Genomic DNA, 41,775 nt, shown 5'->3' with positions numbered 1-41,775 from the left:
CGACCAACATCGCCCGCGCCACCCGCCAAGCCAGCCATCAATCAAACACCCTGATCACCGCCGTGACCAGCAGCTATCCGACTACGCAATGACCCTGGGCAGTAACCCCGCCCGGAAGGTGCCGAAGCCGCACCGGCTCGCCTCGACGCGTTCCGCGCTCGCTGATGACCGTCTCGCCGAGCTCACGCAGGCGGCGAGCACCTCCGGAGACGATCCGGAACTCGACTCGCTGATTCTGCGGTTTCACATCGAGACGGCGTGCCGCCGCGGCGGTTTGCTCGCGCTACGACCCAAGGATCTCGATGTCGAGCAGTGTCTGGTGTTGCTGCGGGAGAAGGGCGAGACGTTCCGGTGGCAGCCGGTGTCACCGACGTTGATGGCGTTTCTGCAACAGCACGTCCAGGAGCGTGGCTCCCCGGCCGATGGGGTGCTGCTGCGCTATCGCAGTGGTAAGCCGGTTGGCCGGCGCCGCTACGACTACCTGTTCAGTCGTGTCGGTGAGCTGCTGCCGTGGGTCAGGGTGCAGATGATCTCTGCGCACTGGTTGCGCCATACGACCTTGACGTGGGTAGAACGCGTTTACGGCTACGCCGTTGCGCTCGCCTACGCCGGGCATGCCGAAACGCCGAACGATGCCGGCACTACGGCTCGGTATGTGAAAGCAACGTTGGAGGAGATCGCAACGGCGTTGTCCGGGTTGTCTGGTGAGGCGCACCCGCTTGCCTTGCAGGGCAAGGTTCCGGTGCTCAACCTTCCCGAAGGCTCCCTGGTGGGGGAGTACTTCTAAGCAAGAGTCGAGGCGACGGGCAGCGAGAGCTGGCCGTCGCCTTCGCCGGAGGGCCAGTTTGCTCAGTTGATCCTCCGAGACTGTCGTGGGCTAGGGTCGGCTTTTTGGGCAGACTCTTTGTGTCGGCAGCTACCGCTCTGGACATCAGTGGTCGATGTCTGAAGACTGCGTTGCGTGTCATCGCCGTCGCACAGTGCCGCTTCCTCTGCGTTGGGGTATCTCTATCAGTCGCAGTGGCCGCTTCTCGAGCTGCTGCGACGCAGCGACGAACGTCCGGACGCCGCGATCACGCTGGAGCTGCATGACGATGTGGCATGGGAGACCGGCCGGTCGCCGGTCGAGTTGCTTCAGCTCAAGCACCACACGCATACCGGACGTAGCCTTGGTGACAAAGATATGGATATCTGGCGCACCATCCGTGCGTGGATGGACACGGTCTCGGTGTCCGATCCAGCTGGCCCGCTGCTGACGATGGTCACTACGCAGATTGCCGCGGCAGGAAGTGCGGCTGCACTGCTGCGACCGACCGACCGAGATCCTGTGGAGGCGTGCCGGCTTCTTGAGAATGCTGCGGTCGAATCCAAGAATGAGGCGAGTGCCAGCAACCGCGAGGCGTTTCTCAACCTCACCGCAGCGGCACGCGCCGTGTTCGTCGGCAGGATCTACGTTCTCGACAACGCACCGCACATTGGCGACCTGGACGATGAGATCCGGCGCGCTCTACGGTTCGTTCTGCCTCGCGGTCACGAGGACACCTTCATGGGGCTGCTGTGGAACTGGTGGCATGCCAAGGCCGTTGACCTCCTGCTTGGCAAACAGCGCGCGGTCACTGCCGTCGATGTCATGGTGCAGGTAGATGACATCCGCGATCAGTTCGCCCACGACAACTTGCCGACACTGGTAGGACCCGACTCGCTTGACGCCACCGAACAGGCCGCTTACCTCGACCACCGGTTTGTCCATCAGATGCGGTGGGTCGGCATGCCTCCAGTGCTTATCCAGAAAGCCATCATCGACTACTACCGTGCGTACCAGCAGTCCGCAGGGTGGGTGGAGGACGACCTGATCGGCTGGGACAAGCTCGCCTCGTTCGAAGACAAGCTGCGCGACGAGTGGGAACGCGAGTTCGAATGGATGATCGCCAGCCTCCCGCCGGACGCCGACGACAGCGTCAAGCAAGAGGCTGGTCGGCAGCTGCTCCGCGACGCTCTCGGTCGAGCCTTTCGGATCCGTGAGCGCTACAACGAGCCATTCTTTTGTCGCGGCAAACATCATGAGTTGGCCGACCGCGAGTTGGTCGGCTGGCATCCGGAGTTCCGGATCCTGCTGGAGTCGCTTCTTCTGCCGGCGGTGAATGCTTGAGCTCCTGGCACAACCGGCCGCAAGTGACGGCGGCCTATCTCAACCCTGCATTGATAGCCTCGATCATCGCGACCGCGGCGCGTAGCTATGAAACAGGCCGGCAGCAACCTATGGCCTGGCCGTTGGCCTTCATCGTGGTGCCGCTGCTGCTGCACCGGCCGACCCGTGAACAGCTGCCCAGCAGCACCGCCACGCACCTATCGACGTGGATCTCGCGTAACGCCTTGCTGCAGGCAGGATTCGCTGAACGTGCGGCGAGTCTCGTCCCGCCGATCCGCGAAGGGCTGCGGTTCGGCCTGCGGCATGGCGCGCTGACCATCATCAACGGCGGACTCAGCGGCTCCTTGCGACCAGCCGCTGGTGCTGACCTGCGGTCGTTGTTCAACTCCGCCAGAATGGTCGGCCGCTGGCTGGCTAAGACTGAGCACCCTGCCACCGTTTTCGCTCTCTTCGGCGTGGAGCCCTGAACCATGAACCTGCGGTCCATCATCTTGTACAACCACGCCGGCGACCGTCGTGTAGTTGCATTCCGACCTGGTGAACTCAACATCGTCACAGGATGGTCGGCGACCGGAAAGAGCGCCCTGCTCGACATCACCGAGTTTTGTCTCGGCCGCGACACCGTCACCATGCCGGTCGGGCCGATCACCGACACCGTCGCCTGGTATGCAGTCCTGGTACAGCTGCCCACCACGCGAGCGTTCGTCGCGAGGCCCGCTCCCCGCGCCGGACGTGCCTCCACCCAACAAGCGATGCTGGAACTGGGCGCGGACCTGGAACCGCTCGACTTCGCTGACCTCAGCGTTAACGCCAACTCTGACACGGTTCGTGAACAGCTCGGCCGGCTCATCGGGATCCAGGAGAATCTGAACGTGCCCGAGGCAGGCGCACTACGCGCACCTCTGGAAGCCCACCTCGGGCACGCCGTGCTGCTTTGCTTGCAGCGGCAAGGCGAGATCGGAAACCGAGACCTGCTTTTTCATCGGCAAGGCGAGCCTGGGATCCGCCAAGCGCTGATTGACACCTTGCCGTATTTTCTCGGCGCGGTCCCCGCGGACCAGGCGCTGAAACGCCAGCAGCTACAGGTAGCCCGCCGCCACCTGCGCCGGATACAGGCGGACGGCGAGACCGCCGCGCGGCTCAACGCCGACGTCGAGGTCGAACTACGGGCGCTGGTGACCGAGGCACACGCCAAGGGCATGCTGCCCAGCCCCGACATCGGAGGCCGCGACGAGGCGATCAATGCCCTCAGCTCGCTGCTTCAGACACCCCTCACCGACGAACCAGCGTCGACGTCGGTCGACACCGAACTGCGATCGCTGGAACAGCAGCGCAACGCCCTGCGCCAACGGCTACGCGAACTCGCCGAGCAACGAGCCCTGTTCGATGATCAAGAACGAGGCGAGAACGGCTACCAGGACGCCGCTCGAAAGGGAGCGAACAGACTGCGGAGCCTGCGGCTGATGCCCGGCCGCAGCAAGGAGAGCGAAGCCGCTTGCCCGATGTGCGGCAGCGAACTCGCCGAACCGGACCCGCACATCAGAGACCTGCAAGCGACGCTTGACACGATCACCCACCAGCTCCGCGCCGTCGAAACAGCTCAACCACGGCGGGTAGCGGCCATGACAGAACTCGAAAGGGCCGCTGACGAGACCCGGCAGGATCTGCGCACCGTCGAAAGCGCCATCGCGGGTCTACGAGCAACAGACAGAGCTATCGAGCAGTCACGCAACCTCGCCGAGAGCCGCGCCTTCACCCGAGGTCGCATCGACCTTTATCTGACACGCCTGCGTCGCTCCGGCAACGAGGGTGAGCTGGCCGACCTTCGACTGCGGTATCAGCTCGCCAAACGCACCGTGGACCAGCTCGCCGCAGAGCTCGACCCCGACGAAGAACGGGAGCAGCTGACGTCACGACTGCTCGCGATCGCCGACGACATGACGCAATGGGCCGATCAACTCCTTCTCGAGCATCGCGGCCGCAACGTGCGCCTAGACCTGAGCCGGCTCACCATCGTCACCGACACAGACACCGGCCCAGCACCGCTATTCCGAATCGGCAGCGCAGAGAACTGGATCGGTTATCACCTCATCGCCCACCTGGCATTGCATCGCTATTTCGTCCGCCAAGGCCGTCCCGTCCCGCACCTGTTGATGCTGGACCAGCCCACCCAGGCCTACTACCCGTCCGAGGTAGAACAACGGCAAGGCACCCCCAGCGACAACGATGACAGAGCCGCAGTCCGGCGGCTTTTCGAACTCATGCGCGATGTCGCTACAGAACTCGCCCCCGAACTGCAGATCATCGTGTCCGACCACGCCGATCTACCCGAACGCTGGTTCCAGGAAGCCGTACGCCATAACTGGAGGAGAGGAGACGCTCTCATCCCGCAGGAGTGGATCGATGGCAAAGCCAAGTGACTAAAGCGTGGTTAGGGATTTTGAGTGTTTCGCAGCAGAACTGACTGAGGGGTATCTCTGCCGATCGTGCTGAATGGTGTCGGCCTTGGGAGGGTGATCTGGTCCTCAAGGCAGAGGAGTTGCTCGCTTTTCCCTGCCTTGCATGAGTTCCTCGATAGCGATGTCGGCGTCTCGGTCGTTAATTCGGATGACCGTGCGGTATGCCTCTCCGAGTTGACTACTGAGTTGGTCTATCCGGGCTGCGCATTCCATAGACAAGATGAAAACCATTGCCTGGCTACGACGGTGTGAAATGGGTTCTGGCCCACTTTCGGGGAACCGAGACGGCCCCGGCGCAGTCCGCGGGTGTCCACTGTGTAGCTTCTCGGGTTCGTGGATCTTGACCTGACCGTGCTTCTTCCTCACCTCACCGACGTTGAACTTGAGCAGATCGAGGTCACCGAGGGGCTGCTGGTGATCCACGCAGCGCCGAAGGCTGTCAGCGTGAACTGCCCGCGCTGCGCGGTGGCGACGCGGAAAGTCCACGACCGGTACGTACGCCGGCTGGCCGACGTGGCCCTCGGTGGCCGGAAGGTGCTGATCAGGGTGCGGGTCCGGCGGTTCGTCTGTGTGAGCGCCGCCTGTCCTGCGCGTACGTTCGTCGAACAGGTCTACGGGCTGACGAGCCGATATGCCCGGCGTAGCCCACCACTGCGCATGATGCTGGAGGCGATCGGGTTGGCGTTGTGTGCCCGGGCCGGTGCCCGGGCCGGTGCCCGGGCCGGTGCCCGGCTCGCGGCTCGGCTTGGTGTCGCGGCCTCCGAGCGCACCGCGTTGCGCACCGTGTTCCGGGCCAACCCCAACTTCCGCGCGATCGCCTTGATCGACATCCCCTCGGCCCGATGCAGCCGACGGATCTCTGCCCACTCCTCCACCAAGATCACCCTCTCAGGTAACGGGACGGAAGGGGTCAAGATTCACCCGTCCAGAAAGGGTCAGTTTTCAGGCGCCGTCGACACAGGCGATCCCAGACGACCTGCAGTTGGCCATCGAAGGTGTCGTCCTGCTCGGGAGCCAGGGGACCTCGTCGAGCACCACGAGGCACGGCTGATCGGGCAGCGTTCCCGGAGCAGGCGCAGCATGTCGCTCCAGCCGCCGGACGGGGGAGTAGCGGGCAGCAACCCGTGGTCGTTCGGCAGAGCGGACTCGGTCAGATCGGTGAGGAACTGGGTCGTCGACTCGGTAACCGATGCGCCTTTGACTGCAGTGAAGTACGGGTAGGGCAGGCCGAACGGTCGCAGAGCTCCTGGACCAGACGCGATTTGCCGGCCTGCCGCGGATCGCGACGGCGAGGCCTGTTCCGGCTCTGGTGATGTGTTCGATCCGCTTGGTCAGCAGAGCCAGTTCGGTGAGCCGACCGAGACCCGCGCCATTGTCTGGTGACTCTTGATCAGGAGAACCTGTTGGTTACGTCCACTTTCAGGGCCGTGCGCGTTTTCAGGTCGCACGAGCGCCTGCGATGTCGAGACAACCGAAGACAACTATCGCACCGGCGGCAGAGTCAGGTGTCATTGGTCAACAACGCTGGATACGGGTGCCGCGGTCGATGTATGGGCGGGCGGGGAGGTGGGCGACCAGTGCTTGAACGCCGACCGGATGTGGAGCCGGGCGCAGGTAGGGCCATGGGCTATGAGATTCCGAGGGAGCAGCCGGTATCGGGCGTAACGGTGCCGGTTGTGGCGTTGTTGCCGCGGGTGCATCCGGATCATTACGCCGTCACAGTCGTTGACGGTCATGGTCGTATGGGGGCGGCCGCGTCGTTGCAGTTGCTGGGTTGGGAGAGCGGGGCGCTCATCTTTTTCACGGTGGAAGACCGCTTGATCACTGCCGCTGCGGTGGCCGGGTCTGTGGTGCCGACGACTGCTCCGCGTCGGGTGATCACGGCGCGCGGGCATTTGAACCTGCCGGCGAACATTCGCCGGCGGGCGGGGATCGTCGGGGGTGATCGGCTGCTGTTGGTGGCTGATGCGCAGATCGGTTCTTTGCGGATCTACTCACCGAAGGTTCTCGCTCTCGTTCTGCAGTCGGATCTTGTGCGGCGCGGGCTGCGGGCGTAGCCGATCTCGAACCTCCCAGCGAACATCGGCCAGCGCACCGGCGCTACCACTCGTGGTCGGTTGCGGCTGGAGTCGACGATCAGGCTGGCACTTTGTTGATCTATTTGCGGAAGGTCGTCACTCGTAGCTTGTAGGCCCACCACGACGAGCAGACCAGGCAGCGAAAGCGGTCGGGTGTGCGGTTCGGGTCCGCCGGCGATGAACTGTACGTTCACGCCGTGACGCTTGTGCTTCCGTAGTAGTACGGCTTCTGGTCGGCGACCCGATCGATCGGGATCAGCGTGCCGTCCAGGATCGCGTACGCCATTTGGCGGATGCGTCGCAAAGCGGTATCCAAATTGTCAGCGGCGGTGCTGAGCGGGGCGTTCGCCTTTTGGACGTAGGGCCAGGCGGTGGCGATGCCGATCTTTAAGCCGGCCGCGAGGCGGGTGCTCCACCCGCGGAGCAGCCGGCCCGTTCGAATGCGTTCACCCACCGCGAGGTCAACGCTCCGTCGTGGCGTGATACCGCGACGTTGACGCCGCACCTCCGGCCGGTGGTCCATCCCCGTACCACCATCGTGGCCACTCAGCCGCCGTAGACCCTCATCGACCCGGCGACGGGGGACCGTCGTACCCGACGAGAAGGGCGGCCGGCGGCGCGGCGGGAGTGGAAGGCACCTGGAGTTCTTTCGGAGATCTTACGGATGCCGGCGCCGTGAACCGTGCCATCGACCACCGCCGTATTGCGCTGTGAAGGAACGGCCCGCAACGGTGGAGGTACGGCAGATGCGTAAGAGAACCGGTGTCACGATTGCCGCCGCGCTCCTGATGACCGGAGGCGCGGTCGTCACGGGCATCGCGTCGGCCCAGGAGACCCCGAAACCCGCCGCGAAGGGCAGCGCCTCCTCCGGCGCCGCGAAGGACCGCGGCGGCATGGTGCTCGTCCAGTCGAACGATCCGAAGGCGAACTCGATCCTGGCGTTCCGCCGCGCCACGAACGGCAAGCTCACCGCGACCGGCGTGTTCAAGACCGGCGGACGCGGCGGATCACAGAAGGACAACCCGTTCGACCCGCTGGCCTCGCAGGAGTCGCTGGTATTCGACAAGGCCCACCGGACGGTCCTGGTGGTGAACGCCGGAAGCAACACGGTCACCACCTTCCGGGTGCGGGGTGAGCGTCTCGTCGATCCGCAGACCGTGGCCTCCGGCGGCTACTTCCCGACGAGCATCGCGGTGCGCGGCACCAGCGTGTTCGTGCTGAACGCGGGGGGCAAGACGAACGTGACCGGCTTCGAGCTGACCTCCGCCGGACTGAAGAAGGTCAGCGGATCGACGCGGGAGCTGGGCGTCACCAACGCGGTGGTGCCGTTGTTCACCGACTCGCCGCCGCAGGTCGGCTTCACCCCGAACGGCAAGCAGTTGCTGGTGAGCACCAAGAGCAAGAACACCATCGAGGTGTTCGAGGTCGACGGCGTGGGGCGCCTGTCCGCCGAGGCGGTCTCCACCACATCGGTCGGCGCGGTCCCGTTCTCGTTCGTCTTCGACAAGAACGAGCATCTGCTGATGACCGAGGCGGGCAACTCCGGGGTGAGCTCCTACACCGTGGAGAAGAACGGCACGCTGAAGGCCATCACCAGGTCAGTCGAATCCGGCCAGAAGGTGCTGTGCTGGATAGCTCGAGCCGGCGACTTCTTCTACGGCACCAACCCGGGCAGTTCGACCATCAGCCAATATATCGTCGACGACAAGGGCCACGTGGGTCTCGGTGGCAAGCAGGGTGTCATCGCCGACGCCGGCGGCGCCGCCGCGGTCAAGGAGGTCGCCGAGGCCGAAGCTGGTGCGGCGAAGGCTCCCGGCGCCGGGCCGATCGACCTGGCGGCCACGGCCGACGGCAAGCTTCTGTACGTGCAGAACACCCTGGCCGGCACGGTCGAGGGCTTCCAGGTCGGCGCCGACGGCTCGCTGAAGTTGGTGACCACCCTGAAGACCGGCCTGCCGGTGTTCAAGAACGGCTCCGGCATGGAAGGCATCGTCGTCTGGTAATGCGGAAGACACCGATCCCGGTGCAAAGTCGAAGGTCGCGGCTCTGACCGGCGTGCTCGCAGGTCAGAGCCCTACCGTGTGGCCGCTGTCGCTAGTACGGCAGTCGCCGTTCGTGAGGTGACCTCGGATCCTGCAGGAACGAGGACGGCCAACGCATGATCGTCTGTGCGTTGTGGACACAACACCGGAGCTCGCGGTGGCCGAGAGTCACAGCGCAGAGCCTGCCCGGTGGCGACGAACCATCGACCTGGTGACCGGGTCGTTCGCGGGCCGGTTCGCCCGGGTTGAGCCCCGCCGGGCGGCCGCGGGGCTCGTCACCGGTCTGCTCGCCGACCTTACGATCAAGACCTGCTGGCAGTTGGCGGAGCAGGCTGGACACGCCCGGCCGGATGCGATGCAAAGGTTGCTCTACTGGGCGAAGTGGGACGCCGACGCAATACGCAAGGTCGTCGCCGACCGGCTAGGTGACCCCGACGGCGTCCTCGTGGTCGACAAGACCGGCGATCTGAAGAAAGTCATGCACCGTCGGCGTCCAGCGCCAATACACCGGCACCGCTGGGCGGATCGAGAACGCGCAGGTCGGCGTGTTCCTGGCCTACGCGAGCAGACACGGTCACACCCTGATCGACCGGCGGGTCTACCTGCCGAAGTCCTAGACCGACGACCGTGACCGATGTGAGCAGGCCGGCGTCCCGCACGACGTCGCCTTCACCACCCGATCCGAGTGGCCGGCGACATGATCACCGCCGCCGTGCAGGCACTGGTCTCGGCCCGCTGGGTCGCCGCGGACGACAACACCTGGCTGCGCAGTGAACTGCGCAAACTGCGCCTCGGTTACGTCCTGGTCCTGGCCCCGGATCACCACCCTCGCCCTGGCCGCACTCGCCGTCCTCGCCATCTGCACCGCCAATGTCCGCACCTCCGATCGCCGCACGCAGCCCGACATGATCGAACTGACCGTCAACGAGATCCGCCGCCTGATCAACGTCCTGCTCATCCACCCGACCCGCAGCATCATCCACCCTTTGCAATGGTCACACTGGCGACGCCGCCACCAAGCACGAGCCAAACGAGCCCACTACACCCGGCACCTCACCCTCGAACTCCACCATGATCACGGATGGCGGGTCAGGTCCGATGTCGACGGACAACGATTCACTAGATCTGGGTCACAGAAGGTGCAACCAGGCATTCACGCCTTTCCTGCGGGGCGCACAAATAGGTGAGTACGGAATCAGCCCTCTCGAATGGCAGCACGGCCACGGTCGATCAGTGCGTCCGCGGTTCAGCGCGGACTGACCAACGGTGTCCTGGTGGCCACCGCCGATGGGTGTGCCCTGTACCGCGCTCTCGGCTGGACTGTGCGAGCGCCGATTGCGGTCGCCCATGTGCCTGACACGGCGGTCAGCGTGCTGCCGTGAATCAGGCGGTCTCGGCGATCAGCAGGCTCAGTTCCTGGACGGGTTCGTCCATGCTCTGCCCGGTCTGTGTCCGGACCAGGCTCAGCGCGAGCTCGGCTAGCAGGCAGAAGCCGCGGGCCTGGACGTGCTCGGCGCCCATCGCTTTCAGGAGTTGTTCGGCGCCGGCGAAGTCGCCGCGGTGTTTGGCGGCGATCACGCCGGCGGCCTGCTGGGCACCCAGGAAGACCGGCCCGGGGCCGGGAGTCTCGGGGGTGCCGGACCCCGCGCTGTCGTTGTGCTCCGGGCCGGTGGTGGTCACGGCGCGAGGATGATCGGGTTGCCGGCGGCGCGGGCCGCGTTGAACCGTTTGGTGACGTCGGTCCAGTTGACCAGGTTCCACAGCCGGTCGACGTAGTCCGGGCGGACGTTCTTGTACTGCAGGTAGTAGGTGTGTTCCCAGGCGTCGAAGACCAGGATCGGCGTGGAGCCCTGACCGACGTTGCCGTGGTGGTCGTAGATCTGCTCGACGATGAGCCGCTGCGACAGCGGCTCCCAGGCGAGCACGCCCCAGCCGGAGCCCTGCACGCCCTTGGTCGCGGTGGACAGCTGGGCCGTGAACGCCTCGAACGAGCCGAAGTGTTCGGCGATCGCGAAGGCGTTCGCACGGGTCACGTTCCTCTCCGACCAGCGCGCCGATCTGGCCCGGGTGAGTGTGCCGACGCTGGTGGTGCAGTCGGCGACCGACGCGATCGCGCCGCCCGAGGTGGGTGCCTACATTGAGATCCGCCGATAAATTTACAGTCCCGGCGAACACGCTTATTTTGATGAGTGAGCCGTGAAATCGGAGACCGTGCCACTTGCCGTTTGGCATCGGACCGCGGACGGGAAACCGTGCTCAGCAACATCGGCGCATTGATGGCGGTGGCACCATGGGAGCCGCGTGATCGAGCGGGCGCAGCTGACTGGCAGCCAGGCGCCCCGGCTGCCGTGGGCAGCCGCGCTGTGCCGTTCAGAATGCCGAAAATTCCTGCGCGCGGGTCGCGGACACCTGCACTGCGGGGTGCCACGCCCGCTGCCAGGCGGCCGTCGGCGCGGGCGGGTACGCCGCGATCAACGAAGCGGCGTACGTGACCGAGTCACCGTTACCGGCAGTGCACGCCGACCGCAGCGCCTGAATGGCGACAACTTGACTGCTCGTATTGCGGCGGAGTGGTTCAAGAGGGCTCAGTGAAGCTGGATGCAAGCCGATCGGAGGGGTACGGACGGTCGAGCGCTGACCGTGACAGTGTCCGGTTTTCGGCTGGTTGCTGCCTTGGCACGGTACGAGATGAGAACCGCGATGGTTACCCGAGCTGCTGGCACCGAAGTGGCCGCCTCAGGCGCCGATGGCAGATGGTCGTTCGCGGACCTCAGCGTCACAGTGAAGATTCTTGCTGGTATCGGTGTCGCGGTCATGGTCGCTGCGATAGTGGGCGTGGTGGGCTTGTGCGCCATGAGCACGGCCGGCGCTTCCGCGGGGAAGATGTACGCCAGCAACGTGGCGAGCATCCAGGCGATAGGTCAGCTTGAGGCGACGGCCCGGCAAGCCCACCTCGATGTCTCCCATCAGGCGATCTCGCAGGATGCGGCGACTATCGCGAATTATGCTGACTCCTTCACCGCGGATCTGGCTGCTTTCGATGTGGCGGTGACCACCTACCAGGCCAGCATGCCGGTAAGTGATCCAGCCATGGTTGCTGATCTGCAGAGCCAGTGGCGGGCCTGGGTCGAGCTCGTCCAGGTGAAGCTGATGGCCCTCGTCGCGGTCAATGACATGGCCAGATGGCAAGAGGTCCGCGATGCCGAGGCTGCACCATTGATGAACAAGATCGACGAGACTCTTGAGGCGCTCAGTGCCGCGGAATCAGCCGACGCCGAACGCAGCGCCGCGGCCGCACGCTCGGGCTACGAGTCCAGCCGTCTGACATGGATGCTCGTGCTCGTGCTCGTGTTGGTGTTCGCGCTCGTGGTCGGGTGCCTGCTTGCCGTAGCCCGGGGAATTGGGTCGCGGTGATGATCGTCGAGCCGTGTGAAGAGGCGTGGGACGCGTTGTTCCGCGCCGATGTAGACCCGCAGTAACGGGTTGCAGCCGTGCGACGAGCCGGCAGGTGGGCCGCGGCGTCTGATGCAGCCGCAACCGACCAAGCCGGTGCGGGATCTAGTGATGTCGCTGCTGCGCAGCAGCATGCAGGAGTCTCACGCTCTCGACCAGCTCAGCAAACGCGCCGCACAAACTCAGGCAGCGACCCTTTCGCGTCGCACCAGGTCGCCGAAAATCATAAGCACGTTGCCGGCGTGTAGTCGGTACTGTTGACACGCTGGCCGTCTCATTGGTGATCGTCCACCGCACCGGGCAGGTGAACCGAGCCGTCGCGGCGCTATCCGGCGGGGGCGAAGCGCCAGGTGCCGGGCGCCTGGATCTGCTGGTGAGAAGCGATATTGGGTCGGCTTGCTCGTCGTAGGCCGCAGCCGCGACGACGGACGTGTTGCCGGATCCCAGCAACGTTGGACGGCCGATGTCGTCCGGGCGCGGACCTGGAACTGTGCCACGACGGCGATCAGGATGACGATATGACCACAGACCTCGCCGTGCTAGCCGAGGACCTCACCAAGTTCTACGGCACTCATCGCGGCATCGAAGGACTTCACCTCGAGGTCAGCGCCGGAGAGATCATGGGTTTCCTGGGCCCGAACGGTGCCGGGAAGACCACCACCATCCGGCTGTTACTGGACTTCCTGCGCCCGACACGCGGCCACGCCACCGTGCTGGGTCTGGACCCGCGCCGCGACAAGGCCCGGCTGCATCGCCGGATCGGTTACCTTCCCGGCGAACTGGCCTTCCCGGGGCGCGAACACGCCGGCGACCTGCTGCGCTTCCTCGGCGACGCGCGCGGCGGCGTGTCGTGGTCGTACGTCACCGACTTGGCCGCTCGGCTCGACCTGGACCTGTCTCGACCGGTCCGGGCCATGAGTAAGGGCAACAAACAGAAGGTCGGCCTGGTCCAGGCGTTCATGCACCAGCCGGCGCTGCTGGTGCTGGATGAGCCCACCAGCGGCTTGGACCCGCTGATGCAGCAGGAGTTCCTGGCCATGGTCCGCGAGGCACGAGCCGCCGGACAGACCGTCTTCATGTCCTCGCACGTGCTCGCCGAAGTTCAGCAGGTCGCCGACCGGGTCGCCATCGTCCGTGACGGACGCCTCGCCGCGGTGGAGCGGGTCGAGTCGCTGGGCCGGCGTGCGGTGCGCACCGTGGAGATCCATTTCGCCGATCCGGTCGATCCTGAAGAGTTCCGTGTGCTGCCCGGTATCACCGATGTGACGGTCTCCGGACCGGTTCTCAAGTGCACCGCCGACGGCCGCCTCGATCCGCTGATCAAAGCCGCGGCCCGGCACGAGGTCATCGATCTGCTCTCCACCGAGCCGGACCTGGAAGAGACGTTCCTGTCGTTCTACTACCACGCGGAAGGAGCCGGCGATGCTGTTGCCTCCGCTGGTGCGTAAGAGCTGGCGCGACGACCGTCGCGCGGTGCTCGGCTGGGCCGTCGGCGTCACGCTGTTCACGCTGATCTACGGCGGCTTCTACAAGCAGTTCAAAGGGGCTGCGGAACTCAAGCAGCAGGCCCTGCCGAAGGGCATGCTGGACTTTCTCGGCGTGGCTGACATGGTTTCGCCCGCCGGCTACCTGCAGGCGAGCATCTTCAGCCTGCTGGGGCCGCTGCTGACGCTGGTCTGCACGATCACGCTGATGGCGCGTACCATTCCGCGGCCGGAGGAGGACGGCGGGATGGAACTGTTGCTGACCGTTCCGGTGTCGCGGATCCGCTTCGCCTGGCAGCGCCTAGCCGCGGCCGGTGCGGTCGCCACCGGCGTCGCGGCCCTGCCCGGCATCGTGCTGCTGTTCGTCGTACCTGGTAGCGGCATGGACATCGCGCTGGCGAAGGTGGCTGCGGCCTCGACCGGCCTGATTGCTTTGACCTGGTGCTTCGGCGGTATCGCGTTCCTGGTGGGCGCGATCAGCGGGCGGCGCGCGACGGTTCTGGCCGTTACCGGAGCCCTCGCCGTGGCCACCTACATGGCACACGTGATCAGCGCAATGACCGGGGGATGGCACTGGCTGCGCTGGCTGTCGCCGTTCTACTACTTCATCGGGACCGACCCGCTGCACACCGGCTGGCACCCGGCACAGCTACTGACTCTGGTGGCGATCGGTGTGCTGACGACGATAGCCGGAGTGATCCTGTTCGACCGGCGCGACGTCGGTGTCTGAGCCGGACCCGTTCCCGCTGGCCGGCGAATGCGCGGCGCTGCTGCGGGTCGCCGCCGGAGACCGGCGGCAGGCGGCAGCCAAAGCGGGAGCTCGGGCAGCCGACGCCGGTCTGGAGCTGCGTGCACTGGTCGACACCATGCTGCAGGTGGCCGCCACGCATTGGCAGGCCACGGGTTCTGATTCCGGCTCGGACGCCTTGGCCCTGCTGGAGTCCGTACGAGAAATTCTTGCCAGTCTGCTGGACGGCCATGCGGGGCAGGCCCGGGCCGAACTCGACCGGCACGGCAGTGAGCGCCTCACCTTCATCAACGACCTGTTCACCGGCCGGGTCGATCCCGGCCGGCTTGCCGAACGCGCGAACCGATACGGCATCCGGCTCTCCGCGGCACACACCGTTCTGGTGGGCCGTGGCTCGGGAATCACCCCGGAGATCACGCGACGCATCGACACCGCTCTCGCTGCCCGGTTCGGCGCAGGCAACACCCTCACCGCCCTGCGCGACGGCGAACTGGTCTGCGTCAGCGCCGGTGGCCTGCGAGGTATCGACGCCGAACTCGCCCACCTGTTGCTCGGCGAACTCGGCACCGGATGCTGGCAGGTCGCCGTCGGCCGCCCGCACCCCGGCCTGTCAGGGCTGACCACCTCGCTGGAGGAAGCACGCAACGCCCTGGACCACGCCGCCAAACTCCACTTCACCAGCCCATTGCTCAATGCCGCCGACCTGCTCGTCTTCCCGGTGCTGCTGCGCGACCGCGAGGCCATCGTCGACCTGGTCACCACGGTGCTCGGGCCGCTGGTCACGGCCCGCGGCGGTCCGGGCTCCTACCTGGACGTGCTCAGCGTGCTCTTCGACAACCAAGGCAACTACACCGCGACAGCACGCCAGATGCACCTGTCGGTCCGGGCAGTCACCTACCGCCTCGACCGCATCCGCGACCTGACCGGTTACCACCCTGGCGAACCCACCCAACGGTTCACCCTGCAGGCCGCTGTCCTCGGCGCACGCCTGCTGAACTGGCCGACTCCGTAGCTGCGACAACCGGGGCCGTCGCCGACGGCCCGTCACTGCAGGAGGCTCTCGGCCGGTATCGGCCCGACGTCGCGATCGTCGATGTCCGGTTGCCGCCGACCGTCACCGACGAGGTACGGCGGGCCGCGCTCGCCACCCGACGCCGCCCGCCCCATCTGCCGGAACTGGTGCTGTCGCAGTACATCGAGCAGTTGTACGCCCGTGAGCTGCTCGCCGACGGCACCGGCGCGGTCGGGTATCTGCTCAAGGACCGGGTGATCAACGGCGAGCAGTTCGTCGACGCCGTACGGAGGGTCGCGCCCGGCGGCACGGTGATGGAACCACAGGTCATCGCGAAGATGCTCGGTACCGGCAACACCGATCCCGTCCGGCGGCGGGTTTACCGTCCGAGAACAGGCGGTACTTGCCCTCATGGCACAGGGCCGTTCGAACGCCGCCATCGCGCAACGGCTACATCTGAGCGGCAGCGCAGTCGCCAAGCTCGGGCAGCCCAGGATGCGTACCGCGGCAGGCGCCGATTTTGGGAGGTTCTTGGGCGGTAGATGGTGGTGGTCGGTTTGATCAGGTGCGGAGATGGTTGAGAACGAGGAGGTCCGCGTCCTGGATCAGGTCCGATCGCGCTCGAGAAAGGGTGGTGATGGCGTCCGCGACCTGGTGCAAAGCGGTGGGATCGTGGTCCGGCGGGTGCTGAGCGAGCCGGTGGAGTTGATCAAGCGCGTGGGAGGCCTGCATGGCAACGTGCAGTAGGAGAGTGACCAGATGTTGTGTCGCCTCAGCTTCCGCTGACGGTGCAGGGTGATCTTTCATGTCGCTCCTGGGATCGGATGTGCCGGGCCAGTACTCGCCTCTGGCGACGGATGGGCATCGCCTCGGCTGGGAAGGTCGTTCGTCGTGGCCGACACGCGGGTGGCCGCTGTGTGTTGCGGTCGCCGGTCGGCTCGACCGGCTAGGAGACTCGGTACTGCTCCAGGATGCGCATGGTGTCGACAGCGGCTTCGGACAGCATCGCGACATCGAGCTCCGTGAAGCGACGTGGCGCGGCGTCGAGGACACAGTGGGCGCCGAGGATCTGCCCGGTGTCGTCGCGTAGCGGTACACCGGCGTAGCTACGCAGGCCGGTGATGGCCATGATCGGGTTGTCGGCGTGCTGCGGATCGGTGTCGCTGTTCGTGAGGCAGTACGGGCTGCCGGCGAGGACGGTGCGGGTGCACAGCGCCCATTCTGCGGGGGTTCCTTGCAGTTGCGCGGCGGTGTCGGGCAAGCCGTGGTGGCCGATGATGAACTGTGCGCTGTCGAGCAGGATGGAAACCATGGAGACCGGCGCCTGCAGCCGGGCGGCGCTGCGGGCGGCGATGCGGTCGAGTTGCCGGTGCATGCCGGTGTCGAACAGGTCGTAGCCGGCGAGACGCTGCATCCGGGCGGGTTCGCCGAGTCGGCTGAACAGGTCGGTGTTGGTCTTCAGGTTCATGTGGCGCTCCGGGTGGCGAGCTGGGCGGCGGCGAGGTGGGTGTGTGAGGTGAGACGGATCCGCAGTGCCAGGGCACACAATCTGCTGACCGGGTCCAGGGTGGTCATGGCTTCCAGCAGCCGCTGCAGGGTGGGCTCGTCGCTTTCGTTGCCAGTCAAGGAGGCAGCGGCCAGCAGCCGTTCCCACGCGGAACGTCCGCTGTAGCCGTGGACGCGATGCATGGCGTCGCGTGCGTCGGACATGGTGGGCCGCCGCATCCCGTACGCGCTGCCGTCTGAATGCGGCGGGGTCACGTGATCTCCCTGGGTAGATGCTGCCGCCAGCAGGACGTGCTGGGCAGCTGATGGTCTGCGGGTGAGGGATGTCAGTGGCGGAAACCACCGACGAGGTTGGTCAGGTCGCTGGCGAGCCGGGTGAGGTCACCGGCCGCCTGCTGGGTGGCCTTGGCGCCTTCGGCGGTGGCGTTGGCGACCTCGGCCACACCGGAGACGGTGCGGGCGACATCGCCGGAGTTGGTGGCCGCTTCGGCGACCGAGCGGCTCATCTCGGCGGTGGTCGCGGTCTGTTCCTCCACGGCCGAGGCGATGGTGGTGGTGTAGTCACCGATGCGGCCGATGACGTCGGTGATCTCCCCGATGGCCTGGGTGGCGGTACCGCTGGACTGTTGCAGGGCGCTGATCCGGGCGGTGATCTCGTCGGTGGCCTTGGCGGTCTGCTGCGCCAGGTCCTTGACCTCGCCGGCGACGACCGCGAAGCCCTTGCCGAGTTCACCGGCGCGGGCGGCTTCGATGGTGGCGTTGAGCGCGAGCAGGTTCGTCTGCTCGGCGATGGTGGTGATCAGCCGGACCACGTCGCCGATCTCGGCGCTGGCCGAGCCGAGTTCGGCGACCTGGGAGTTGGTGCGTTCGGCGACCGCCATGCCTTTCTGCGCGACCTCGGCTGCCTGACCGGCGCTGGAGGCGATCTCGGTGATCGACGCGCTCATCTGCTCGGCGCCCGCGGCGATCGACTGGACACCGGCGTTGACCTGTTCCGAGGCGACGGTCGCCGAGTTGGCGCGCTCCGCGGCCTCGGCCGCGCCGGACTGCAGCTGGGCGCTGACCGCGGACAGCTCCTCGGACGCGCTGGCCAGCGTCACCGCCGACCCGCCGATCGTGGTGACCGTGTCGCGCAGGGTGGCGAGCGCGGAGTCCAGAGCGCGACCCATCTGGCCCGGCTCGTCGCGCGACTGCAGGCCGGTGGAGCGGGTCAGATCTCCTTGGGCGAGGGCCAGGCACACTTCTTTGACCTTGGTCAGTGACCGGACGATCATCGCGGCCACCCAGGTCCCGGCAGCCAGCGCGATCAGGCAGCCGGCAACGAGCACGATGATCGAGGTGAGGCGGCTGGTGGTGTAGCTGGAACGCGCCGCCGCGGCGTTCTTAGCGGCATCGGCGGACTCGGCGGCCGACAGCGCGTCGAGGTCCTGCTTGATCTTCGCCAGCAGCGGCGCCGCCTCGGTGTCGCGCACTTTCTGCCATCCGGCCATATCGTTGGCGATGCCCAGGGCGAGGAACTTGGTCTTGACGAGGGTGACCCAGGCCTGCCATTGCGTTTGCAGGTCGGCGACCACCGCGGGATCTCCGGTCGGCTCGCTGGCTTGGTAGTTGGCCAGGGCCTCGTCGTAGGCGTCGAGGTCGGCGGTGAAGGCCTGTGTGTATTTCTCGACGGTCGCGGTGTCCTGGGAGATCGCCTGGTTGCCGACATCGAGCCGGGCCTGCCGGGTCGTTGCCTCGATGCTTCCGATGCCTTTGAGGCTGGCCACGTTGCTGCGGTACAGGAGGTCTGCGGAATCGCTTGCTGTGCGTAGCGCTGTCAGGCCCACTATGCCGACGATCACCGCGACCAGGACGGCAATCGCGATAACGCCGAGGATCTTGGTCTTGATACTGAGGTTGGCGAAGGAAAGCCCGCTGCGCGGGCCGGCAGGGGCGGTAGCAGTATCCGTGCTCATGATGGTTCTCATCTCGTGACGTCCCAGGGCAGCGATCCGGGGCGGAGCCGGAGGCCGTCACGGTCAGCGTCGCGCCGTCCGCATTAGTCCCGATCGGTTGCGAGGTGGTTTCGCTGAGCCCTACCTGGGGACGTGGAAAAGGTCCGCCGCTCAGACGCCGGGGCTTGGCTCCGGCGACGCATTGGTAGTTGTCGACCTTGCAATGCGGGATCCCGGTTTCAGCACACTGTCGGTCTGGGCGTGATAGCCACCGCCGTCGCGACGTGACACAGCGGGATCTGACCGGCTGGACAGGTGCCGGGACGTTGCGGCTGGCGTGAGCGGAGGATGACCGGACTGCGCCGAAAGCCGGCCGACGCCGCTGCGACGACCGGACTGCTGCGCGAGCAGCTGGAGACGGCGGCAGCGGCCATGACGTACCCGGGCAACGCGGATTTGTACATCTGCGGAGTGTGAGAGCCCCGTGCATCTGCTGCAGGGTCTGTTGGACAACACCTCCGACGGGCAGCCGGAGATCATCCACGCCGGCACGGCTGGATATCCCTCGGCCAGCCGTTGCTACGGCGACAAGATCCTCGATCTGAACCCGCGCGCCGAGACCGGCGACGGAAACCCGGCCCTGGCCGTGCCCAGGTGGGCCGGGGCCGCCAAGAACGCGTCAAGGTCAGGTGGGCCGGCGTCAAGACGGCGTCAAGATCTGCGGTGGGACGCCCGGCGGGCGGTTGGCTGGCGGCATGTTCACGTGGGCTAAGCGGCTGTTGGTGGGCCGGCCGCTGCGAAGTGAGCGGCTGGGCGAGACCTTGCTGCCGAAGAAGCTGGCGTTGCCGGTGTTCTGCTCGGATCCGTTGTCGTCGAATGCGTACGCCACCGAGGAGATCCTGCGCGCGTTGAGCCTGGGCGGGCTGGCGCTGCTGTTGCTCACGCCGTGGATCGCCGCGTCGGTGGCGGTGCTGCTGGCCGCGGTGGTGGCGTCCTACCGGCAGACCTGTCACGCGTATCCGGCCGGGGGCGGGGCGTACACGGTCAGCCGCGCGAACCTGGGCCGGAACGCCGCCCTGGTGGCGGCGAGCGCGCTGATGGTCGACTACGTGCTGACCGTGGCGGTGTCGGTGGCCGCCGGGGTGGACGCGATCACCTCGGCGTTCCTGGAGTTGAAACCCGCTGCGGTGCTGATCTGCCTGCTCTTCGTTGCGGTGCTGACGCTGATGAACCTGCGCGGGACCAAGGAGTCCGGGACGGTGTTCGCGATCCCCACGTACGGGTTCATCGTAGTGGTGTTCCTGATGATCGTCTGGGGGTTGTGGCGTTCGGTGTCCGGGCAGGTGCCGCAGGCCGAGTCCGCGTCGTTCGGGATCGCGCCGGTGCACAGCGCGGCCGGGGTGGCGGTGCTGCTGCTGGCGTTGCGGGCGTTCTCCCAGGGCTGTACGGCGTTGACCGGGGTGGAGGCGGTCAGCAACGGGGTGCCGAACTTCAAGGCGCCCAAGAGCCGCAATGCCGCGAACACGATCACCATCATGGGTGGGATCACGATCGCGATGTTCGCCGGGATCACCGCGCTCGCGTTGATCGCACACGTGCGGGTGGCCGACGATCCCGCCCAGCTCATCGGCGCCCCGGCCGGATACGAGCAGCGCACCGCGATCGCGCAGATCGCCGGCGCGGTGTTCGGGTACGGCACGGCCGGGTTCCTGACGGTGCAGGCCTTCACCGCGGCGATTCTGATCCTGGCGGCGAACACCGCGTTCAGCGGCTTCCCGATCCTGGCCTCGATCCTGGGCCACGACGGCTACCTGCCCAAACAGTTCGCCCGCCGCGGCGACCGCCTCGTCTTCAGCAACGGTGTCATCATCCTGGCCGCCCTGGCCGGGTTGCTGATCTGGGTATTCGACGCCTCCACCAGCCGGCTGATCCAGCTGTACATCATCGGTGTGTTCGTGTCGTTCACGCTCAGCCAGTCCGGCATGGTCCGGCACTGGACCGCCGCCCTGCAGGTGACCCACGACCCGGCCGGCCGGCGGCGGCTGCACCGCTCCCGGCTGATCAACGGGGTGGGCGCGGCGCTGACCGGGGTGGTCCTCGTGGTCGTACTGATCACGAAGTTCACCCACGGTGCCTACCTGGTGGTGATCGCCATGCCCTCGATCTTCGCTCTGATGAAGGCGATCGAGCGGCACTACCGGCGAATCGGCGTCGAGCTGGAGCCGGAGCCCGGCGGTATGGTGCTGCCCTCGCGGATCCATGCCGTGGTGCTGGTCTCGCGGCTGCACAAGCCGACGCTGCGGGCCCTGGCCTATGCCCGGGCCACCCGGCCGGACACGCTGACCGCGCTGACCGTCGCCGGTAGCCCCGAGGACGTCCGCGGGTTGCACGCCGCGTGGGCCGACCGAGGCATCCCGGTCACCCTGACCGAGCTGGAGGCCCCCTACCGGGACATCACCGGCCCGGTGCTGGACTACGTCGCGGACCTGCGCCGCCGGCATCCCCGGGACCTGGTGGTGATCTACCTGCCGGAGTACGTGGTCGGGCACTGGTGGGAACACCTGCTGCACAACCAGAGCGCCCTGCGCCTCAAGGCCCGGCTGCTGTTCCAGCGCGGTGTCATGGTCACCAGCGTGCCGTGGCAGCTGACCTCCAGCCGCGCCGATGAACGAGTGTCGCAGCCGCCACCGGCGGCGCCGGAACCGGCCGGGGTGGGTGGCCGTATAACGGAACAGTGAGTATGGGGCCGCGCAGGAACTGGCTCGGCGCAGCCGTCGGCGGCGCCGGGCTTTCCGCGTGCACGCTGTTGCTGGCCCCGCACCGTGACACGGTGTCCCTGGCCGGGATCACGCTGCTCTACCTGATCCCGGTGGTGGCCGCCGCGGCGGTGGGCGGGCCGTGGCCGGCGCTGGCCGCGGTCGCCGGCGCCGACCTGCTGGTCAACTTCTTCTTCATCCCGCCGTACCACACGTTTGTGGTGGAGACCCGCGACCACGGCATCGTCCTGGCCGTCTACATCCTCGTGGCCGCTGCGGTTGCCGCCGCCGTCGAGGTGGCCGCCCGCCAGCGCGCCCGCGCCGTCCGCCGCGACGCCGAAGCCGCGCTGCTGGCCCAGGCCACCGCCGAACCGGTGGCCGGGCAGTCGCTGACCCGGCTGCTGACCCAGGTCCGCGACACGTTCGGCATGACCGCCGTCGCGTTGCTGGAGAGCAGCCCCACCGGCGAACACCCGGTGGCCGCCGTCGGCTCACCCCCGCCGGGCCGGCCCGCGCTGTCCGCACCGGCCGGTGACGGGCTACGCCTGGCCGCCTGGGGACCAGACCTGCTCGGTGAGGATCGGCAGACGCTGGCCCGGCTCGCCGGTGCCGCCGCCCGCACCCTGGAAGCGCAACGCCTGGCCGACCAAGCGGCCCGGGCCCGCGAACTGGCGGAGATCGACCGCGTCCGGGCCGCGCTGCTCGCCGCCGTCGGGCACGACCTGCGCACACCACTGGCAGGCGTCAAGGCCGCCGTGTCCAGCCTGCGCCAACCCGACCTGGACCTGCCGTCGGACGCCCGGGCCGAACTGCTGGCCACCATCGAGGAATGCAGCGACCGGCTCGATGCGCTCGTGGAGAATCTGCTGTCGATGAGCCGCCTGCAAGCCGGCATGCTCAGCGTCCATCTGGAATCCGTCGCGCTGGACGCCGTCGTCGCGCAGGCCCTGTTGCATCAGCCTGACAGCGGCAGCCGTGTCGAGCTCGACGTGTCCGACCGGCTGCCGCTCGTGCACACCGACCCGGGCCTGCTGGAACGCATCCTCGCGAACCTGATCGCCAACGCCTGCACGGCCAGCCCGGCCCAGCAGCGCATCCACATCGACGCGGCCGCTGTCGACGGTCACGTGCGCCTGCGGGTGATCGACCACGGCCCTGGCGTACCCGTTGCCGACCAGGAGCGCATCTTCGTCCCGTTTCAGCGCCTGCACGATCGCGGTCACGGCGGTCTCGGCCTCGGCCTGGCCATCGCCCGGGGCTTCACCGACGCCATCGGCGCCACCCTCACCCCGCACGACACCCCCGGCGGAGGCCTCACCATGATCGTCACCCTGCCCCGGAGCATGCCGTGACCCGAGTCCTTATCGTCGACGACGACCCGCAACTCGTCCGGGCACTGCGGATCACCCTGACCGTCAGCGGCTACCAGGTCGCCACCGCCCCGGACGCCACCACCGCTCTCACCCTCGCCGGCCGTACCCCACCCGACCTTGTCATTCTCGACCTCGGCCTGCCTGACCTCGACGGCGTAGCCGTCATCGACGCCCTGCGCGGCTGGTCATCCGCCCCGATCATCGTGCTCTCCGCCCGGCACCACGAACCCGCAAAGGTAGACGCCCTCGACGCCGGTGCCGACGACTACGTCATCAAACCCTTCGGCATGCCCGAACTGCTCGCCAGGATGCGGGCCGCACTACGCCGAGCGACCCCCGGCAGTGAGGCGGCGCCGATCGTGCGGACCGCTGCGTTCACCGTCGACCTTTCCGCCAAACGCGTCACCACGGTGGCCGGCGACGTCCGGCTGACCCCGACGGAATGGCATCTGCTGGAAATCCTGGTCCGGGAGCCGGGACGGTTGGTCACCCAGAAACAGTTGCTGCACCAGGTGTGGGGACCTGGATACGACACCGAGACCAACTACTTACGCGTCCACCTGGCGAACCTGCGTCACAAACTCGAACCCGACCCCGCCCGGCCCCGCTACCTCATCACCGAACCCGGCATCGGCTACCGCTTCACGCCCGACCACGATCCAATATGATCAGATAAATACATCTAGTACTTCCGTTCGGTGCCTGCGATCGCAGGCACCGAGGGTCTGGTGCCGCCCGGCATACCTGCGCTCCCTTGGCTCCCATCCGGAGCGGGCCGGGAGCATCGGTGCGGCTCGTGCGCAAGGTGGTGTCGCGTCATGGCGTTGCTCCGCTCCACCTACCGGGGCGCGCAGTGTGACAGTCGTGTGACATCTCTTGGCTCCAGCGGGCGTTCGAGGTCGTCCTGGGTGGCGGTGTCCTTGCAGTTCAGGGCGTTGATGCGCTGGGTTGTCGTCTCGTCTTCGGCGTGCGAAGGAGAGCGTCGGGCGGACTAACGTCACTGGCCCATGCAGGGTGCATGTTTTCGTGGACGGGGGAGTGATGGCCGACAGCGCTGGGCGGATCGAGATCTTGCTGGTCCAGGACGACCCTGCCGATGCGTTGTTGTTGAGCGACGATCTCGGGATTCACAAAGTCGTCAACAAGGTTCAGGTTGCCCACGACGTGACAACCGCGCTCGCATATCTGATGGGAACCGCGCCGTTCATTCGTCCCGCCGTTCCCGACCTCGTACTGCTCGATCTGAACCTGCCCGGCCGCAACGGCCGCGTCCTGCTGGAGCGGCTGCGGGCCGATCCGATCACCGTGGCGATCCCGGTGATCCTGTTGGTCGACTCGCCGGCGGCGGAGCAGATCGTGCGTGCGCAGTTCCTGCCGGTGCAGGGCTACGTCGTGAAACCGGTCGACTTCGACCGGCTGGCGCTGATAGTCAGGTCTCTCGACGGTCTCGGATTCCAGTTCGTGCGCACGTCGTGTGGGGCGTGACCGGTCGAGGCGATCATGGATGAGCCGGGTCGGGTAGGCTGATCGGCAGGTGCGCCGGGAAGTCTGGTCGGCAGTCGATAGACCGTTCCCACGTACCGGAGATTCTGTGCTTCTTCTGGTTTTTGCCGCAGCTCTGCTGCTGGCGGTGTTGGTGTCCGCGCTCGCCAAACGCACCATCCTGTCCACCGCGGTGTTGTTCCTGGCCGTCGGTGTGGTGCTCGGCGAGGGAACCACGGGCGTGCTGGATGTGCACGCCGACTCCGAGATCGTCTCCACGCTTGCCGAGCTGGCCCTGTTCGCGGTGTTGTTCACCGACGGGATGAAGGTCGGCTGGGCCGATCTGCGATCGGCGTGGCGGCTGCCCGGCCGGGCTCTGGGCTGGGGACTGCCGCTGACCCTGCTGGTGACCGCGGTCGCCGCGCACTACGTCGCCGGTCTCGGCTGGGCGGAGTCCCTGTTGATCGGTGCGATCCTGGCGCCGACTGATCCGGTGTTCGCCTCGGCGCTCGTCGGCAACGACAAGGTCCCGGCCCGGCTGCGGCATCTGCTGAACGTTGAGTCCGGGGTCAACGACGGGCTGGCATTGCCGTTCGTGATCGTCTTCCTGGCGGTGGCGGCCGGCTCCGACGACTTGCATCTGGGTGAACTGGCGGTGGAGGTGTCGCTCGGCCTGGCGATCGGCGTGGTCATCCCGGTCGCCGCGATTCTGCTGGAGCGCAGCCGGTTCTTCTCCGCCTCGGCCGCGTATGAACCGCTCAACGGTCTGGCGATCGGCCTGCTCGTGCTGGGAGTCGGTCAGGCGACGCATGCGAACCTGTTCCTGGCGGCGTTTGCGGCCGGTATCACGGTGGCGACATTCGGAGCCCGCCAGCGTGCCGCGTTCGAGCATTTCGGCGAGAACATCGCCGAGCTGTTCAAATTGGCGGCGCTGCTGGTGTTCGGTGCGCTGATCTCGCCGAGCTTCCTCGGGCAGGTGTCCTGGACCGGGTGGGTCTTCGCGATCCTGGCGATCTTCGTGGCCAGGCCGGTCGCGCTCTGGTTCTCGTTCCTGCGATCCGGTCTGGATCTGCGGGAGCAGGCGGCGGCGATGTGGTTCGGGCCGAAGGGTTTCGCTTCCGTGGTCTACGGACTGCTGGTTCTGGAGTCCGGGATCACCGCCGCTGACGAGATCTTCCATCTGGTCGCGCTGACCATTGTGCTGTCGATCGTGCTGCACTCCTCGACCGATGTCGTGGTGGCGCGTGCCTTCGATGAGCAAGCGGAGGTCCCGGCCTGGTATGGGGTCGTGCGTCGCAGGGTCCGGGCCGCCCGGTCCCGCTGACCTTCCTGGCGCCCGCGGTCGTTCTGTCAAGAGAATGACATGCAGCCGCGTGCTCATCGCCATCTGGCCCGGAGATTCTCGTGGTCATCGAAGGGAAGGGCGAGCATGTCGAAGCAGATGGCGAATGTGTCGGTGGCAGGGTCGGGCCCGCGAGGCCTGGATGCGGTCAGGATCGAGGAACACGGCGGGGTGGCCGTCGTCTCGGTCCGCGGTGGCATCGATGCGTCCACCGCCTCGGTGATGCGTGACGTCCTGAGCTGGGCGGTCGGCTCCTACCAACGTGTCGTCGTCGATCTGTCCCGGGCCGCACACCTCGACCGCAGTGGGCTGGGCGTGCTGATCGCGGCCCAGGACAGTGCCAACAGCCGTGCGGTGCAGCTCTGCTTCACGGCGCCCTCACCGCTGCTGCTGGCGGCGCTGTGTGAACTGCGAGCCACGGAGACGCTCGTACCGGTCACTGCGGGCGTGTCTCGGGCACCGTCTGTCTCGCGGCCGGCGACGACCTTCACGTTGCCGGGCCCCGGCCGTTCGGTTCTGGCATTCGAGGGGTTCTGAGTCCGCCACCGGAATCCGGTGACCGAGCGGAGCAGGCTGCCGGAGGCTGAGGCGGCCAGGGTGAGGCTCCGTGCAACGGCGATCGTGGCCCCGGGGCGGGCTTGCGACGCAGCGCGCATGCCGCCGTGTCCGGATCGCCACGATGGTCGGGTCCTGTGCCAGAGTGAACGGATGATCGACGGGACGCGGATCGAACAGGAACCGGGTGAAGCGGAGGTGACGGATGCGTTGCTGGCATTGAGCCGGGTCTTGGTCGGCATCTCTGCTCGTGCGCTCGGCTCGCTCGACGAAGAGGTCACTCTGCCTCAGTTCCGAACCTTGATCCTTCTGGTCAGCCGTGGGTCGTTGCGGGCTGTCGACCTGGCCGAGGAGCTCGATGTGACGCCGTCGACAGCTACTCGCATGTGTGACCGCTTGGTGCGCAAAGGCTTGGTCGCCCGTCATGAGCGGCCGGCCGATCGCCGATCGAGCTGGGTGACCCTGACGTCGGCCGGACAGGATCTGGTCGGTGATGTGATGCGCCGTCGCCGGCAGGTGCTCGCCGATCTGGTCGCCGACGTGAGCCTGACCCGGCCGGTGGCGTTCGCCTCGGTGGTCAACGCCCTCGTCGAAGCGGCCGGTGATGTCCCGGACGCACAGTGGTGGCGGCAGTGGTCGAGTGCGGTGCCGTCGGGCGAGGATTCCGCCAGAGATCTGTCGAGATGAAAAGCATGCACTGTTGAACCTTTTCGGGAGTGGCGCCGTACTTCAGCGTGAGCCTGGTCGATCACACTCCCGTGGAGGTAGAGATGGTGGGTACGTACCGGATCCGGCGTGCTGGTTCAGCGGTGACAGCGCTGCTGGCGGGCGTGCTCATGATGCCGGCGCCGGCTCAGGCCGCGCCGATCTCGCCGACCCAGCTCAATGCCGCGGACATGCTGCTGTTCAACGGCGTGCGCCAGGCCGGGTTGTGGGAGATCCCGGCCGGTCAGATGGCTGCCGACCGGGGGAGCGGCGACAAGGTCCGCAATGTGGGCACGATGATCGCCGAACAGCACGTGCAGCTCGATCAGCTGGTGGTCGACGCGGCGAATCAGCTGGGTGCGTCGATCCCGTCGACACCGACCGCCGAACAGCAGGGGTGGTTGACCGAGATGCAGAACGCGTCCGGCGCCCGCTTCGATCAGATCTTCGTGACGCGGCTACGGGCGGCACACGGCAAGATCTTCCCGGTGATCGGCGCGGTCCGGGCCTCCACCCGCAACCCGGTGGTCCGCAAACTCGCTGACCAGGCGAATGTCTTCGTCATGAACCACATGCAGATGCTGGAGAGCACGGGCATGGTGCAGTACGAGAAGCTGCCTCCTGCCGCGTTGCCGCCGGCGCAGGACACCTCGGGGCTGGCCATCGCGGAGGCCAACACCGGCATCGCTCCGCCGGTCAGCATGCTGACCCTCTGGATTGTCGTGCTGCTTGCGGTCGGTGTCGGCGGGATCACCGGCCTACGGGTGCTGCGTGGCCGGTTTCGGAGCGCCTGAGCCAGCACTGTTAAGTGTACTAGTGCATGTGTTTCGATCGTCGGGCCCGATGCGAACAGGCATCGGGCCCGCTGTCTTGCTCACCCGCACGGGCTGACTCTTCGGCGCGCCATGGGGGTAGCGGCGAGTGCGCCGGCCCGTCGGTGGATCGGGTGCCGGCTCAGGTGGGTCGAGAACAGCCGCCGGGCGAGTCGTACCCGGCCGTGCGGGTCACCGGGAGCGCTCGGTGTCGCGGCCCCGTTCCGGGATGGTCCGGGCTTGGCTGGGGTGCGTCCGTGCGCGGCAGGCCGGGGTGTGCCGCGCACGGACGCGGGAGGGTTCAGCCAGGGGAACTCTGCCCGCACTCTCCAACAGAAGTGCTGCAGTCGTATGACAGTTCTGCGACGGTCCAGGTGTGGCCGACCGTCACGAGAGTGTCATGAAATCGTGGCGGTGACGCCGATCGCTGCGGGTAAGAGTCGAAGGCAACCGCCGATGCGGCGGACCGATGGCGGAGGCGGTGATCGAGATTTGGCGACCAGGGATACGCGCAAGGCGTTCGACGAGATCGTTGCTCGGCTGGTGGCCGAGAGTCCTTCGCTGGCGGCCCGGCCGCGACGGGGGAGACTGACGAGGCTCATGCTGACACTGCTGGCAGTGATGGTCTCGCTCATGTGGGGTGGCCTGTCGGTGCTGATGGTCGTCTGGGGCCTCCCGGGCGTTCTGATCACCTGCCTGGCAGTGGCGGCGGTGGCAGGAGCCGCTTGGCGAGTGACCGCTCGTCGATGACGGCCGGTGTGCCGCATGTCGCCGGGTTAGATCTGACAGTTGGGCGTGTCCGGTGGACCTGAGGTCGTGGCGATTGCTGGTGCCCGAAACCGGTATGTCGCGCTGGTGGTCGGTGCATGCTGAGATGACCTATCGCGTGCTGTCTGGAGTGCGTCATGACAGTTCTGCTCCTGGCCGAGGACGACGAGGACACGGCGGCCATCCTGGTCCATGTCTGCCGGCACGCCGGACTGACGGTGTTTACCGCCGCCGACGGTGTCACGGCGCTGGAGATGGTCGATGCGTCGTGCCCGGACGTCGTGCTGACCGACTTGGTCATGCCCGGGATGGACGGCCTTGGCCTGATCCGTGCCGTCCGGAGCCACCGCACCGCGGCCGGTACACCGATGGTGATCCTCAGTGCTACCGATGATCCGGTGTTGGCCACGACCGGGGTGTGCGGGGTGCTGCTCAAGCCCTGCGGCAATGAACAGATCGTGGACACTGTCGAACGCCTCGCCATCCGCGGCCCGCATGAGCATTCCCGGTCCGGTGCTCATTGCGCGGCGCTGCAACCGGCTCGGGCGTAGCAGCCGTCATCCACAGACCTCGGCGTAAGCGGAATCGGGGTGATGCCGTCCCGGCGTCAAGCGGTTTGGCGAATCCGTCCGGGCCGGCCTTCGTGCAGCGCCGTGGCCAGATCGGGGAAGATCGGGAAGACGCCGTCGAGGCGCATGGTGTGCAGCACGGTACGGACGAACCGCGATGGTGCCGCCAGGAAGAGCGCGCCGGCATGCTGACGGGCCTCCCGGTGCGCGCGCACGAGCAGCCCGAGCCCGGCCGGGTCGATCAGTTCTACGGAGTGCAGGTCGACCACGACGTGGCGGCCGGCTGCGGTGGCTGACATCAAGGCGGGTCGTAGTGTGTCGGCCATCTGCTGGCCGAGGTCGGCCAGCGGCGTCATCACGGTCGTTCCCAGCTCGTCGATGTTGCGCAGGTCGTAGGACGCTCCGGTGGTGTCGGGCAGCGACAGTGGTTCGACACCCGGGGCCTCGTCCGCGCACTCCGGGCAGCGATGGGTGCCGATGGCGAACGGTGATCCGCTCCAGCCGAGGTCATTGACCGCCGGCCAGACCACGTCCTCGTCACGCAGCAGGTCGGTGGCGTTGGCCGTGCTGCCGCAAGTGTCGCAGATCAGGGTGATGACACCCGTGTCGTCACCGGGCACCGCGGTCATCGGATGCTCTCCGTCCGGTTACTGCGGTGGGTCACCGGGGGGTGTCTGCGCGCGGTGACGGCGACGACGGCGAGACCGGCTACCGGGAACGTCACCTGCAGGATCAGCTCGACGGTGGTGAGACCGGCCCGGCCCGGGTCGGTCATCTGGGCGATCAGGGTGGCGAGCATCGCGGTGCCGATGCCGACCGCGGCCGGGAGCCAGATCGGAACGTTACGGCGTATCTGCGATGACGTGATCAGACTGGCGAGGCCGATGACGAGGCCGACGGCCACCGCGGTGACGAGGCTGACTGTCGTCATGATCGAGTCCTTCCGTGGTGCGGGTGGGCGTGCCGGAGCGGGCCTTCCTGATCGAGGTTGCCTAACGGGATCGTCGAATACGGCCCGTCCTCGTGACAGTTGGATGACAAATGGTTCCGGCTGGGGCTCTGCGCGGCAGGCCTCCCCGGGTACACGGCATCATGCGGATATGACCGCGGTGCTGCTGATCGAGGATGACGACCGGATCCGCCTGTCCCTGGCGATGGCGCTGGAGGACGAGGGGTACAGCGCGACGGCGGTGGCGACCGCGGAGGAGGGCATCGCGGCGCAGCGCCGGCAGCCGGCCGACACGGTACTGGTCGACCTGATGCTGCCGGGCATGGACGGCTACGAGTGCATCCGGCAGTTGCGGCGCGACGACGACGTGCCGATCGTGGTGGTCAGTGCCCGCGACGACACCCACGACATCGTGGCAGCGCTGGAGGCAGGCGCTGACGACTACGTCATCAAGCCGGTGGCGGTCAAGGAATTGGCTGCCCGGTTGCGCGCCCTGCGGCGCCGCGCCCGGGCGACCGCAACACTGCCTCCGCAGACGTCCGTGCTGACGTTCGGCGATCTGGAGGTGCGCCCCGAGGCCGGCGAGGTGCGGCTCGCCGGAGCACTGGTGGCCGTGACCCGTACGGAGTTCCGGCTGCTCTGCGAGCTTGCCGAGCACCCCGGTCTGGTGTTGTCCCGCCAGCAACTGTTGCAGCGGGTGTGGGGTCACGAGTTCGGTGACGAACGAGTGGTCGACGTGCACGTCGGCCGGCTGCGTCAGAAGATCGAACCGCACTCCGGAAACCCGAGACACCTGGTGACCGTGCGGGGTCTGGGCTACAAGTTGCAGCCATGAGACCGCTCGGGCTGCGCGCGCGGGTCAGCGCCGCCTTCGCCGTCGGCGCGCTATTGCTGTCGGCCGTGATCAGCTTGGTGTCGTACGAGTCCACCCGGAGGACGCTGTTCAACGAGCGGGAGCGGACCGCGGTCAGGTCCACGTACTTCGACGCGGCGGTGGTCAACGCGGGGATCGCAGGCACCGACCCGAACGTGGTCGAGGTGCTGCGCTCGCTGGACACCGGTGCCGACCGGTACACCCTGTTGTATCTCGACGGACGGTGGCGCTCGCGCAGCGCCGATGCCGCCGCCGATACCGCCGTACCGGCCGGGCTGCAGGCGATGACCGCGAGTGGTCAGGCAGGGGCGCAGCGAGTGCGTCGAGACGGACAGCCATCCTTGATCGTCGGAGTGCCGCTCGCCGGGTCCGCCGCGTTCTACGAGATCGTGTCGCTGGCGGAACTGGACCGCACACTGCAGTTGCTGGCGCTGGTGCTGACCGCAGTGGCGATCATGGTGGCGGCCGGCGGCGCCGCTGTCGGCTGGTACGTGACCCGTCAGGCACTCCGTCCGATGGCGGCGGTGGCCGGCGCGGCGCACGGCATCGCCGCCGGGGATCTCAGCACCCGTCTGGACCCCGCGGCGGAACCCGACCTGGCACCGCTGTCGCTGGCCTTCAACCACATGGCCGATCAGCTCACCCGCCGGCTGGAACGCGACCGGCGGTTCGCAGCCGACGTCAGCCACGAGCTGCGCTCGCCGTTGCAGACACTGGAAGCGGCGGCGAGCGTGTTGCAGCGCCGCCAGGATCGGCTCGACGACCGCTCGGCGGCGGCGATCGGGCTCATCAGCGCGGAAGTAGGCCGATTCCAGGTACTGGTCAACGATCTGCTGGAGCTGGCGCGCAGCGACCAGCCACCGACGCCTGAAGACGTGGACGTCAGCGGGGTGGCCAGGCGGGTGTGCCAGACCCGTGGCATCGCGCCCGAGCTGATCGAGGTCAGTTCCGGGACATCGACCGTGTGGCGGGTGGACCGGCGGCGCATCGAGCAGGCGCTGGGCAATCTCGTCGACAACGCGATCCGCTACGGTGATGGTCCGGTCGCGATCCGCATCGGGTGCGACGGCACCCTCGGGTTTCTGGAGGTCGACGACGCGGGGCCCGGAGTCGCTGGCGAGGACCGGGCGACAATCTTCGACAGGTTCGTGCGGGGCCCGGCGGCAAACGCGCGCGGTACGAGCGATGGCACCGGCCTGGGGCTGGCGATCGTGGTGGAGCACGCGGCCGCGCACGGCGGGCGGGCGACGGTCGGCGACCGGCCCGGCGGCGGTGCCCGGTTCCGGATCGACCTGCCGGGGTGTGTGCGATGACCGGAGCACGGCCGATCGCCGTCGCCGTGGTGGCGCTGTGCCTGGCACTCACCGGGTGCGGGGTACCCGCACAGGACGAGCCGCATGAGGTGGCGCTGCCCCGCCGTCCGTTGACTGACGCGTCGTCCACCGTCGTCAGCGCCGATCCCGTGGGTCAAGCGGCCCAGGTGTTGTGTCTGGTCCACGAGGGGCGGCTGGCGCAGTCGGTCCGCCGCGCCGATGCTGCCCTGTCCCCACAGGGCCAGCTCGACGCCCTCGCCGCCGGGCCGACCGAGGCGGAACAGGCACAGGGGCTGTCGAGTGCTCTTGCCGGGCTGTCGCTGGTGCTGGCCACGCCGCCGGTCGCCGCCGCGGTGACGGTCGAAGTCACGGAGGCCGACGAGGGCGCTGCCCGCAGTGACGAAATTCTTGCGTACGGGCAGATCGTCTGCACCCTCACCTCCCGTGCTGACGTCAGCTCGGTGGCATTCACCCGCGGCGGGCAGCCGCTGAGGGTTCCGCGCGGTGACGGCACCCTGACGGAGCAGCCGTTGGGGGCCGAGGACTACCAGGATCTGATCGGTCCGCCCTGACCGGCGCCCGACGGGTGGACTCGGGTCCGGCCGCCGTGCGCGCAGCGCATTGTCATGGAACTGACGAATCTTCGTGAGCGGACAGTCATCGCTTTGAGTGACGATGAGGCTACGTTTCGCGTTGAATTCGGGGGGTCGCCATGATTGTGGTTCTCGTCTGCCTGACCGTTGCGGGAGCTGTCGTCGCGGCGCTGGGCACTGTCTATTCCATGGGCTGGCTGATCCTCGCGGGCGGATTCGCTCTGATCATCGGCGCTCTGGCGGCGCCCTCCGCTGGATCGCACCGCTGAAACCGGATCTGCTCAATCCCGTGAGGAGAGCCTGATGAACCAGTATCAAGGTTGGCGGCGCGACAGCAGCATCACCGGCCACCACGAGTCAGGACGCGACAACGCGCAGCGCGTCGTCGCCTCCGCCGAGGACTTCGCCGTCGCTGACCGGGCGGTCCAGCGTCTGGTCGAGTGCGGTGTTCCGGCGCGAGGATTGTCCCTCGTCGGCCGCGATCTGCGGGTCGGACCGCCCGTGGTCGGACAGTTGCCGACACCCGAGGTGGCGCTGCGCGGCGGCGTGCTGGGCCTGCTGGTGAGCGCCTCGGTGGCGTGGCTGCTCGTGGTGTCCGACCTGGTGGATCCGGTGGCCGGGCCGGCCCGGCTGACACTGTCGGCGATGATCATGGGAGCGGTGTTCGGCAGTTCGCTGGGAGTGGCCGGCTACGGGCTCACCCGTAGCCGGCGGCCGGCGCCCGCGCAGGTCCGCGCCGGCTATTACGCGGTGCTGGTCGATGAGGAGCTCGCTGACCGTGCCGCCTGGCTGCTGCAGGACCGCCACGCCGGCCTGGGCACGCCACCATCAAGTCCTGCGGCCACCTGACGCCCGCCCGCCGAGCCCCGTCGGCCGGCGTTGACGAGATCGTCGGGAAACCGTCATGACATCGCGTGCTCGCTGCCGTACAGCCCCGCAATCCTCGTCGGCAACGACGAAGGAGCGGCTGATGTCCAAGTTCGATGTGGCAGCGAGGGGAACTACCGATGCGTGAGCGATGTGCCTCCGAGGCGGTGATCTTCGTCGACGAAGCGCTGGAGGAGTCTGCGGTCTCCCGCTGGGGGCAGCTCCTGGAAGAGGCGGTGACATTGCACCCGGGGCGTCTGGTCGTTGATCTGCGCGATGCGCCCCGGATCGATGAGAGCGCCATCGTGATGCTGTTGCAGGTCCACCACGCCGTGACGATGGGCAATGGCCGGCTGCTGCTGAGGGCGCCCGGACCTCAGGTGCGCGGCATGCTGGCATTCGGTCGCCTCGACTCGTTCTTCGAGATCGTTTGAGGGCGGGCCCGTTGTGATCACCGAGACTCGGGGATCACAACGGGCAGCACGGCCAGACTTGTCCTGCCGACCACAACGAAAGCAGTCTGAACGTCACCGGGGTGACGACGGGACACAACGCGGGCTCGTGACGTTTCTTTAGCCTCGCGGCTCCCGGTGAACGCACTGCGGGTGACGGTGCCCGAACCGGTACACCGCCACCCGAGGCGTTCAGACCTCCTCATAGGCCCGAGAAAAGGATCCTCTACGGGTATGGCAGTCACATCCCGTCCGCATGACGAATTCATGACAAAGTCCGTCGCTCGGTGTCCGATAGATCAGCGCGCTTGCCATTTCGTCCCGGACACCGTGGTGAATGGATTCGTCGCGCAACTGTCATCTCGCCGGGAAGGATCTGCCATGTTCTCGCAGAATCGTGTCAAGGGACTCGGGGCCGGAAACGCTCGCTTCTGGAGGACGCATGTACCCCTTCTGGAATTACCACGACGAGGGCTACCGCCGCAGTGGAGCCCGGCGGCCCGCGCCGGACGGTGAACACGAGACGCACTGTGTCGGCGGAAACCCTGACGACGTGATGCTGGCGGACCGGGTGGCCGACGCGTTGCGCCGTGACCGGCAGGTGCGCGGTCGCCACGTGGAGATCCTCGTACAGAATCGGGTTGTCATCCTGCTCGGCGAGGTCGACACGGTGCGCGCCAGCATTGCTGCCGGCCGGTGTGTCTGGGCTGTTCCCGGTGTCTTCGACGTCTGCAACCGTCTCAGGATCGAAAAAGCGGCGGTTCGGGACTGACCTCAGCAGGGTGCGGCGACAGCTCCCGGAAGTGGCTGCGGGCTGGTTCGCGACACCTGAAGCGGTCCGCTTCGAGCAATGTCCGAACATGCCGAGGCGTGTGTCCGGGCGAGCGAACTCTCACGCGCCGGACCGGGCCCGGTCCGATTGAGGATCATGGGTAGGCCGCCGTCGTCCGGAGCGGTGATGAGAATGTCACCCATACACCAGTAGCGGCCCGCGCCGAAGAACGGGTCCGTGTCGACGGCGTCGCGCGGATACCCTGCCGGCAGTATGTCGTCGGCCGTGCCGGCATCGGACGGTCTCCGAATCTCGATAGCCACCTGGGTTGTCCGCACGACGTCGCCCAGCGGCCGCCACCTGCCGGTCGCTCCCGGAGGCGGCAGTGGTCCGTCGGTGCTGACGGTTGTGGTCATGGTGCCGGTAGCGGTGCCCGTGTAACGAAATCTGCCACCGATCTTGGTATCTGCGAGCTGCACGGTGAAGGTCACCGGGGACATGCCGGTGAAATCCACTGCGGTGTGGCCGTCGGGGCCGATCGCGACCCGGAATCCGGCTCCGCCGGTGAGATGGGCGGCGGTGGACCCGCCGGTCGGATGTTCGGGAAGTCCGATGCTTCGCCAGTGGCCGACGGCGCAGGCCGGTACCGCCGCGGGCGATCTGACGGCGGCGTGGGCCGGTACGCCGGCGAGCAGGACACCGGTGATAAAGCCGGCGCCGTACAAGTAGGTTTTGGGCATGATTTGTCACCTCTTTCGTCGCTCTGAGTACCCGTAGAGCAGTGAGGTTCACGTGACAGTTGCGTGACGAGCCGCCAGCGCCCACGCCGCACTCGGTAATGGGGCGACCGCATCGGCGGTTTCGCGATGGGTGTCGAGGGCACGAGGAGAGGCAACCGCACCATCAAACTGATCGGTAGGGCAAAGGTCATGCAGCTGGGAATGGTTGGACTCGGGCGGATGGGTGCCAATCTCGCTCGCCGGTTGATGGCGGCGGGCCATGAATGCGTGGTGTTCGACACCGATCCGACGGCGGTCGAAGCTGTGGTCGCCGAGGGTGCCGTCGGCTGCGGTTCGCTGGAGGAGATCAGTGATAAATTGCGGGCACCCCGGGCCGTGTGGGTGATGGTGCCCGCGGGCGATCCGACGGAGCAGGTCGTCCGCGCCCTGGCCGCGAGCCTCGACTCCGGTGACGCGATCATCGACGGCGGGAATTCGTACTACCGCGATGACATTGCCCGGGCCGCCGCCCTCGCCGAGCAGGGCATCGACTACATAGACGTCGGCACCAGCGGCGGGGTGTGGGGCCGGGACCGCGGATACTGCCTCATGATCGGCGGTGGCGCGGAGGCGGTTCAGCGACTGGACCCGCTGTTCGCCGCGATTGCACCGGGTGTGCAGGCGGCCCCTCGTACGCGGGGGCGGGGCTCAGAGCCGATCGCGGCGGAGCATGGCTACCTGCACTGCGGACCTCCGGGAGCCGGACACTTCGTGAAGATGGTGCACAACGGCATCGAATACGGACTCATGGCCGCCTATGCCGAAGGTTTCAACATCCTGCGTAACGCCGGCATCGGCACTGCGACCCGGCAGGCTGATGCGGAGACGGCACCGCTGGCGCATCCGGAGTACTACCAGTACGAACTGGCCATCCCGGAGATCGCCGAGGTCTGGCGCCGCGGCAGCGTCATCTCCTCCTGGCTGCTCGATCTCACTGCGGACGCGCTGGTGCAGTCACCTGATCTCGACGATTACTCCGGCCGGGTGTCCGATTCCGGAGAGGGCCGGTGGACCGCCGTCGCGGCGATCGAGGAAGGGGTGCCCGCGCCCGTGCTGCTGACCGCTCTCACCTCTCGGTTCAGCTCCCGCGGCCTCGATCACTTCGCCAGCCAGACGCTGTCGGCGATGCGCCAGCAGTTCGGCGGTCACGCCGAGAAGCCCGCCGGATGACCGGTGAAGCCACGGCCGTTGCCGGCGGCGTTGTAGAACCTGTCAGCCCAGGACGCGTCGAAGGCGGCCCAGCGTGAATCGTCAACGATGGTCGGTGCTCGGCGATACCTGGCGCACCCAGCTGTGGCCGGTTCCGACGTTCTGTGTCGCGCTCGCGGTGTTGCTCGGAGTCGTGTTGCCTCGCCTTGACGCGGACATCGACGAAGATCTTCCTGGTGTGGTCACGGTGTACCTGTTCAGCGGGGGACCGGAGGCGGCGCGTGCGGTGCTGTCCGCGGTGGCCGGCTCGCTGGTCACGGTGACGTCGCTGACGTTCTCGCTGACCGTGGTGACCCTGCAATTGGCCAGCAGCCAGTTCTCCCCACGGCTGTTGCGGACGTTCACCCGTGACCGGCTGGTGCACCTCAGCCTGGGGATGCTGCTGGCCACCTTCGTCTACGCGTTGACGGTTCTGCGTACCGTACGAGGCGACCTGCCCGATCAGCCGGCGTTCGTCCCGCAGATCTCGGTGACCGTGGCGTACTTGTTGGCGCTGGTCAGCGTGCTCGCGCTGGTGGTCTTCCTCGCCCATCTGTCCCGCCAGATCCGGGTCGAGTGGATGATGCGACAGGTCCATGCCGAGACGAACGCGACGATCGGACGGGTCCTGACCGGCGAGGGCACGGCACGAACCGCGCCGATCGCACCCGATGATGCGATCGTGCTCACCGCCGGCGGATCCGGTTTCCTGACATCCGTCGACGAGCGGGCGCTGCTGGCCGCGGCCATGGACAACGCCGCGGTGGTGCTCATCGATCGGCTGCCCGGCGACTCCCTGGTGGCCGGGACGCCCATCGGGCAGGCTTGGCCTTTCCTGCGTGATGCCAGGCTCGTCAAGACACGTCACGACGCCCTGACCGGGTGCCTGCACCGCGCCGTACGGACCGGATTCGAACGCACGGCTGCTCAGGACGTCGCATTCGGGCTGCGGCAGCTGGTCGACGTCGTGGTCAAGGCGTTGTCGCCCGGCGTCAACGATCCCACCACTGCCGTGCACGGCTTGGGCCACATCGCGGTGCTGATGTGTGACCTGGCCGGGCGTGACCTGGGCCCGCGCCTGGTGTGCGACGACGAGGGCCAGACCCGATTGGTGCTGCGGCGCCCGAGCTTCGACGAGTTGCTGGACCTGGCCGTGGCACAACCACGCCGCTACGGTGCCGCGGAACCGGTGGTGCTGTCCCGTCTCGCGACCATGCTTCGCGAGATCGCGTGGACCGCCTCCGGCTCGGTGCAGCGAGCAGCGGTCGCCCGTCACCTCGAGTCTCTCGTGGCCACGATCGAGCAGCAGAGCTTCGACCCGAGCGAAAGGGATGTTCTGCGCGACGATGTGCAACGGGTGCGCCACGCCCTCGCCGGCAGCTGGCAGTGACCCGACCGGTCCTTGACCGGGTTACCGGACCCCGTTCATGAGACGGCTGATCGGCTTGGCGGCCAGCGCGAGGGACAGACCGAGCACGATGGCCACGGCACCGAGAATGCCGAAGTAGGCCGTCTCGTGATCAGCGCTGTAGTAGCCGGCGAGGGTTCCCGACAGGGCGGTCCCCAGCGCCACGGACAGGAAAAACAGGGCCACCATCTGTGTGTGGAAGACCCGCGGGGCGAGCTTGGTGGACAGCGACAGCCCTACCGGTGACAGCAGCAGCTCGGCGACGGTGAAGACCAGCAGAATTCCGGTGAGGGCGAGCAGCGGGGCGCTGCTGGGTCCGCCGCCGGCCAACGGCAGGAACAGCAGAAAGGCGACACCCATGATGGCCGTTCCGGCGGCGAACTTGACAGGTGTCGACGGCTGGCGGTCACCGAGCCGGGTCCAGATCCCGGCGAAGACCCCGGACAGCACGATGATGAAGACCGGATTGATCGACTGTACCCAGGACACCGGCATCTCCCAGCCGAGCACGTTCCGGTCGAGGCGCTGGTCGGAGTAGATGGTCACCACGGTGAACTGCTGCTGATACAGCGACCAGAACGCCGCGCTGGCCAGGAACATCGGAATGAACGCCAGTACCCGCCGCCGCTCCACAGCGGTGATGTGGCGACTGGTGAGGATGACCGTGAAGTAGCCGACCGCGGCTGCCGCGCTGACGATGACGACGACGTTCGCCAACCGATCCGCGGAGAGCACCCCGGTGACGGCCAGCAGGGTGACAGCGGCGATGGCCGCGATGCCGGCTACTGCCACCATCAGGCGTGACCGGTGCGGAAGCGGATTCGGTACCTCGCGGGCCGTGGCGGGCATGCGGCGGCGTCCCATGCTGTACTGCACCAGGCCGATGGCCATGCCGATGGCGGCGAGGCCGAATCCGAAGTGGAAGCCGGCGTTCTTCTGCAGCAGCCCGGTCAACAACGGCCCGGCCAGGGCGCCGAGGTTGATCCCGAGATAGAACAGGGAGAAGCCGGCGTCGCGGCGTTCGTCGTGTTCGTCGTACAAGGAACCCACCAGGGACGTGGCGTTGGCCTTGACGCCGCCGCTGCCGATCGCGATCATGACGAGGCCGACGCTGACACCGGTGAGCCCGGGCAGGACAGCGAGAGCGATGTGTCCGCACATGACCAGGACGGCGCTCAGGAACAGCACACGTTCCGGGCCGAGCAGCCGGTCGGCTGTCCACGCGCCGAGGATGGTGGACAGGTACACGGCGCCGCCGTAGGCACCGACGATGCTGGTGGCGGTGCCTTCGCGGATGCCGAGCCCGCCGTCGGCGGTGGAGTAGTAGAGGTAGATCAGCAGGATGCCCTGCATCCCGTAGAACGAGAACCGTTCCCACAGTTCGACACCGAACAGGTTGGCCAGCGGTCGCGGCTGGCCGAAGAAGGACCTGTCCTGTTCCGGTGCTGACGCGCTGACAACCATCTCGATCGACTCCGCCCTTGAGTGCGGGAATGCGACAGGACCGTTCAGTTCCCGAGTGCCCGCGTCATAAACGGCTATCCGCCGCACCGGCGTCGACCTGCCGGTGACGTCACATGTGCGTAGGACGCTCGAGACCGCGTTGACGGCGTACCCGTGGGTGATCGTGGATCTGAGCCGGGCCGGCGCGATGGACTCCGGGGGGAGCCCCGGTGACCATGGGGCCGCTGTTGTGGCGTCGTATGCGTACGTGTGCCGGGAAGCCTGGTCAGCGAGTCGAGTGACGCCGACTGCCGGAGGCCCCGTGAACTTGCCCGAATTCTGTTCGCCGCCGGTGGGCTCGTCCTGCTCACCCTCGCCGCTGATCATCTCGTGCTCGGTTCGTCGCGGCTGGCGATGCGGCTGCGGATCCCGCCCGTCGTCGTGGGTGTGGTGGTCATCGGGCTGGGAACCTCGGCGCCGGAGTTCCTGGTGTCGGGTGTCGCCGCCGCCCGCGGCGACTCCGGGACCGCGGTGGGGAACCTCGTCGGTTCGAACGTTCTCAACGGTCGTTGGCGGTCACCTCGACGGTGGTCCGCCGCGAGGTTCCGCTGGCTGTCGCCGCCGTCGCGGTGTTCGCGTTCGTGGCCTGGGCCGGTCTGTCGCGGGTGACCGGTGCGCTGCTCGGTGTGCTGGCCATCGGTGCCGTCGTCGTGCTTCTGCGCTGTGCCGGGTATGGCCGCGACGAGCCTCGTTCAGGCCGGTGATCTCCACATGTTTGCCGCGCGAGGCGTACTTGGTGGTGATGGCGTCGAGGGCGGCGACGGAGGAGGCGTCCCAGATGTGGGCGCCGCTCATGTCGACCACGATCCGGTTCGGGTCGCCGGCGTAGTCGAACTGGTACACCAGGTCGTTGCTGGAGACGAAGAAGAGCTCACCGCGTACGAAATAGGTCTTGGTGTTGTCGTCCTCGGCGGTCGCGGTGGTGACCTGGGTGAAGTGCGCGACCCGGCGGGCGAAGACGACCATGGCGGTGAGCACGCCGAGCACCACCCCGATGGCGAGGTTGCCGGTGGCCAGGGTGCCGGCGACGGTGACCAGCATGACGACGATCTCACCGGCCGGCATGCGCCGCAGCGTCGCCGGGCGATGCTGTGCCAGTCGAAGGTGCCGACCGACACCAGGATCATGACGGCGACCAGGGCGGCCATCGGGATCCGGGCGACCACGTCGCCGAGTGCGACGGCCAGCACGAGCAGCTGTGGGCCGAGGTCTGCCACGAGATCGACCTTCCGGGGCCGGCATCCCGACTGGCGCCGATCCTCACCGGTTGGCAGGACCGGGTCGCCAGTACCGGAGCTACCACGGAGGGTTCCATCGCCTACGGTCTCGGCCTTGCGCTGGCGACCCTCGGCCGCATCGATGAAGCGGCCGCCGCCTACGACGTCGCTCTCACTGTGAACCGCCGTCTCCGAGCGCCCCTGTTCGTCGCCCGTACCCAACTCGCCTACGCCGGTCTGCTCGCCGGGTCCGAACCGGGCGCGGCCCGCGATCTGGCCGCCGATGCCAGGAGCGCTGCCCATCGATTCGGCTTCGCCGGCATCACTCGGCGTGCCGAGCAACTCCTCGGACGTCTTCCTCGAGTCGTGTGATCCCAGCAGGGCAGGCCGATCTCTTGCCCTGCTCGTCCAGGGTGCGAGACGGGCCGGCTGCTAGGTTGATCGCAGGTGTGCCGGGAAGTCTGGTCGGCGAGTGATGGTTGCTGTCCGGATCCGAGAGGCGCAGATGAGATGACCACGCTTTCCTGGATCACTGTCGTGGTGTTCGTCGCGGCGTACGTGCTGATCGCGACCGAGAAGATCAATCGGGTGGCGGTCGCGCTCGGCGGCGCATCGATCATGCTGGCGCTCGGT

Annotated in this window: 42 protein-coding genes and 6 pseudogenes; 35 read left to right on the top strand and 13 right to left on the bottom strand. The window is 67.4% G+C overall.

The window, feature by feature from the left end:
- The 5 genes and pseudogenes from ADL15_RS47520 to ADL15_RS56945 all read left to right on the top strand — a co-directional run.
- On the top strand, window positions 1-787 hold a 787-nt coding region (locus ADL15_RS47520; RefSeq protein WP_232345048.1), incomplete at its 5' end, for a tyrosine-type recombinase/integrase.
- Window positions 788-961: 174 nt separating this feature from the next.
- Window positions 962-2,149 (top strand): ABC-three component system protein, encoded by a 1,188-nt coding sequence (locus ADL15_RS47515; protein WP_067706985.1) that lies wholly within the window; start codon window positions 962-964, stop codon window positions 2,147-2,149.
- Entirely contained in the window at window positions 2,146-2,616 is a 471-nt protein-coding gene (locus ADL15_RS47510) for a three component ABC system middle component (RefSeq protein ID WP_083972602.1), read from the top strand. Before ADL15_RS47515 ends, ADL15_RS47510 begins: the two co-directional genes overlap by 4 nt.
- Before the next feature lie 3 nt (window positions 2,617-2,619).
- Window positions 2,620-4,569, top strand: a complete 1,950-nt coding sequence (locus tag ADL15_RS47505) for a DUF3732 domain-containing protein (protein ID WP_067706983.1) — start codon at window positions 2,620-2,622, stop codon at window positions 4,567-4,569.
- Window positions 4,570-4,941: 372 nt separating this feature from the next.
- Window positions 4,942-5,166 (top strand): annotated as a pseudogene (locus ADL15_RS56945) (transposase family protein); the annotation flags it as partial.
- Between the two features lie 203 nt (window positions 5,167-5,369).
- Here ADL15_RS56945 and ADL15_RS54800 read toward each other — a convergent pair.
- A pseudogene (locus ADL15_RS54800) lies at window positions 5,370-5,492 on the bottom strand (helix-turn-helix domain-containing protein); the annotation flags it as partial.
- A gap of 738 nt (window positions 5,493-6,230) precedes the next feature.
- On the opposite strand from ADL15_RS54800, the gene ADL15_RS47495 reads away from it, so the two are divergent.
- Window positions 6,231-6,665 carry a hypothetical protein gene (locus ADL15_RS47495; RefSeq protein ID WP_157442055.1) on the top strand — a complete coding sequence of 145 codons (435 nt, stop codon included), beginning with the start codon at window positions 6,231-6,233 and terminating at the stop codon, window positions 6,663-6,665.
- Window positions 6,666-6,859: 194 nt separating this feature from the next.
- On the opposite strand, the pseudogene ADL15_RS53755 reads toward ADL15_RS47495, so the two are convergent.
- Window positions 6,860-7,209, bottom strand: a pseudogene (locus tag ADL15_RS53755) (IS5/IS1182 family transposase); the annotation flags it as partial.
- Window positions 7,210-7,432: 223 nt separating this feature from the next.
- Here ADL15_RS53755 and ADL15_RS47490 point away from each other — a divergent pair.
- The gene (locus ADL15_RS47490; protein ID WP_157442054.1) at window positions 7,433-8,689 is read left to right on the top strand and encodes a lactonase family protein; all 1,257 of its coding nucleotides are present in this window, start codon (window positions 7,433-7,435) and stop codon (window positions 8,687-8,689) included.
- A 250-nt stretch (window positions 8,690-8,939) separates the two neighbouring features.
- Window positions 8,940-9,786, top strand: a pseudogene (locus ADL15_RS57445) (IS701 family transposase); the annotation flags it as partial.
- A gap of 325 nt (window positions 9,787-10,111) precedes the next feature.
- On the opposite strand, the gene ADL15_RS47480 reads toward ADL15_RS57445, so the two are convergent.
- Together ADL15_RS47480 and ADL15_RS47475 are read right to left on the bottom strand one after the other, a co-directional pair.
- A complete protein-coding gene (locus ADL15_RS47480) occupies window positions 10,112-10,408 on the bottom strand; it encodes a superoxide dismutase (RefSeq protein WP_067706970.1) in 297 nt (98 codons plus the stop codon).
- On the bottom strand, window positions 10,405-10,761 hold the full coding sequence (locus ADL15_RS47475; protein ID WP_269748443.1) for a Fe-Mn family superoxide dismutase: 357 nt from the start codon (window positions 10,759-10,761) through the stop codon (window positions 10,405-10,407). The genes ADL15_RS47480 and ADL15_RS47475 overlap by 4 nt, the downstream gene beginning before the upstream one ends.
- Window positions 10,762-11,428: 667 nt before the next feature.
- On the opposite strand from ADL15_RS47475, the gene ADL15_RS47470 reads away from it, so the two are divergent.
- The 4 genes from ADL15_RS47470 to ADL15_RS47455 all read left to right on the top strand — a co-directional run bounded on the left by ADL15_RS47470 (window position 11,429) and on the right by ADL15_RS47455 (window position 15,425).
- A complete protein-coding gene (locus ADL15_RS47470) occupies window positions 11,429-12,142 on the top strand; it encodes an MCP four helix bundle domain-containing protein (RefSeq protein WP_198171321.1) in 714 nt (237 codons plus the stop codon).
- A 557-nt stretch (window positions 12,143-12,699) separates the two neighbouring features.
- The gene (locus ADL15_RS47465) at window positions 12,700-13,629 is read left to right on the top strand and encodes an ABC transporter ATP-binding protein (RefSeq protein WP_067706964.1); all 930 of its coding nucleotides are present in this window, start codon (window positions 12,700-12,702) and stop codon (window positions 13,627-13,629) included.
- A complete protein-coding gene (locus ADL15_RS47460) occupies window positions 13,604-14,395 on the top strand; it encodes an ABC transporter permease subunit (protein WP_232345046.1) in 792 nt (263 codons plus the stop codon). The genes ADL15_RS47465 and ADL15_RS47460 overlap by 26 nt, the downstream gene beginning before the upstream one ends.
- Complete coding sequence (locus ADL15_RS47455) at window positions 14,388-15,425, top strand: PucR family transcriptional regulator (RefSeq protein ID WP_067706963.1); 1,038 nt, start codon at window positions 14,388-14,390, stop codon at window positions 15,423-15,425. Before ADL15_RS47460 ends, ADL15_RS47455 begins: the two co-directional genes overlap by 8 nt.
- A 32-nt stretch (window positions 15,426-15,457) precedes the next feature.
- On the opposite strand, the gene ADL15_RS57290 is transcribed toward ADL15_RS47455, so the two are convergent.
- On the bottom strand, window positions 15,458-15,865 hold the full coding sequence (locus tag ADL15_RS57290; RefSeq protein ID WP_067706960.1) for a hypothetical protein: 408 nt from the start codon (window positions 15,863-15,865) through the stop codon (window positions 15,458-15,460).
- Here ADL15_RS57290 and ADL15_RS57285 point away from each other — a divergent pair.
- Together ADL15_RS57285 and ADL15_RS53750 are read left to right on the top strand one after the other, a co-directional pair.
- Window positions 15,837-15,986 (top strand): hypothetical protein, encoded by a 150-nt coding sequence (locus tag ADL15_RS57285; RefSeq protein ID WP_394327001.1) that lies wholly within the window; start codon window positions 15,837-15,839, stop codon window positions 15,984-15,986. The two genes, ADL15_RS57290 and ADL15_RS57285, sit on opposite strands and share 29 nt — an antisense overlap.
- Window positions 15,987-15,998: 12 nt before the next feature.
- Window positions 15,999-16,172 carry a hypothetical protein gene (locus ADL15_RS53750; RefSeq protein WP_157442053.1) on the top strand — a complete coding sequence of 58 codons (174 nt, stop codon included), beginning with the start codon at window positions 15,999-16,001 and terminating at the stop codon, window positions 16,170-16,172.
- A gap of 199 nt (window positions 16,173-16,371) precedes the next feature.
- Here the strand turns inward: ADL15_RS53750 and ADL15_RS47445 are convergent, their stop codons facing one another.
- The 3 genes from ADL15_RS47445 to ADL15_RS47435 all read right to left on the bottom strand — a co-directional run bounded on the left by ADL15_RS47445 (window position 16,372) and on the right by ADL15_RS47435 (window position 18,886).
- Window positions 16,372-16,893, bottom strand: coding sequence for a GAF domain-containing protein (locus tag ADL15_RS47445; RefSeq protein WP_067706958.1), 522 nt, complete (start codon window positions 16,891-16,893; stop codon window positions 16,372-16,374).
- A complete protein-coding gene (locus ADL15_RS47440; protein ID WP_232345044.1) occupies window positions 16,890-17,135 on the bottom strand; it encodes a hypothetical protein in 246 nt (81 codons plus the stop codon). Before ADL15_RS47440 ends, ADL15_RS47445 begins: the two co-directional genes overlap by 4 nt.
- A gap of 122 nt (window positions 17,136-17,257) precedes the next feature.
- A complete protein-coding gene (locus tag ADL15_RS47435) occupies window positions 17,258-18,886 on the bottom strand; it encodes a methyl-accepting chemotaxis protein (RefSeq protein WP_067706952.1) in 1,629 nt (542 codons plus the stop codon).
- Window positions 18,887-19,213: 327 nt separating this feature from the next.
- Between ADL15_RS47435 and ADL15_RS56750 the strand changes: the two genes are divergently transcribed.
- The 10 genes from ADL15_RS56750 to ADL15_RS47385 all read left to right on the top strand — a co-directional run bounded on the left by ADL15_RS56750 (window position 19,214) and on the right by ADL15_RS47385 (window position 29,209).
- Entirely contained in the window at window positions 19,214-19,342 is a 129-nt protein-coding gene (locus ADL15_RS56750) for a hypothetical protein (RefSeq protein ID WP_269748442.1), read from the top strand.
- A 278-nt stretch (window positions 19,343-19,620) separates the two neighbouring features.
- Window positions 19,621-21,603: an APC family permease gene (locus ADL15_RS47430; protein ID WP_067706950.1), complete on the top strand. Its 1,983-nt coding sequence runs from the start codon at window positions 19,621-19,623 to the stop codon at window positions 21,601-21,603.
- A gap of 2 nt (window positions 21,604-21,605) precedes the next feature.
- Complete coding sequence (locus tag ADL15_RS47425; protein WP_067706947.1) at window positions 21,606-22,973, top strand: sensor histidine kinase; 1,368 nt, start codon at window positions 21,606-21,608, stop codon at window positions 22,971-22,973.
- Window positions 22,970-23,662, top strand: a complete 693-nt coding sequence (locus ADL15_RS47420) for a response regulator (protein ID WP_067706945.1) — start codon at window positions 22,970-22,972, stop codon at window positions 23,660-23,662. Before ADL15_RS47425 ends, ADL15_RS47420 begins: the two co-directional genes overlap by 4 nt.
- 373 nt (window positions 23,663-24,035) lie before the next feature.
- A complete protein-coding gene (locus ADL15_RS47415) occupies window positions 24,036-24,479 on the top strand; it encodes a response regulator (protein WP_067706943.1) in 444 nt (147 codons plus the stop codon).
- Window positions 24,480-24,585: 106 nt separating this feature from the next.
- Window positions 24,586-25,800, top strand: coding sequence for a cation:proton antiporter (locus tag ADL15_RS47410; protein WP_067706940.1), 1,215 nt, complete (start codon window positions 24,586-24,588; stop codon window positions 25,798-25,800).
- A gap of 105 nt (window positions 25,801-25,905) precedes the next feature.
- Window positions 25,906-26,355, top strand: coding sequence for an STAS domain-containing protein (locus ADL15_RS47405; protein ID WP_067706937.1), 450 nt, complete (start codon window positions 25,906-25,908; stop codon window positions 26,353-26,355).
- A gap of 171 nt (window positions 26,356-26,526) precedes the next feature.
- On the top strand, window positions 26,527-27,060 hold the full coding sequence (locus ADL15_RS47400; RefSeq protein ID WP_067706935.1) for a MarR family winged helix-turn-helix transcriptional regulator: 534 nt from the start codon (window positions 26,527-26,529) through the stop codon (window positions 27,058-27,060).
- 122 nt (window positions 27,061-27,182) lie between these two features.
- Window positions 27,183-27,872: a DUF4142 domain-containing protein gene (locus ADL15_RS47395; RefSeq protein WP_338025641.1), complete on the top strand. Its 690-nt coding sequence runs from the start codon at window positions 27,183-27,185 to the stop codon at window positions 27,870-27,872.
- Window positions 27,873-28,795: 923 nt separating this feature from the next.
- The gene (locus ADL15_RS47385; RefSeq protein ID WP_067706929.1) at window positions 28,796-29,209 is read left to right on the top strand and encodes a response regulator; all 414 of its coding nucleotides are present in this window, start codon (window positions 28,796-28,798) and stop codon (window positions 29,207-29,209) included.
- A 56-nt stretch (window positions 29,210-29,265) separates the two neighbouring features.
- Here the strand turns inward: ADL15_RS47385 and ADL15_RS47380 are convergent, their stop codons facing one another.
- Together ADL15_RS47380 and ADL15_RS47375 are read right to left on the bottom strand one after the other, a co-directional pair.
- Window positions 29,266-29,856 (bottom strand): STAS domain-containing protein, encoded by a 591-nt coding sequence (locus tag ADL15_RS47380; protein ID WP_067706925.1) that lies wholly within the window; start codon window positions 29,854-29,856, stop codon window positions 29,266-29,268.
- Window positions 29,853-30,158: a hypothetical protein gene (locus tag ADL15_RS47375; protein ID WP_067706922.1), complete on the bottom strand. Its 306-nt coding sequence runs from the start codon at window positions 30,156-30,158 to the stop codon at window positions 29,853-29,855. The genes ADL15_RS47380 and ADL15_RS47375 overlap by 4 nt, the downstream gene beginning before the upstream one ends.
- A 169-nt stretch (window positions 30,159-30,327) precedes the next feature.
- Here ADL15_RS47375 and ADL15_RS47370 point away from each other — a divergent pair, with 169 nt between their 5' ends.
- The 7 genes from ADL15_RS47370 to ADL15_RS54795 all read left to right on the top strand — a co-directional run bounded on the left by ADL15_RS47370 (window position 30,328) and on the right by ADL15_RS54795 (window position 35,047).
- Window positions 30,328-31,011, top strand: coding sequence for a response regulator transcription factor (locus ADL15_RS47370; RefSeq protein ID WP_067706914.1), 684 nt, complete (start codon window positions 30,328-30,330; stop codon window positions 31,009-31,011).
- A complete protein-coding gene (locus ADL15_RS47365) occupies window positions 31,008-32,363 on the top strand; it encodes a sensor histidine kinase (RefSeq protein WP_067706913.1) in 1,356 nt (451 codons plus the stop codon). Before ADL15_RS47370 ends, ADL15_RS47365 begins: the two co-directional genes overlap by 4 nt.
- Window positions 32,360-32,935: a GerMN domain-containing protein gene (locus ADL15_RS47360; protein WP_067706912.1), complete on the top strand. Its 576-nt coding sequence runs from the start codon at window positions 32,360-32,362 to the stop codon at window positions 32,933-32,935. The genes ADL15_RS47365 and ADL15_RS47360 overlap by 4 nt, the downstream gene beginning before the upstream one ends.
- 140 nt (window positions 32,936-33,075) lie before the next feature.
- On the top strand, window positions 33,076-33,225 hold the full coding sequence (locus ADL15_RS53745; protein WP_157442051.1) for a hypothetical protein: 150 nt from the start codon (window positions 33,076-33,078) through the stop codon (window positions 33,223-33,225).
- 34 nt (window positions 33,226-33,259) lie between these two features.
- Window positions 33,260-33,805 (top strand): hypothetical protein, encoded by a 546-nt coding sequence (locus tag ADL15_RS47355; protein ID WP_067706909.1) that lies wholly within the window; start codon window positions 33,260-33,262, stop codon window positions 33,803-33,805.
- Between the two features lie 185 nt (window positions 33,806-33,990).
- Window positions 33,991-34,257, top strand: coding sequence for an STAS domain-containing protein (locus ADL15_RS47350; RefSeq protein WP_067706906.1), 267 nt, complete (start codon window positions 33,991-33,993; stop codon window positions 34,255-34,257).
- A 460-nt stretch (window positions 34,258-34,717) separates the two neighbouring features.
- Complete coding sequence (locus ADL15_RS54795) at window positions 34,718-35,047, top strand: BON domain-containing protein (RefSeq protein WP_067706903.1); 330 nt, start codon at window positions 34,718-34,720, stop codon at window positions 35,045-35,047.
- A 2-nt stretch (window positions 35,048-35,049) separates the two neighbouring features.
- Here ADL15_RS54795 and ADL15_RS47340 read toward each other — a convergent pair whose 3' ends face one another.
- Window positions 35,050-35,787 carry a hypothetical protein gene (locus tag ADL15_RS47340; protein WP_067706900.1) on the bottom strand — a complete coding sequence of 246 codons (738 nt, stop codon included), beginning with the start codon at window positions 35,785-35,787 and terminating at the stop codon, window positions 35,050-35,052.
- 189 nt (window positions 35,788-35,976) lie between these two features.
- On the opposite strand from ADL15_RS47340, the gene gnd reads away from it, so the two are divergent.
- Window positions 35,977-36,996: a phosphogluconate dehydrogenase (NAD(+)-dependent, decarboxylating) gene (gene gnd, locus ADL15_RS47335; protein ID WP_067706898.1), complete on the top strand. Its 1,020-nt coding sequence runs from the start codon at window positions 35,977-35,979 to the stop codon at window positions 36,994-36,996.
- Window positions 36,997-37,069: 73 nt separating this feature from the next.
- On the top strand, window positions 37,070-38,404 hold the full coding sequence (locus ADL15_RS47330) for a DUF2254 domain-containing protein (RefSeq protein ID WP_067706895.1): 1,335 nt from the start codon (window positions 37,070-37,072) through the stop codon (window positions 38,402-38,404).
- Between the two features lie 21 nt (window positions 38,405-38,425).
- Here the strand turns inward: ADL15_RS47330 and ADL15_RS47325 are convergent, their stop codons facing one another.
- Window positions 38,426-39,886 carry a peptide MFS transporter gene (locus tag ADL15_RS47325; protein ID WP_067706892.1) on the bottom strand — a complete coding sequence of 487 codons (1,461 nt, stop codon included), beginning with the start codon at window positions 39,884-39,886 and terminating at the stop codon, window positions 38,426-38,428.
- 261 nt (window positions 39,887-40,147) lie between these two features.
- Here ADL15_RS47325 and ADL15_RS52340 point away from each other — a divergent pair.
- Window positions 40,148-40,605: pseudogene (locus ADL15_RS52340) on the top strand (calcium/sodium antiporter); the annotation flags it as partial.
- A 7-nt stretch (window positions 40,606-40,612) separates the two neighbouring features.
- On the opposite strand, the pseudogene ADL15_RS53740 reads toward ADL15_RS52340, so the two are convergent.
- Window positions 40,613-41,130 (bottom strand): annotated as a pseudogene (locus ADL15_RS53740) (STAS domain-containing protein); the annotation flags it as partial.
- On the opposite strand from ADL15_RS53740, the gene ADL15_RS54790 reads away from it, so the two are divergent.
- A complete protein-coding gene (locus ADL15_RS54790; RefSeq protein WP_198171323.1) occupies window positions 41,017-41,514 on the top strand; it encodes a hypothetical protein in 498 nt (165 codons plus the stop codon). The pseudogene ADL15_RS53740 and the gene ADL15_RS54790 overlap by 114 nt on opposite strands.
- The last annotated feature ends 261 nt before the right edge of the window (window positions 41,515-41,775 follow it).

The sequence above is a fragment of the Actinoplanes awajinensis subsp. mycoplanecinus genome, from assembly GCF_001509495.1.
In the GTDB taxonomy this organism is placed as follows: domain Bacteria; phylum Actinomycetota; class Actinomycetes; order Mycobacteriales; family Micromonosporaceae; genus Actinoplanes; species Actinoplanes palleronii.
The sequence above is the reverse complement of the archived record's forward strand: the minus strand, read 5'-3'. Positions and strand labels throughout refer to the sequence as shown.

Excerpts from the sequence above, each read along its gene's own strand:
- ADL15_RS47505 (WP_067706983.1), top strand. The coding sequence starts at position 2,620 with ATGAACCTGCGGTCCATCATCTTGTACAACCACGCCGGCGACCGTCGT.
- ADL15_RS47495 (WP_157442055.1), top strand. The coding sequence starts at position 6,231 with ATGGGCTATGAGATTCCGAGGGAGCAGCCGGTATCGGGCGTAACGGTG.
- ADL15_RS47490 (WP_157442054.1), top strand. The coding sequence starts at position 7,433 with ATGCGTAAGAGAACCGGTGTCACGATTGCCGCCGCGCTCCTGATGACC.
- ADL15_RS47470 (WP_198171321.1), top strand. The coding sequence starts at position 11,429 with ATGGTTACCCGAGCTGCTGGCACCGAAGTGGCCGCCTCAGGCGCCGAT.
- ADL15_RS47465 (WP_067706964.1), top strand. The coding sequence starts at position 12,700 with ATGACCACAGACCTCGCCGTGCTAGCCGAGGACCTCACCAAGTTCTAC.
- ADL15_RS47460 (WP_232345046.1), top strand. The coding sequence starts at position 13,604 with ATGCTGTTGCCTCCGCTGGTGCGTAAGAGCTGGCGCGACGACCGTCGC.
- ADL15_RS57285 (WP_394327001.1), top strand. The coding sequence starts at position 15,837 with ATGGCACAGGGCCGTTCGAACGCCGCCATCGCGCAACGGCTACATCTG.
- ADL15_RS57290 (WP_067706960.1), bottom strand. The coding sequence starts at position 15,865 with ATGGCGGCGTTCGAACGGCCCTGTGCCATGAGGGCAAGTACCGCCTGT.
- ADL15_RS53750 (WP_157442053.1), top strand. The coding sequence starts at position 15,999 with ATGGTTGAGAACGAGGAGGTCCGCGTCCTGGATCAGGTCCGATCGCGC.
- ADL15_RS47445 (WP_067706958.1), bottom strand. The coding sequence starts at position 16,893 with ATGAACCTGAAGACCAACACCGACCTGTTCAGCCGACTCGGCGAACCC.
- ADL15_RS47440 (WP_232345044.1), bottom strand. The coding sequence starts at position 17,135 with ATGTCCGACGCACGCGACGCCATGCATCGCGTCCACGGCTACAGCGGA.
- ADL15_RS47435 (WP_067706952.1), bottom strand. The coding sequence starts at position 18,886 with ATGAGCACGGATACTGCTACCGCCCCTGCCGGCCCGCGCAGCGGGCTT.
- ADL15_RS56750 (WP_269748442.1), top strand. The coding sequence starts at position 19,214 with ATGACCGGACTGCGCCGAAAGCCGGCCGACGCCGCTGCGACGACCGGA.
- ADL15_RS47430 (WP_067706950.1), top strand. The coding sequence starts at position 19,621 with ATGTTCACGTGGGCTAAGCGGCTGTTGGTGGGCCGGCCGCTGCGAAGT.
- ADL15_RS47425 (WP_067706947.1), top strand. The coding sequence starts at position 21,606 with ATGGGGCCGCGCAGGAACTGGCTCGGCGCAGCCGTCGGCGGCGCCGGG.
- ADL15_RS47415 (WP_067706943.1), top strand. The coding sequence starts at position 24,036 with ATGGCCGACAGCGCTGGGCGGATCGAGATCTTGCTGGTCCAGGACGAC.
- ADL15_RS47405 (WP_067706937.1), top strand. The coding sequence starts at position 25,906 with ATGTCGAAGCAGATGGCGAATGTGTCGGTGGCAGGGTCGGGCCCGCGA.
- ADL15_RS47400 (WP_067706935.1), top strand. The coding sequence starts at position 26,527 with ATGATCGACGGGACGCGGATCGAACAGGAACCGGGTGAAGCGGAGGTG.
- ADL15_RS47385 (WP_067706929.1), top strand. The coding sequence starts at position 28,796 with ATGACAGTTCTGCTCCTGGCCGAGGACGACGAGGACACGGCGGCCATC.
- ADL15_RS47380 (WP_067706925.1), bottom strand. The coding sequence starts at position 29,856 with ATGACCGCGGTGCCCGGTGACGACACGGGTGTCATCACCCTGATCTGC.
- ADL15_RS47375 (WP_067706922.1), bottom strand. The coding sequence starts at position 30,158 with ATGACGACAGTCAGCCTCGTCACCGCGGTGGCCGTCGGCCTCGTCATC.
- ADL15_RS47370 (WP_067706914.1), top strand. The coding sequence starts at position 30,328 with ATGACCGCGGTGCTGCTGATCGAGGATGACGACCGGATCCGCCTGTCC.
- ADL15_RS47365 (WP_067706913.1), top strand. The coding sequence starts at position 31,008 with ATGAGACCGCTCGGGCTGCGCGCGCGGGTCAGCGCCGCCTTCGCCGTC.
- ADL15_RS47360 (WP_067706912.1), top strand. The coding sequence starts at position 32,360 with ATGACCGGAGCACGGCCGATCGCCGTCGCCGTGGTGGCGCTGTGCCTG.
- ADL15_RS53745 (WP_157442051.1), top strand. The coding sequence starts at position 33,076 with ATGATTGTGGTTCTCGTCTGCCTGACCGTTGCGGGAGCTGTCGTCGCG.
- ADL15_RS47355 (WP_067706909.1), top strand. The coding sequence starts at position 33,260 with ATGAACCAGTATCAAGGTTGGCGGCGCGACAGCAGCATCACCGGCCAC.
- ADL15_RS54795 (WP_067706903.1), top strand. The coding sequence starts at position 34,718 with ATGTACCCCTTCTGGAATTACCACGACGAGGGCTACCGCCGCAGTGGA.
- ADL15_RS47340 (WP_067706900.1), bottom strand. The coding sequence starts at position 35,787 with ATGCCCAAAACCTACTTGTACGGCGCCGGCTTTATCACCGGTGTCCTG.
- gnd (WP_067706898.1), top strand. The coding sequence starts at position 35,977 with ATGCAGCTGGGAATGGTTGGACTCGGGCGGATGGGTGCCAATCTCGCT.
- ADL15_RS47325 (WP_067706892.1), bottom strand. The coding sequence starts at position 39,886 with ATGGTTGTCAGCGCGTCAGCACCGGAACAGGACAGGTCCTTCTTCGGC.